59 protein-coding genes are annotated in these 44,860 nt (G+C 55.0%); 8 read left to right on the forward strand and 51 right to left on the reverse strand.

The window, feature by feature from the left end; translation table 11 throughout:
* The first annotated feature begins 202 nt into the window (after window positions 1–202).
* The 4 genes from WC184_11945 (at window position 203) to WC184_11960 (ending at window position 6,155) form a co-directional block, all read left to right on the forward strand.
* Window positions 203–1,951 carry an ABC transporter substrate-binding protein gene (locus WC184_11945; protein MFA7478578.1) on the forward strand — a complete coding sequence of 583 codons (1,749 nt, stop codon included), beginning with the start codon at window positions 203–205 and terminating at the stop codon, window positions 1,949–1,951.
* 233 nt (window positions 1,952–2,184) lie between these two features.
* Window positions 2,185–3,921: an ABC transporter substrate-binding protein gene (locus tag WC184_11950; GenBank protein ID MFA7478579.1), complete on the forward strand. Its 1,737-nt coding sequence runs from the start codon at window positions 2,185–2,187 to the stop codon at window positions 3,919–3,921.
* A gap of 299 nt (window positions 3,922–4,220) precedes the next feature.
* Entirely contained in the window at window positions 4,221–5,183 is a 963-nt protein-coding gene (locus WC184_11955) for an ABC transporter permease (GenBank protein MFA7478580.1), read from the forward strand.
* Between the two features lie 18 nt (window positions 5,184–5,201).
* Entirely contained in the window at window positions 5,202–6,155 is a 954-nt protein-coding gene (locus WC184_11960) for an ABC transporter permease (protein ID MFA7478581.1), read from the forward strand.
* 195 nt (window positions 6,156–6,350) lie between these two features.
* On the opposite strand, the gene WC184_11965 is transcribed toward WC184_11960, so the two are convergent.
* The 47 genes from WC184_11965 to rplC form a co-directional block, all read right to left on the reverse strand.
* Window positions 6,351–7,139, reverse strand: a complete 789-nt coding sequence (locus tag WC184_11965; GenBank protein MFA7478582.1) for a CoA pyrophosphatase — start codon at window positions 7,137–7,139, stop codon at window positions 6,351–6,353.
* A 109-nt stretch (window positions 7,140–7,248) separates the two neighbouring features.
* Window positions 7,249–8,880, reverse strand: coding sequence for a chaperonin GroEL (gene groL, locus WC184_11970; GenBank protein MFA7478583.1), 1,632 nt, complete (start codon window positions 8,878–8,880; stop codon window positions 7,249–7,251).
* An 8-nt stretch (window positions 8,881–8,888) separates the two neighbouring features.
* On the reverse strand, window positions 8,889–9,176 hold the full coding sequence (gene groES, locus WC184_11975; GenBank protein ID MFA7478584.1) for a co-chaperone GroES: 288 nt from the start codon (window positions 9,174–9,176) through the stop codon (window positions 8,889–8,891).
* Between the two features lie 181 nt (window positions 9,177–9,357).
* Window positions 9,358–10,368: a tRNA (adenosine(37)-N6)-threonylcarbamoyltransferase complex transferase subunit TsaD gene (tsaD, locus tag WC184_11980; GenBank protein MFA7478585.1), complete on the reverse strand. Its 1,011-nt coding sequence runs from the start codon at window positions 10,366–10,368 to the stop codon at window positions 9,358–9,360.
* Window positions 10,365–10,937, reverse strand: a complete 573-nt coding sequence (gene rimI, locus WC184_11985; protein ID MFA7478586.1) for a ribosomal protein S18-alanine N-acetyltransferase — start codon at window positions 10,935–10,937, stop codon at window positions 10,365–10,367. The genes tsaD and rimI overlap by 4 nt, the downstream gene beginning before the upstream one ends.
* A complete protein-coding gene (gene tsaB / locus WC184_11990; GenBank protein MFA7478587.1) occupies window positions 10,934–11,632 on the reverse strand; it encodes a tRNA (adenosine(37)-N6)-threonylcarbamoyltransferase complex dimerization subunit type 1 TsaB in 699 nt (232 codons plus the stop codon). The genes rimI and tsaB overlap by 4 nt, the downstream gene beginning before the upstream one ends.
* Complete coding sequence (gene tsaE / locus WC184_11995; GenBank protein MFA7478588.1) at window positions 11,632–12,126, reverse strand: tRNA (adenosine(37)-N6)-threonylcarbamoyltransferase complex ATPase subunit type 1 TsaE; 495 nt, start codon at window positions 12,124–12,126, stop codon at window positions 11,632–11,634. Before tsaE ends, tsaB begins: the two co-directional genes overlap by 1 nt.
* Window positions 12,127–12,201: 75 nt before the next feature.
* Window positions 12,202–13,074 carry a P1 family peptidase gene (locus WC184_12000; protein MFA7478589.1) on the reverse strand — a complete coding sequence of 291 codons (873 nt, stop codon included), beginning with the start codon at window positions 13,072–13,074 and terminating at the stop codon, window positions 12,202–12,204.
* Between the two features lie 19 nt (window positions 13,075–13,093).
* Complete coding sequence (alr, locus tag WC184_12005) at window positions 13,094–14,215, reverse strand: alanine racemase (GenBank protein ID MFA7478590.1); 1,122 nt, start codon at window positions 14,213–14,215, stop codon at window positions 13,094–13,096.
* 71 nt (window positions 14,216–14,286) lie between these two features.
* On the reverse strand, window positions 14,287–14,748 hold the full coding sequence (locus WC184_12010) for a CBS domain-containing protein (GenBank protein ID MFA7478591.1): 462 nt from the start codon (window positions 14,746–14,748) through the stop codon (window positions 14,287–14,289).
* Window positions 14,749–14,756: 8 nt separating this feature from the next.
* Complete coding sequence (locus tag WC184_12015) at window positions 14,757–16,109, reverse strand: NAD(P)H-hydrate dehydratase (GenBank protein ID MFA7478592.1); 1,353 nt, start codon at window positions 16,107–16,109, stop codon at window positions 14,757–14,759.
* Complete coding sequence (locus tag WC184_12020) at window positions 16,106–16,474, reverse strand: holo-ACP synthase (protein MFA7478593.1); 369 nt, start codon at window positions 16,472–16,474, stop codon at window positions 16,106–16,108. The genes WC184_12015 and WC184_12020 overlap by 4 nt, the downstream gene beginning before the upstream one ends.
* A gap of 42 nt (window positions 16,475–16,516) precedes the next feature.
* Window positions 16,517–19,969, reverse strand: coding sequence for an SIS domain-containing protein (locus WC184_12025; protein ID MFA7478594.1), 3,453 nt, complete (start codon window positions 19,967–19,969; stop codon window positions 16,517–16,519).
* Window positions 19,970–20,013: 44 nt separating this feature from the next.
* Window positions 20,014–21,408 carry a phosphoglucosamine mutase gene (gene glmM, locus WC184_12030; protein MFA7478595.1) on the reverse strand — a complete coding sequence of 465 codons (1,395 nt, stop codon included), beginning with the start codon at window positions 21,406–21,408 and terminating at the stop codon, window positions 20,014–20,016.
* 76 nt (window positions 21,409–21,484) lie between these two features.
* Window positions 21,485–21,877: a 30S ribosomal protein S9 gene (gene rpsI / locus WC184_12035; protein MFA7478596.1), complete on the reverse strand. Its 393-nt coding sequence runs from the start codon at window positions 21,875–21,877 to the stop codon at window positions 21,485–21,487.
* A gap of 33 nt (window positions 21,878–21,910) precedes the next feature.
* Entirely contained in the window at window positions 21,911–22,363 is a 453-nt protein-coding gene (gene rplM / locus WC184_12040; GenBank protein ID MFA7478597.1) for a 50S ribosomal protein L13, read from the reverse strand.
* A gap of 132 nt (window positions 22,364–22,495) precedes the next feature.
* Window positions 22,496–23,335, reverse strand: coding sequence for a tRNA pseudouridine(38-40) synthase TruA (gene truA / locus WC184_12045; protein ID MFA7478598.1), 840 nt, complete (start codon window positions 23,333–23,335; stop codon window positions 22,496–22,498).
* A 37-nt stretch (window positions 23,336–23,372) separates the two neighbouring features.
* Window positions 23,373–23,726: a 50S ribosomal protein L17 gene (gene rplQ, locus WC184_12050; protein MFA7478599.1), complete on the reverse strand. Its 354-nt coding sequence runs from the start codon at window positions 23,724–23,726 to the stop codon at window positions 23,373–23,375.
* A 7-nt stretch (window positions 23,727–23,733) separates the two neighbouring features.
* Window positions 23,734–24,672 (reverse strand): DNA-directed RNA polymerase subunit alpha, encoded by a 939-nt coding sequence (locus tag WC184_12055; GenBank protein MFA7478600.1) that lies wholly within the window; start codon window positions 24,670–24,672, stop codon window positions 23,734–23,736.
* Between the two features lie 44 nt (window positions 24,673–24,716).
* A complete protein-coding gene (rpsD, locus tag WC184_12060) occupies window positions 24,717–25,334 on the reverse strand; it encodes a 30S ribosomal protein S4 (GenBank protein ID MFA7478601.1) in 618 nt (205 codons plus the stop codon).
* Window position 25,335: 1 nt separating this feature from the next.
* Window positions 25,336–25,734 (reverse strand): 30S ribosomal protein S11, encoded by a 399-nt coding sequence (gene rpsK / locus WC184_12065; protein MFA7478602.1) that lies wholly within the window; start codon window positions 25,732–25,734, stop codon window positions 25,336–25,338.
* 43 nt (window positions 25,735–25,777) lie between these two features.
* Entirely contained in the window at window positions 25,778–26,152 is a 375-nt protein-coding gene (gene rpsM, locus WC184_12070; protein MFA7478603.1) for a 30S ribosomal protein S13, read from the reverse strand.
* A gap of 1 nt (window position 26,153) precedes the next feature.
* Window positions 26,154–26,267: a 50S ribosomal protein L36 gene (gene rpmJ, locus WC184_12075; GenBank protein MFA7478604.1), complete on the reverse strand. Its 114-nt coding sequence runs from the start codon at window positions 26,265–26,267 to the stop codon at window positions 26,154–26,156.
* A gap of 64 nt (window positions 26,268–26,331) precedes the next feature.
* A complete protein-coding gene (infA, locus tag WC184_12080) occupies window positions 26,332–26,556 on the reverse strand; it encodes a translation initiation factor IF-1 (protein ID MFA7478605.1) in 225 nt (74 codons plus the stop codon).
* A 176-nt stretch (window positions 26,557–26,732) separates the two neighbouring features.
* Window positions 26,733–27,497: a type I methionyl aminopeptidase gene (gene map, locus WC184_12085; protein MFA7478606.1), complete on the reverse strand. Its 765-nt coding sequence runs from the start codon at window positions 27,495–27,497 to the stop codon at window positions 26,733–26,735.
* On the reverse strand, window positions 27,494–28,066 hold the full coding sequence (locus WC184_12090) for an adenylate kinase (protein ID MFA7478607.1): 573 nt from the start codon (window positions 28,064–28,066) through the stop codon (window positions 27,494–27,496). The genes map and WC184_12090 overlap by 4 nt, the downstream gene beginning before the upstream one ends.
* Entirely contained in the window at window positions 28,063–29,352 is a 1,290-nt protein-coding gene (gene secY / locus WC184_12095; GenBank protein ID MFA7478608.1) for a preprotein translocase subunit SecY, read from the reverse strand. Before secY ends, WC184_12090 begins: the two co-directional genes overlap by 4 nt.
* Window positions 29,353–29,474: 122 nt before the next feature.
* A complete protein-coding gene (gene rplO, locus WC184_12100; GenBank protein ID MFA7478609.1) occupies window positions 29,475–29,963 on the reverse strand; it encodes a 50S ribosomal protein L15 in 489 nt (162 codons plus the stop codon).
* Complete coding sequence (gene rpmD, locus WC184_12105; protein ID MFA7478610.1) at window positions 29,960–30,145, reverse strand: 50S ribosomal protein L30; 186 nt, start codon at window positions 30,143–30,145, stop codon at window positions 29,960–29,962. The genes rplO and rpmD overlap by 4 nt, the downstream gene beginning before the upstream one ends.
* A 2-nt stretch (window positions 30,146–30,147) precedes the next feature.
* On the reverse strand, window positions 30,148–30,723 hold the full coding sequence (gene rpsE, locus WC184_12110) for a 30S ribosomal protein S5 (GenBank protein MFA7478611.1): 576 nt from the start codon (window positions 30,721–30,723) through the stop codon (window positions 30,148–30,150).
* Complete coding sequence (rplR, locus tag WC184_12115; GenBank protein ID MFA7478612.1) at window positions 30,723–31,088, reverse strand: 50S ribosomal protein L18; 366 nt, start codon at window positions 31,086–31,088, stop codon at window positions 30,723–30,725. The genes rpsE and rplR overlap by 1 nt, the downstream gene beginning before the upstream one ends.
* 23 nt (window positions 31,089–31,111) lie before the next feature.
* Complete coding sequence (gene rplF / locus WC184_12120) at window positions 31,112–31,651, reverse strand: 50S ribosomal protein L6 (protein MFA7478613.1); 540 nt, start codon at window positions 31,649–31,651, stop codon at window positions 31,112–31,114.
* Window positions 31,652–31,661: 10 nt separating this feature from the next.
* On the reverse strand, window positions 31,662–32,066 hold the full coding sequence (gene rpsH / locus WC184_12125) for a 30S ribosomal protein S8 (GenBank protein ID MFA7478614.1): 405 nt from the start codon (window positions 32,064–32,066) through the stop codon (window positions 31,662–31,664).
* Between the two features lie 12 nt (window positions 32,067–32,078).
* Complete coding sequence (locus tag WC184_12130) at window positions 32,079–32,264, reverse strand: type Z 30S ribosomal protein S14 (GenBank protein ID MFA7478615.1); 186 nt, start codon at window positions 32,262–32,264, stop codon at window positions 32,079–32,081.
* The gene (gene rplE / locus WC184_12135; protein ID MFA7478616.1) at window positions 32,264–32,833 is read right to left on the reverse strand and encodes a 50S ribosomal protein L5; all 570 of its coding nucleotides are present in this window, start codon (window positions 32,831–32,833) and stop codon (window positions 32,264–32,266) included. Before rplE ends, WC184_12130 begins: the two co-directional genes overlap by 1 nt.
* The gene (rplX, locus tag WC184_12140) at window positions 32,830–33,141 is read right to left on the reverse strand and encodes a 50S ribosomal protein L24 (GenBank protein MFA7478617.1); all 312 of its coding nucleotides are present in this window, start codon (window positions 33,139–33,141) and stop codon (window positions 32,830–32,832) included. The genes rplE and rplX overlap by 4 nt, the downstream gene beginning before the upstream one ends.
* Before the next feature lie 13 nt (window positions 33,142–33,154).
* Window positions 33,155–33,523: a 50S ribosomal protein L14 gene (rplN, locus tag WC184_12145; GenBank protein MFA7478618.1), complete on the reverse strand. Its 369-nt coding sequence runs from the start codon at window positions 33,521–33,523 to the stop codon at window positions 33,155–33,157.
* Window positions 33,520–33,807 (reverse strand): 30S ribosomal protein S17, encoded by a 288-nt coding sequence (rpsQ, locus tag WC184_12150; GenBank protein ID MFA7478619.1) that lies wholly within the window; start codon window positions 33,805–33,807, stop codon window positions 33,520–33,522. Before rpsQ ends, rplN begins: the two co-directional genes overlap by 4 nt.
* Entirely contained in the window at window positions 33,807–34,034 is a 228-nt protein-coding gene (gene rpmC / locus WC184_12155) for a 50S ribosomal protein L29 (protein MFA7478620.1), read from the reverse strand. Before rpmC ends, rpsQ begins: the two co-directional genes overlap by 1 nt.
* A 2-nt stretch (window positions 34,035–34,036) precedes the next feature.
* Complete coding sequence (rplP, locus tag WC184_12160) at window positions 34,037–34,453, reverse strand: 50S ribosomal protein L16 (protein ID MFA7478621.1); 417 nt, start codon at window positions 34,451–34,453, stop codon at window positions 34,037–34,039.
* 2 nt (window positions 34,454–34,455) lie between these two features.
* Window positions 34,456–35,364: a 30S ribosomal protein S3 gene (gene rpsC, locus WC184_12165; protein MFA7478622.1), complete on the reverse strand. Its 909-nt coding sequence runs from the start codon at window positions 35,362–35,364 to the stop codon at window positions 34,456–34,458.
* On the reverse strand, window positions 35,364–36,098 hold the full coding sequence (gene rplV, locus WC184_12170; GenBank protein MFA7478623.1) for a 50S ribosomal protein L22: 735 nt from the start codon (window positions 36,096–36,098) through the stop codon (window positions 35,364–35,366). Before rplV ends, rpsC begins: the two co-directional genes overlap by 1 nt.
* The gene (rpsS, locus tag WC184_12175) at window positions 36,095–36,373 is read right to left on the reverse strand and encodes a 30S ribosomal protein S19 (protein MFA7478624.1); all 279 of its coding nucleotides are present in this window, start codon (window positions 36,371–36,373) and stop codon (window positions 36,095–36,097) included. Before rpsS ends, rplV begins: the two co-directional genes overlap by 4 nt.
* 5 nt (window positions 36,374–36,378) lie before the next feature.
* The gene (gene rplB / locus WC184_12180; GenBank protein MFA7478625.1) at window positions 36,379–37,215 is read right to left on the reverse strand and encodes a 50S ribosomal protein L2; all 837 of its coding nucleotides are present in this window, start codon (window positions 37,213–37,215) and stop codon (window positions 36,379–36,381) included.
* Between the two features lie 7 nt (window positions 37,216–37,222).
* Window positions 37,223–37,513 carry a 50S ribosomal protein L23 gene (gene rplW, locus WC184_12185; GenBank protein ID MFA7478626.1) on the reverse strand — a complete coding sequence of 97 codons (291 nt, stop codon included), beginning with the start codon at window positions 37,511–37,513 and terminating at the stop codon, window positions 37,223–37,225.
* Window positions 37,510–38,163, reverse strand: a complete 654-nt coding sequence (gene rplD / locus WC184_12190; protein ID MFA7478627.1) for a 50S ribosomal protein L4 — start codon at window positions 38,161–38,163, stop codon at window positions 37,510–37,512. The genes rplW and rplD overlap by 4 nt, the downstream gene beginning before the upstream one ends.
* Entirely contained in the window at window positions 38,163–38,804 is a 642-nt protein-coding gene (gene rplC / locus WC184_12195; GenBank protein MFA7478628.1) for a 50S ribosomal protein L3, read from the reverse strand. The genes rplD and rplC overlap by 1 nt, the downstream gene beginning before the upstream one ends.
* Window positions 38,805–39,373: 569 nt before the next feature.
* Here rplC and WC184_12200 point away from each other — a divergent pair.
* A complete protein-coding gene (locus tag WC184_12200) occupies window positions 39,374–39,664 on the forward strand; it encodes a hypothetical protein (protein ID MFA7478629.1) in 291 nt (96 codons plus the stop codon).
* Between the two features lie 61 nt (window positions 39,665–39,725).
* On the forward strand, window positions 39,726–40,883 hold the full coding sequence (locus tag WC184_12205) for a radical SAM protein (GenBank protein ID MFA7478630.1): 1,158 nt from the start codon (window positions 39,726–39,728) through the stop codon (window positions 40,881–40,883).
* A 75-nt stretch (window positions 40,884–40,958) separates the two neighbouring features.
* Here WC184_12205 and WC184_12210 read toward each other — a convergent pair whose 3' ends face one another.
* The gene (locus tag WC184_12210) at window positions 40,959–42,635 is read right to left on the reverse strand and encodes a hypothetical protein (protein MFA7478631.1); all 1,677 of its coding nucleotides are present in this window, start codon (window positions 42,633–42,635) and stop codon (window positions 40,959–40,961) included.
* Between the two features lie 53 nt (window positions 42,636–42,688).
* On the opposite strand from WC184_12210, the gene WC184_12215 reads away from it, so the two are divergent.
* A complete protein-coding gene (locus tag WC184_12215; GenBank protein MFA7478632.1) occupies window positions 42,689–42,835 on the forward strand; it encodes a hypothetical protein in 147 nt (48 codons plus the stop codon).
* A gap of 150 nt (window positions 42,836–42,985) precedes the next feature.
* Here WC184_12215 and WC184_12220 read toward each other — a convergent pair whose 3' ends face one another.
* Complete coding sequence (locus WC184_12220; protein MFA7478633.1) at window positions 42,986–43,642, reverse strand: ATP-binding cassette domain-containing protein; 657 nt, start codon at window positions 43,640–43,642, stop codon at window positions 42,986–42,988.
* A gap of 144 nt (window positions 43,643–43,786) precedes the next feature.
* Between WC184_12220 and WC184_12225 the strand changes: the two genes are divergently transcribed.
* Entirely contained in the window at window positions 43,787–44,197 is a 411-nt protein-coding gene (locus WC184_12225; GenBank protein ID MFA7478634.1) for a hypothetical protein, read from the forward strand.
* A gap of 189 nt (window positions 44,198–44,386) precedes the next feature.
* Here WC184_12225 and rpsJ read toward each other — a convergent pair whose 3' ends face one another.
* Both rpsJ and WC184_12235 read right to left on the reverse strand, forming a co-directional pair.
* Entirely contained in the window at window positions 44,387–44,707 is a 321-nt protein-coding gene (rpsJ, locus tag WC184_12230) for a 30S ribosomal protein S10 (protein MFA7478635.1), read from the reverse strand.
* 5 nt (window positions 44,708–44,712) lie between these two features.
* Window positions 44,713–44,860, reverse strand: a 148-nt coding sequence (locus tag WC184_12235; protein MFA7478636.1) for an elongation factor Tu, incomplete at its 5' end; no start/stop codon positions are given.

Consider the following 44,860-nt stretch of genomic DNA (forward strand, 5'->3'; position numbering starts at 1 on the left):
GGGGCAGCTCGGGAACGAGCTGCCCCGCCTTTATTTTTCCGCTGCTTCTCGGGTTCTTTTCACCTTGAGATTGACAATCAAGCCACCGGCCAACAATTGTTAGCGGTCTGAGACATCCGTCACAGAGGATATGGGTGTCTCAGTAATACCACCAAGAAATGACCACCAAAGATACTTTGAAATAACCGCTCAGGGGGACCAAATGTATTTGACCAACCGTCGGCGACTCGCCGGGCGGATCGTTGCCATTATTGCGGCCGTAAGCCTCATAGCGGCTTGCGGTAATGATTCCGATGACAACGCCCAGGAAACGACCACAACCACCGCCGCCGGTGGCGACGACTCGACTACAACCACCGAAGCGGAAGACGACTTAGAAATCACCTATGGCGGCACCTTAACGGTTGGTCTCGAGGCAGAAACCAATAGCTGGTTACCATCGGTGGCTTCGGTGGCGAACGCCGGACCCCTAATCGCATTTGCGGTTTACGACCCCATCGCAGCCCGCGGCGCAGACGGTGAGATCCACCCTTACTTGGCCGAAAGCATTGAACACAACGATGACTTAACCGAATGGACGATCACCCTACGAGAAGGCATTAAATTTCACGACGGGACTGATCTCACCAGCGAAGTTATAAAGAAGAACTTTGATAACTACCTAAACGCTGAAGGTGCCCGTTCCGCCGCCGATGCAGCCCTCATTGAAGAAATTCGCATCGACGATCCCCTGACTTACACCTATGTGTTAAAGCAAGGTAATGCCGCCTTTATCGACTTGCTAACGGCCCGAATGGGCTGGCCATTCTCAAACGAAGCGTGTGAAGAATGGGGCGACGCTTGCGGCGATCACCCCGTTGGAACCGGCCCATTCGTGTTTGAGAGCTGGAACCGCGACGCCGAATTGAAGGTAGTTCGCAACGAAAACTATTGGCGCAAAGACGAAGCCGGTAACCAGCTTCCCTACCTAGATGCCATCGTCTTCCGACCAATCCCCGATGAAGACACTCGCTTCCAAGCGGTGCGCGCTGGCGACAACATGGTCGGCCAAACGCTACGCCAAACCATCGTCCGCCAGGCCATCTTGGCGGCTGATTCCGGGGAAATTAATAATCTCGTTAACATCGGCAATAACGGGACCAACGCCATCTTCAACACCTTGGTTCCACCAATGGATGACACGAGAGTACGGTTGGGTTTGGCACATGCTGTCGAGCAGTCTTCCTTGATAGCCGTGTTGGGTGGCGAAGGCATCACCCCCGACCAAACACAGTTCTTTAGCCCGGATTCACCTTGGTATTCATCAGAGGTGGCCGATGCATATCCGAAGTATGATCCTGAAAAGGCGCGGGAACTGCTGGACGAATACGTAAATGATCCCAGTCGTTCCGACGGTAAGGCACCGGGTAGTCCGATTTCACTGGAGTTCCAGTGCCCACCAGACCCAACGCTAAGTGCGCTCACTCAGGGATACCAGCAATTCTGGTCAGAGGTGGGTGTTGAAACGCATCTTAACCAGGTCGATCAAGCGCAACTGATTACAAACGTGGTTGGTTCGGCCGACCAAAACCCGCCGTATCTCGGTAATTATATGATCAGCTGTTATCGACTCGGTTCTCAGGACGATCCGTACACCGCATTCCGTGGCCAATTCGGGGATGTCAGTACTCAGCTGGCGAACTCCACCAACTACACCAGCGACAACATTGACGCTCAAATAGAAGTTCTACGGACTTCAACTGATTTCTCAGAGCGCTATGCGGCCGTGGAATCAATGATGATGGAGTTCACCGAGCAGATGCCTTTGGTATGGACCGGAGGTACCGCTACGGCGCTGTTCTCAAACCTCAAGGTACATGGCCTGGATGGTTGGTACACGCCCGAAGGTGTAGCTGGAATTGGCATGACTCAGGGTTACACGAATCTGGTACAAACCTGGATTGAAAAATAGCCATATCCGCAGGTAGTTAACCTAAATGCTGTTGTGGAGGCACTCCAAACTTGGGTGCCTCCACTTTATTTTTGTCTAAAACGTCTAAACCGTTACGACAGAAGCACCGCTGCTCAGGTTGACAATGTGTCCGATAGCGACAAATGTCACTGCCTGGAGTTACGTCACCCGTAACGCCTACCACCAATTGAAACACTCACGTTTCGTGAGCAATGGCCCATATGGGAGATCAAGTGAAATTGCTTTACCGTCGTCGCGTAGCGGGGAAGCTCGCTGCCGTACTCGCGGCCATAAGCCTGGTTGCAGCGTGCGGAAGCGACAACAACAATTCAAGCGGCAGCTCTACCACCGCGCCCGAATCATCCACCAGCACAGTTGCGGTTGATGAACCCGAAGAGGTTGAGGAAGTAACCATCGGTGGCCGTCTGATTGTGGGCCTCGAAGCTGAGACCAACAACTGGAGCCCAGCGCTTGGCTCTCTTAACACCTTCGTGGCTCGTACCTTCTTCGATCCCATCGCTATTCGGGGTGGCGACGGAGAAATCTACCCGTATCTTGCTGAAGACATTCAGGCCAATGAAGACCTTTCGGAGTGGACGGTTACGCTTCGCGAAGGTGTGAAGTTCCACGATGGAACTGACCTTGACGCCAACGCCATCAAGGCCAACTTCGACAACTACCTTGCCGCCGATGGTGCCCGCTCTGCCGGTGACGCTTCACAGGTTAAAGAACTTCGTGTCGATGATGAGCTCACCTACACCTACGTCCTTGAAGAAGGTAACGCTGCGTTCGTAGACCTTCTGACCGGGCGTATGGGCTATCCGTTCTCGAACGAAGCCTGCGAAGAATGGGGAGAGTCGTGTGGCGACCACCCAGTTGGCACCGGACCGTTCGTCTTTGAATCATGGAGCCGCGACGCCGAGCTAAAGGTAGTAAAGAACGAGGATTACTGGCGTGTCGATGAAAATGGCATCCAACTGCCCTATCTCGACGAAGTAATCTTCCGACCAATTCCCGACGAAGACACCCGTTTCCAAGCTGTACGTTCTGGTGACATTCAAGTTGGCGTAACCCTTCGTCAAACGGTGGTCCGCCAAGCCATGGCAGCGGAAGAGTCTGGTGAGATCAACAACCTGGTAACCATTGGCAACAACGGTGGTGCCGCGATTATGAACACCATGCGTCCACCCGTCGACGATCTGCGAGTGCGTCAAGCACTGGCCTACGCCATCGATCAAGCTTCACTGGTCGCGGTCTTGGGTGGCGAGGGAATCACCCCCAACCAAACCCAATTCTTCAGTCCCGACTCGCCTTGGTTCTCACAAGCCGTAGCCGATGTATTCCCCGACAATGATCCTGACAAGGCACGGGAACTACTCGATGATTACATGAATGACCCCGAGCGCTCTGACGGCAAGGCTGCTGGCGAACCGGTCACCATCGATTTTGCGTGCCCTCCAGACCCAACCTTGATTCAGCTGTCTCAAGGCTTCCAAGCGTTCTGGGGTGACGTGGGAATTGTGACCAACGTGTCACAAGTCGACCAAGCTATCCACATCACCAACGCTGTCGGCTCAGCCGATCAGAACCCGCCATTCCTTGGCAACTACATGGTGAACTGCTGGCGTCTAGGCGATGAGGCCGACCCATACACCACCTTGCGTGGCCAATATGGCAACCCCGCTACCGAACCTGCCAACGTGACCAACTACTTCACACCCACCCTGCATGAAAACATGGAGAAACTTGGCACCAGTTCTGACTTTGCCAGCCGGTATGAAGCTGTTGAGGCCATGATGATGGAATTCGCCGAAGAAGTACCACAGCTTTGGCTCGGTGGTACTGCTAACGCCATGTTCTCAACCAAGAAGGTTCATAACCTCGACGGTTGGACCATCCCCGGCAACATCCGTGGTGCCGGAATGGTGGCTGCATACACCTTCCTAACGGAAACTTGGCTCGAGAAATAGCGCTTAATCTGGCGTGATTTACAAGCAGTAAAAATCGGGGTGGCAACCGCTCTAGCGGTACCACCCCGATTCTATATGTAGTGGTCTATTAGCAGTTTTTGCCGTTCACCACGAAAAAGTGCATTAAAGGTTCGAGCTGGCTTGTTGACACACTGTCACGGGCACTACTGTGCCTTTTATTGTGGCGCTAGTCACAATGACGTCTTGGTCGCCGCTTTCAAACTTTGGGGGCGACGAAACCATAACTTTGTAAGTATTGCTGGCCTTTGCGCCCAAACCGTTCCCGGGGGAACACGCTCATGCTGACTCTGATCGGAAGGAAATTACTTGGCTTAGTCCCAGTGATTCTTGCCGTTTCATTCATCGCCTTCATCTTGATGGCGCTTCTTCCGGGTAACCCCGCTCTGCTAAAAGCGGGTGCCGATGCAACCCCAGAAGTGATCGCCAAAATTGAAGAGGAACTGGGGCTAAATGACCCTCTTCCTGTGCGTTACTTCAACTGGATCACCGATGCGGCACAAGGCGACTTAGGTCGTTCTTTCCTATCGAATCAGCCAGTCACCGAAGCCATTACCGAGCGGCTGCCGGTAACCTTCCAGCTGATGGTCATGTCTTTGACCTTGGGCATGCTGGTCAGTATCCCCTTAGGAACCTTTGTGGCTTACAAACAAGGTTCAACCGTTGACCGCATCGTAACGGCGGTCACCTTCGGGTTACTTTCGGTGCCTAACTTTGTTTTGGCCCTGTTCTTTATCATCGTCTTTGCGGTGGAATTAGGTTGGTTCCCCGCAACCAGTTGGGTGTATTTCACTGAAGACCCAATCGGTAGTTTGCGAGCAGGTTTCCTTCCAGCCATGAGTATGGCCATTGGTAACATCGCCGTGCTTACCCGCTTGTTGCGCACCGACATGATCTCAACGCTGCAAGAAGACTACGTGATGATGGCCAAGGCCAAGGGCCTGCCAACTAGCACCATCTTGTTCCGACATGCGCTTCGACCCTCATCATTCTCACTCATGACGGTTATCGGTCTTCAGGTAGCGGCCTTGTTGTCGGGTGCTTTGATCATCGAACAAATCTTCGCTCTGCCGGGCATCGGCCGTTTGCTCATTCAGTCGATCATGAACCGTGACTTCGTCATGGTGCAGGGCATCGTGTTGTTGATGTCGGTGGTTTACGTCTTCGTCAACTTCGCTATCGACATCATGTACTCATTCTTAGACCCCCGCATCCGCTACGGATCGTCGCGAGCCAACGCATAAGGTCACCCAGAGATCAAAATGGAAAACACAAACACAAACCCCATTGACGACGACATGCCGCCAGCATCACTTGGTGTGTCCAGCGTGAGCGCCACCATCGCAACTGAAGAAACCCTCTCCGGTTTCGACGCCGAGGTTGCCTACAAGAAAAAAGGCAAAGCGGGCCCACTTTTCTACATCAGCTTGGTGTGGGTGGGGCTAGTGCTTTTCGCTGCTATCTTCGCTGACTTGTTGCCGATTCCCGACCCTAACAAGCAGGATTACTCAGCTTTGAACGTAGGGCCCTTCACCGACGGCTACTTCTTGGGTGCCGATACCTTGGGTCGCGACATTTTCTCTCGATTGATACATGGGGCTCGAGTCTCGGTAACCATCTCGGTTGCCGCCGTAGCTGCTGGAACCATTGTTGGCGGGGCCCTAGGCCTAATTGCTGGTTATCTACGCCGCTGGATTGATGGCTCGATCATGTTCGTGGTGAACGTGCTACTGGCCTTCCCTGGTCTGGTACTGTTGCTAACTTTGGTGGCCTTCGTGGGACAGAACCTACTCGCGGTCACCGCAGCGGTGGCGTTCTTGTCGATTCCCACCTACACCCGAGTGGCAAGGGCTACCACTTTGGCGGTCTCTCAACGTGAGTTTGTGCTGGCAGCTAAAGCCACTGGTGCCAAAAACACCCGAGTCTTGTTGAAGGAAATCGCTCCGAACGTATTGATGCCAGTACTAGCTTTCGGCCTGATTGCTTTGGGTACCGTCATTATTCTGGAAGGTTCCCTGGCGTTCCTCGGTCTCTCAGTACAGCCACCACAAGCTACCTGGGGCTCAATGATTAACGAGGGCCGTAGCAAGATCGGTGCTGGTATCTACCACCTCACCATCACGCCCGCCCTGGTGTTGTTCTTCACGGTGTTCTCGCTTAACTACGTGGGTGACTCGCTCCGCAACATGTACGACGTGCGAGAAGCCCAGCTGTAGCACGCAGCAACTTAATCACCTTGCGATCTGCAAGGCCTTAGCTCCCTTGGGGGGATATCCGGAGGGGTTAGCTGAAATGGCTAGCCCCTCCGCACATTTTTGGCACCGTTGCGTCTTCGCGCATTCAGATTAAACCCGGTTACACCTAAGCTCGATGTATTGATGATCTATTGGTGGGTAACGGTGGGCCAAAAGTTAACGGTAGACCCCGCGGCCGGCGTCGGAGACTCCGGTAATCCGGCTGAGTAGCTCGCGCAACATAGAGGCGGTAGCGCCCCAAATCGTGTCACCCTCGATTTCAAAAAATGAGAGTGGACGGGTGAGGCCGTTGATTGACCACAACTCTTCGTGAAAGACACCGTCGCTAAGAAGCTCGGCGATTGGAACGGCGCGAATCTCATCCACCTCGGTGGGTTGAGCTTGCAGGTTCGGAAGCTCTGCCACAATACCCACGAATGGGAAAATCTTGGCGTTTGAAGAAAACGTTGAAAGCTCATCAAGGCGACCAACCACCTCGACCGCTTCGGGCACCAAACCTACTTCTTCGTGTGCTTCACGCAACGCGGTGGCCACTAAATCACGGTCGGTGTCGTCGACGCGGCCACCCGGAAAACTGATCTCACCCTTATGGGTCCGAAGGTCCCATGATCGGCGGGTGAGGACGATATGTGGACTGTGGTGCTCGGCGAACATGGCGGCCAAGACCGCCGAGGAACGTACCCCGCTGGCTGGATCAGGATGAATGGAGTGCAACACCGTCGGGTCGGGTTCAGCTAACGCGTTTTTGATGTCGCTAAGGGTTGGATCACGATCGGAAGATGCAAGCTTGGCCCAGGGAGCAGGTTGTCCGGGCTGCCACGTGGTTGGCCTGGGGATTAGCTGTGGCCCGCCTCGAGCCGTCAGCGGGGTTCGCGGCCGTACCAAATCAGCAGTTGTTTCTAAAGCGCCTTCAATTGAAATGTGTACACGCTCAGAGGCAGGCAAACCTAAGCACTCTCCCTCATTGATTCCCCAGCCCAGTGTACCGGCTGGCAAAAAATAAGGGGCCAGCTCCAATGAGCTGGCCCCTCAAATCGTGCTTAGACGATGATGGTTACATCATGCCGCCCATGCCGCCCATGTCGGGCATTGGCATAGCGCCGCCCTCTTCGGGCTTATCGGCGATAAGTGCTTCAGTTGTAAGCAACAAGGCCGCGATGGAAGCCGCATTTTGCAGCGCAGCGCGGGTCACCTTGGCCGGGTCGATAACACCGTCTTTCAAAAGGTCGGTGAATTCGCCGGTGCTGGCGTTGAAACCAACCGGGCCAGATTCTTTTTGAATCCGCTCGACGATTACGGCCCCTTCGAGGCCAGCATTGTCGGCAATGTTACGAGCCGGAGCTTCGAGCGCACGCCAAACCGCACGAGCACCAGTAGCTTCGTCGCCTTCAAGGGTGGCGGCAATCGACTCTACGGCCTCACGTGAGCGCAACAGAGCAGTACCACCACCAGAAACGATGCCTTCTTCGATAGCAGCACGAGTGGCTGAGAGGGCATCTTCAATACGATGCTTCTTCTCTTTTAGCTCGACCTCGGTAGCAGCACCGACCTTAACTACAGCCACACCACCAGAGAGCTTGGCGAGACGCTCTTGCAGCTTCTCACGATCCCAGTCTGAATCAGTGTCGTCGATCTCACGCTTGATTTGGGCAACGCGACCGTTAACTTCATCAGCGGTCCCGGCACCTTCCACAATGGTGGTTTCATCCTTGGTGATTACCACCTTGCGAGCCCGACCCAAAAGGTCGAGAGTGGTGCTGTCGAGCTTCAGGCCAACTTCTTCTGAAATTACCTGGCCGCCGGTAAGAACCGCCATGTCTTGAAGCATGGCCTTGCGACGCTCACCGAAACCTGGGGCCTTAACAGCCACGGAAGCAAAGGTGCCACGAATCTTGTTTACTACCAAGGTTGCGAGGGCTTCACCTTCAACGTCTTCAGCAATAATGAGTAGTGGGTTGCCAGCTTGCATGACCTTCTCTAGCACCGGCACTAGCTCTTGAACCGAACCGATCTTGCCGCTTGATAGCAAGATGTAGGGGTTCTCAAGCACTGCCTCTTGCCGCTCAGGGTCGGTGACGAAATAGGGCGAGAGATAGCCCTTGTCGAACTGCATACCCTCAACAAAATCAAGATCCATGCCGAAGGTTTGCGACTCTTCAACGGTTACCACACCGTCTTTGCCAACCTTGTCGATGGCTTGGGCCAAAACTTCACCGATTTCGGTGTCGTTGTTGGCTGAGATGGCCGCAACTTGGGCCACCTCGGAGGAATCATCAATTTCTTTGGCCTGGCTAGCAATAGCTTCAACAGCCGCCTTAACAGCTGCTTCGATGCCTCGCTTCAAGCCCATGGGGTTCGCGCCAGCGGCTACGTTACGCAGACCTTCACGGATAAGGGCCTGAGCCAATACCGTGGCAGTGGTGGTTCCGTCACCAGCAATGTCGTTAGTCTTGGTCGCAACTTCTTTAACCAGCTGGGCGCCCATGTTCTCGAATGGATCTTCGAGTTCAATTTCACGGGCTACCGAGACACCGTCTTTGGTGATGGTCGGGGCACCGAATTTCTTGTCGAGAACTACGTTACGGCCTTTAGGGCCAAGGGTAACCTTCACCGCATCGGCGAGCTGGTTAACACCACTTTCAAGAGCGCGGCGGCCCTCTTCGTCAAACTTAAGAATCTTAGCCATTTTGCTCCTTACTTGACGATGGCCAACACATCACGGGCGTTGAGAACTAATAGTTCTTCGCCATCGATTGAAACTTCGGTACCGCCATACTTTGAGTACAAGACGGTGTCTCCCACAGAGATGTCCATGGGCAAACGATCGTTGTCATCGCCAAATCGGCCTGGGCCGACGGCTAGAACTTCGCCTTGTTGTGGCTTTTCTTGCGCTGTGTCGGGGATAACCAATCCACTAGCGGTTTTTTCCTCTGATGGACCAGGCTTTACAACAATCCGGTCTTCGAGGGGCTGCAATTTCATCAAACGCCTCCATTAGGGCACTTAGCAGTCTCACCTTGCGACTGCTAACGATAGACGCTTGACATACAATTAGCAAACAGCCCTGGCGACTGCTAACGAATTTTAGCTACCTGCCGAGCCGAAAAACCCAGCTCAGCGCTTTCGCCACTAACGACGACCCTAGCGCGGCTATCCAAACTTTTTAGGTCACCACCAGCCGCAAGTTAGGTTCAGCCCCGACATCTAGTCCAGATGGACCATCAATCAAGTAGCGGTGCCAGCCAGCCGCAGCCACCATGGCAGCGTTATCGGTGCACATTTCGCGGCTTGGAAGATAGGCCTGCAAGCCCTCCTCCACACACACCGAAAGCAACCGCTCACGCAACCATGAGTTGGCGGCCACACCGCCAGCTAAACAGAGGGCCTTTGCACCTACCTCGACCGCTGCGCGACGCGCTTTGGTGACCAATAGGTCAACAACTGCTTCTTGAAAAGCAGCCGCCACGTCTTCAGTTGCTACCTCGGGGTTCTTCCGCACGTAGTTGACGACCGATGTCTTCAAGCCACTGAAAGAAAAAACGTTGCCATCGTTTAACATCGGTCGTGGGAATTTCACAATCGAGGCGTCACCCTCGCCCGCCAGTTTGTCAATAACGGGACCACCTGGATAACCCAAACCCAAGTAGCGGGAGACTTTGTCGAAAGCTTCGCCCGCAGCATCATCCTGGGTTTCACCCAACAGCGAATAGCTACCATCTTCTTGCCAATGCACCAACATAGTGTGGCCACCTGAAACCAATAGCACCACCGCTGGCAACTCAAAGTCGGGTTCGTCTAGAAACGCGGCGTGCATATGGGCTTCAAGATGATTAACCCCCACAAAAGGGACATCCCAAACCATAGCTAAGGCCTTTGCCGAGCTGACCCCAACCAACAGCGCCCCTACCAACCCTGGCCCCATGGTGGCTGCCACCAAGTCAATATCTTTGGCCTCAACCCCTGCTGACAACATGGCTTCGGCAATTACCGGGGTGATTAACTCGACATGGGCCCGGCTGGCTATTTCGGGCACTACCCCACCGAAACGAGCGTGTAGATCAACTTGGCTTGATACCACCGACGACAACACTTCGCGACCACCACGTACCACCGCTGCCGCGGTTTCATCACAGGAAGTTTCGATACCTAGAACCACCAGTTCCCGGCCACTCATACTGCCAACCTCTCAAACTCGGTACCCACACGGTCGACTCGCACCACGTCGCCCAAGGAACGCTCAATATCTTCTAGTTTTGCTTCGTATTCAACCGTATCCACGTCGTTAGCCCACATGATCAAGGCGTCTTCTCCGGTGGCTTGGTAATAGCCTTTGCGGATACCAGCATCTTCAAATCCGAATCGTCGATACAGCGCCTGGGCACCAACATTGGCCACCCGCGCTTCTAAGGTTAGGTGTTTGGCGCCGTGGTCGATGGCTGTTTTCACCAGCACCAAGAACACCCTAATTCCCACGCCTTGACGCTGATATTGCGGATCGACAGCCACCGTAGTCACATGGCCATCCTCGGCGGCGAACATCAAACCGGCGTAGCCCACCACGGCCTCATCGGTGCGGGCCACCAAATAGATGCGGCGGTCTTCAGGCATCGCCAATTCACGTCGATAAAGCTGATACGACCATGGCCTTGGGTAAACCTTTTCTTCAATCTCAAGCACAGCTTTAAGATGCCGGCGTCGCATCGGCGAAACTCGAAGCGATCGAAGGGCCCGGGCCGTGTTCATTTGCCTTCTCGAGTGGTCCAATTAATCTCGGCGTCGGGTAAACGCAGGTAGAGCGGTTCAAGCTCCCAAGGATTAACCCAGTCTTCCCGCATGGCACGAGCATGGGCCAAGCGCACCAAGGCGGTAGCACGCGGGTAGGCCAAGCCTTCTTTAACCACCTCAACCTTTGAAACTTGGTCCAAGATTTCTCGGTATCTTATAGCCCCGTCGCCCACCGCCAGGCACTCTTCTCCACGGGCCTGCAGCTCGCCGGCTAGATCATCAGGTGAAGTCACAATAGGCTCTGTCAAGCGCTGAATTCCGCCCGGCACCTGGCGATACAGAGCGTAATAAACCTCGGACCGCCGTGCGTCGATCACAGCCGCGATGAGCTTCGGTGAAAAACGCACCGGAAACGCCACTAAATCGAGGCTGCTAATACCAATCATGGGCACCCGCAGAGCGAAAGCAATAGCTTTTGCCGAGGCAATGCCAACCCGAAGACCGGTGAAAAGTCCGGGCCCGATGTCAACGGCCACCACGCTGATTTCATCTAGGTCAATTCGAGCTTGGCGGCGAATAAAATCGATGGCGGGCGTGAGAGTTTCGGCATGGCGTTGACCTCGCGACGAATGCGCCGAAGCCAGCACCCCTTCATTCCCGCCAATCGCGGCTCCCACCTGGACAGTAGCGGTATCAATTCCCAAGATGAGCACTACTGGTCTCCTTCAACAATCCAAGGTGCTAATGCCGCCACATAATTCGGCTGGCGTTTCTGCCAATCCAAACCGGTAAACCGTAGGCTGATGTGGCGCTCATCGTCGTCGTCACCCAAACGCAATTCGATTTCTAAGACCGCTAAGGGCAACTCGGTTCGAATGGCATCGCCCCATTCGATCACTGTTACTGATGAGCGATCGTCGATTAATTCGGCTAAGCCAACATCGAACACTTCGAGGTTGGAATCGAATCGATAAACATCTAGGTGATGAAGCATTAAGCGGCCCTGATATTGCCGAGCCAACGTAAAGGTGGGACTGGTAATAGGGTCGGTAATGCCAAGGGCCCGACCAAAGCCCTGGGTGAAGGTAGTTTTACCAGCGCCCAAGTCGCCCGCTAGTAAAATAACGTCACCGCCTTCGGCCAATTCGGCCAACACAGCCGCCGCCTCTTGAGTTTGGGTAGCCGAAGCGGTGCGAAGCAAAATCACTGAGAACCGTTCCCTAACTAGCGACTGTAAACACGTACAAGGATGGCTTTTATGTTATCCGCCGAAGAGCCCTGGTCATCGCTTAGCGAGCGAACGAACTGCTTCCGCCACCACCGTGGCGGCCAGTTCTCGGACCGCCGCGACACCTACAGGCACAGTGCCAGTGGCTGCCGCTACGAAGGCGTCACCGTCAGACGCTGTGTGCACGGGCGCTAACGAGCGTGCCAAACCATCGTGAGCACTTTGGGCCACCAGATGGCACTCGGCCTTGGTGAGCTTGGCATTGGTGACCACCGCACCGATAGTGGTGTTCCCAAACGGAAGTTTAGGTGTGTCCTCCAGCCAACCAGCGGCTTCTAAATCTGTAACGTCAACCCCAGCGCTGGCCCCCTCAAGTGGGTCACCCAAAGCATTGACGGCCACCAAAGACGCCACGACCAAATCACCATGTTTACGAACCGAGCCAACCAATCCACCCGGCCGCGCTGCCGTCCAGCCTCGCCATTTACCAATGGTGGCACCAGTACCTGCACCGACCGATCCAAGCTGCACCGGACCAACGTTGGCGTTAAGCGACGCTTGGTAGCCTGACTCGGCGTTGGGCCGTATCGACGCATCGCCGACAGCTAGATCAAAAAGGCTTAGAGCGACCACGATCGGTACCCGAGCCACGACCACCGGAAAGCCGCGCCCGCTTTCTTCTAGATATCGCACCACCCCATCAGCCGAGGCCAACCCAAAAGCGGAACCGCCGCTTAAAACGATCGCATCAACGTTCGCCACCGTCCGCAGCGGGTCAAGTAAGGCGAACTCGCGGGTGGCGGGTGCCCCACCTCGGACTTCTCCTGAGGCCACGGTTCCTTCAGGCAGAATGATAACGGTGCAGCCAGTACGGGCTTCTTCATCGGTCCAATGGCCGACTTGGACACCTTCTATCTCGGTAATCATCGCGGACCTTCAGCCTTGATCAACGTGAGCGCCCACCCTGATAGCGACGAACCACTCGGTTTCCGAACCCGCACATCACCTCATAGGGAATGGTGTCTAGCCAGCGTGCCCAATCTTCTAGGGTAATCTGCGCTGAATCTTGATGTCCCAGCAGTACCACTTCGTCACCCGCGAAAACCTCATCATCACCACAATCGACCATCAATTGGTCCATGGTGATATTGGCAATAATCGGACGCGGCCGACCGTTTATTAGTACGTAACCACCCGCCCGACTAAGCGAACGTCTAACACCATCGGCGTAGCCAACCGGAACCGTGGCCACGTTAGTATCGCGGTCACAAATGTAATTCAGACCATAGGAAATACCTTCTCCGGCCTTAACCCTCTTGGTGTAGGAAACCTGAGAACGAAGGCCCATAGTCGGTCGCAGGTCGAACCGCGACGTCGACTCGACCAACGGTGAAACCCCGTAGGTACCTATACCAGCCCTTACCATGTCGAAATGGCTTTGGGGATGTGCTAACGCCCCAGCCGTATTGGCCGCATGGCGAAGCGGCGGAGTGATGCCATTGGTTTCTAATTCCCGTAGCACATCGCTATACCGCTCCAATTGCACTTTGGTGAAGGGATGGTCGGTTTGGTCGGCCACGGCTAAGTGGGTCCAAACACCTTCTAGGTTCAAATTAGGGGCCGCCATAATGGCCTTGGCCCGCACCAGCGCTTCGCTCGGCTCAACCCCAACTCTGCGCATGCCGGTGTCTACCTTTAGGTGCACATCTAGATGATGGCGTTCTCCATGAGCGATTTTTTGGGCCGCGGACACCCCTTCTCGGGAGTACAAGGTAACCCTAAGGTCATATTGTGCCGCCTTGGTGAGAGCCCCGTAGCTCGGTTCACTCAACACCAAGATGGGAACGGCCAGGCCCGCTTTGCGCAGCGTCACGCCTTCTTCAACATGTGCTACGGCAAGCCATTTGGCACCCGCGTCCACCGCCACGGAAGCCACTGGCACCGCACCATGACCATAGGCATCGGCCTTTACCACCACACAAAGCGCGGCTGGCGCAACCAAACCTTTAAGTTCTCGTACGTTGTGAGCAATGGCGCCTAGATCAACGTCAAGCCAAGTTGTTGGCATCTTTAGGAATATCCTTCATGCCAAAGTGGTGTTTCTTTGCGCCGCCTTTGGCTAATAAATTTCTGAAAACCTTATTCGTCGGCCAGCATGCCACGCAGCAGGTCGCTACGCGACACTATGCCCACCAGCGCCCCGGCGTCTACCACTGGTAACCGGGCCACACGCCGGTCGTGCATCAAAGTTGCGGCTTCACCCACGGTGGCGGAAACATCAACAGTCACCGCTGGCTTGCTCATTACCTGTTCCACCCGAGAGCTCAGCGCTTTAGCCAGGTCGTCATCGAAACCGCGTTGCTTAAACTCGAAAGAGCCGGCCAGAAACGAAATTACAGTGGGAAAATGCAGGCGGCTCTCTTTCACTATCAAATCACCGCTTGAGATCACACCCACTACCGCACCGGACTCGTCTAGAACCGGGGCACCGTTAATGTTGTGTTCCACCAAAGCGCGCATAACAGACCCAACATCTTCGCCTACTTCGAAGCTCACCACATTGGTGTTCATTACTTCTCGCACTGGGGTTTGCGCTGCCATCTGGCTCCTTAGATCTGCGAAAGAACAACTGGTAGACAGTCTATGAGATCGCTGGCGATGAGCCCGTCTCGATAGCCCAAAGCACCAGCGCGCCCATGCAAGTGTGCGGCGGCTGCGGCGGCCGAAGCCGGTTCCAGGCCACGCGCGATTAGGGCTACTAACATGCCCGCCAACACGTCACCGGTACCAGCAGTTGCCAGACGTGCGTCGCCTGAAGACACCACGAAAGCACCCCCGGACGGTCGCGCCACCACGGTATTGGGCCCTTTCAACAACACGATTGCCCCGGATTCCTTGGCTAATCGCCGCGCTGCGGCCAAGCGATCATGCCCAGGGGCCTCCCCCATCAGGTGCGTGTATTCACCGTCGTGGGGAGTAAGAATGGTGGCCGCGCCTCGGTCACGCATTATTTCGAAAGTTTCATCTTCCAGCGCGCCCAAGCCGTCGCCATCGACCACGACTGGTAAGACCGACGCTGTCAGGAGACGAGCGATTTCTCGGCGCAGCTCTGGCCCGCGACCTAAACCCGGGCCAACCAAAACCGACTTGAAGCGTGTCAACTCTTTGGCTACGCGTCCACCCCACCCCACCGGAGATAACGGCCAGCCGACCGCCTCAGTTGGCCGAGCCGGATCGGCTTCTACCCCCGGGGCCGACACCCGAACGTATCCCGCCCCACATCGTTGCGCGGCTCGAGCAACCAGATGAGAAGCGCCCATCATGGTAGGTGAACCGGCCACAATCCAGACCGCGCTTTGCCATTTATGCGAATCACTAGGTCGGGTAGTTAACCAGGCGGCGACATCGGCGTCGGTTATCTTCCACGCTTGAGCCCGACTGGCATCAAGGCCGATATCGGCTACTTCTACCTCGCCAGCTAACTCCCGTCCATCACCTTGTAGCAGCCCCGGTTTGTACGCTTGAAACGTTATAGTTCGGTCAGCTTTCAAGACCCCTGGGTTGGCTTCTCCGCTTAGCCCATTAACTCCCGATGGTAAATCGACAGCCAGTACTGGGATCTGTCGTGAAACAACCGGGGCTACAAACCCAGGTCGGGCTCCGGTGCCAAGCACCGCATCGATGACTAAATCGGCGTGGCGAATTTCTTTGGGCAGCTCACCCAAATGATGAATCGTGATGCTGGCACCTTGGCTGGACAAAACTTCAGCAGCATATTCACCGTCACGGCCATTGTTGCCAGGACCGACCAAAACTACAATCCGCTGGCCGTAGACCCCGCCCAACATTGCTTTGGCCGCTCGTGCAGTGGCATAGCCAGCCCGTGCGATCAGCACGTCAGTTGAAACCGGCGCTTCGGCGTCGATGGCCGTCATCTCTTGTGGCGTAACGATGGGAGTCATATGGCGATCACCGTAGCTTGAGCCACCAAATCGGTGTGCGACAACGAAAGCAACCAACCTGAGACACCGTGTTCAGTGGCCACCATCGCTCCACGATTGTGTAGTTGAAGGCTGGGCCGCCCGCTTTGGCCGTCGCGCACCACCTCAATATCAGCCAACGGGATGCCGCCTAAGCCCAATCCCAGCGCTTTCAAAGTGGCTTCTTTGGCTGCGAAGCGCACCGCTAAACGCTGGGTAGGGTCGTGCTGTTGATTGGCGTAAGCCACCTCAGCTTCGGAAAACAGTCGGTTTACTAGCGTTGGCCGCCGTGCCAAGACACGTCGAAAACGCTCAATATCGACTAGATCAACACCTAGTCCGATCAACTAGCTTCAGGCTCCGCAGCCGAGGTAGTGGGCTCCATCCGGTTAAGCACCAGCGTTTGACCTCCACCGATCCGCCAAATTTTGGATTGGCGAGGTTAGAAGCTCTACCACTGGAACCGTTGACAACAAGTCATCGCGGAAAGTGGGTTCGGTTTCCATCACCGCATCGCGTAGGGCCCCATATCGGCCGCGGTAGCCCATCAAAACATGACGGGCCACATGCTCATCCACCGTGTCATGCAAAAGCACGTGGACCAAGGTCATACCAGTGGTTTGGTTACCTTTGATTTCCGGCACCAAGACCGTGGTTCGACCGTCACTTCGACCGACATTTACATAAACACTTCGCTCTGCCGCTACCTGGTGCTTAGTACCAACCAGCCGCGGATTTCGCTCGACTCGTGATGGAATATCACGTGCGATACCGCCTTTGTCGACCACCGTGATGGTGGCGGCTAAGTCGCCCTCACCACCCGGAACCCCATCAATGGCATAGCGGGTGTAGCCAAGCACCTCATCGACAGCCTGGTCGAGATCGGCCAGAACCTTCAAGGCGGTGTACGGAAGGCGGTCGCGTGGCGCTCCGGCTTCAACCACTGAACGCACCAGCGGCACCTCAAGCAGCGATTCATCAGAACGGCTAATACCAACGGTGACCGTCTTGGCTTGATGGCGAATGGCATCAACCGGTCGGGTGAGCTCTTCTATGGCCCGGGTCAAACCTTCCATCAGGTCTTCCACTAGCACCACTGGAGTGCCAACTTTGCCTTGTTCTAACTCGTAGGTATCAAGCGGGAAGACCCCGGTGGCGAAACGCAACAAACTGGCCACTCGAACAGCCATACTCGACTCGAGATGACCGTCATATTCGCCGGAACGCACTCCGTCAAAGAACCGTGTTGCCGGTGCTACCAACACCTCACGCAGCGACGCAAAAAGTTTATCGACATCGGATTCGGTTGAAAGCAGCTCTTCCACACTGGCACGTGCTTCACGAAGTGGTTTTGCCAAGGCGTCGATTGCCAGCGCCGCTTCATAACCAAACAAATGACCGGCCATAGCCGCCAAAATGAATCCGAGGGAAGGATGTACGGCCGGAAGCCCAATAACATCAGGAGTCGAACCAAAACGGTCGGCGTCGGTGGTAATTACCACCGGCGAGGCTTTGTGGGTGCGATAGATGGCTACTTCTTTGGCCACATCATCCAGGTTTGAGGTGGACAGCCCGGTAGCGCACACCAGCACCATAGGCTCAGAGGAAAGGTCAATATGCTTCTTGTCTTCGGTGCTGTCACAAGCGATGGCCTTGTAACACAGCTCCGACAACTTTATGCGCACCTCTTTAGCGGCTATTAGGTTTCGCCCGTTTCCAACCACGGCCCAATATCGCCTCGGTGGTGCCACCCGCGCCGCGATACGGCCAATACTTTCTCGCAACGCCAAAGTGGTGGTCATGGCATCGGGCAAGTCGCGCAGTGAGCGCAAAATTTCTTGGGCTTCGTCGTCTTGTTGCGAAACACCGAGTTCTTGGGCGATGGCGGTCGCCAGTAAGAAACTTGCCGCAATCTGCGCGTAGAAGGCTTTGGTGGAAGCCACGCTGATTTCTATGTCACGACCATCAGAGGTGTAAAGCACACCGTCTGACTTGTCGGTTAAGTCGCTTGAGCGACGATTCACAATCGACAACACCCGAGCTCCCCGGGCCCGAGCCAAATCAACTGTTCGGTTAGTGTCGGTGGTGGTACCCGATTGGCTTATGGCCACTATTAGGGTGTCTGACATGTCGGGTCGTAAACCAAAACCCGAGAGTTCGGTAGCTAAAGTCGACTCCACACGGAAAGTACTTTCAGCCACCAAATCAGCCAATACCGCCGCTAAAGCAGTTCCGGCCACTGAAGCTGTACCTTGACCAATGGCTATTAAGCGTTGAATCTTGCCGCTGGCTAGATCGTCTCGGATTTGTTGGGGAAAGGTTGTTGGGGAAAGGCGAACCTCAAGTAAACCGTCTTGGTTAGCAACCAGCTTGCCCCGCAAGGTTCGGCGGAACGAGGCTGGGGCTTCACCTAGTTCTTTCAAAAGGAAATGCGCGTTTTCACCGCGATCAATGTCGCGAGTTGTAATGCCTGGTGACACGATTTCATCAGGTGCAATCGGAAGTTCGGCACCACTGAAGCTGGTGCGAGAAATTCCTTCCACCTGCCCTGCCAAAGCAGCGTCAAGCACCAAAATCTGGCCTCGAGACGAGCCCGGATTGGCAGCATCAGCTGGGGTATCGCCGTCCATTCGCAGATAGCTAGAAGCTTCTTCGATAACTCCATAGGGTTCGCTGGCCACGATAAAAGCTTCGTCGGCTAAGCCAACATAAACGCCTTGGCCGCTACCTCGAAGCGCCACATATAGGCGCGAGAAGTCACCTTCAGCGGCTGCCGCTACGGCGACCGAGCCTTCCAAACGTTCCACGCTGTCACGAAATGCTTCGGTGGTGGCTACGCCTTCGGCCATCCGACGAGACATCAGCACCGGCGCAACTTTGGCATCGGTTGTGATCTCAGCGGGGATGTTTAAAGCGTCGGTGGCTTTAAGGTCGGCGAAATTATCGATATCACCATTGGCCACGATGCTCACAAACGGTCGGTCCGTAGCACCAACTTCAATCGAGTCGAGCGGGTGCGCATTAGGTTCTGAAACCACCCCCACTGCCGCCCAACGGGTGTGTGCCAGAACCAGAGCAGTAGCGCTAGTTCCATTTAACGCCAGCTTGAGCAGACCATCACGACGAATTTGTTCTCGGAGGACCCGCGTGTTGTCGCCAAGTTCGCCAATTTCTGCGGCCACTTTGTAAACGAAAGCCACCGCCTTGGGCAACACGCGCACCGTGCCAGAAACAAAAGCGTCGCTGGTTGAACGCTGCGCTAATTGTGAGTTGACAGCCGGGTCGGTGGTGTCGAGCCCATGGTTAGAGATGATGATCTCGACTCCGGCTGAATCACGACCGCGTACCTCCATGCGATCGATAGCCGAGAGGGCCGCCACGATGCTCAGGTAACCTCCGAGGCCTGCATCGCCAAGCTCGGCCCCACCGAGAGCCACCACAGTGTCTAGGGAACGTAGCCGATCTCCTCTGATAGCCCAGGCCGCGTCTTTCAACCGAATAATGGCAGCATTCAGCAGCTCTAAGCGGTCATTGGCGGCCACCAAACCCTCGTCGAGCTGAGCTTCAAGGGTTGCTACTCGCTCTTCAATTTCTACGATCTCTAACCGTAAAGTCGCGGCTAATGAAGGGTTGTCGAGCAGTGTTCGAGCTCCGGCTGCGCCGCGCAGGGCGGTACCGGCAGTTTCGAGTAGTTGAGCGATTTCGGAAAGCTTCTCGAGCGGGTCCTGGGTAGTTAGCGACCGTGCACGCAACAAGGCGTTGGCCACGGCACCAGATACTTCTTCCGGCGCTGGGGCCTGGCGGATTTCGGGACGTCGTACTACTGCAATGATCCCGCACATGTGTTTTATCTCTCCTGTCGGGTTGCCCGCTCCAAGAGATTATTCTATGGCTGGCTTGAAGAGATGTCAGAGCGATTAGCCGACATTTCCACCGCTCCGGCTTCAACCGCTGCTACAAGTTCATCCACAGCAGCTTCAGCAGCGCTTTGTTCTTCTGCCTCAACCATGACCCGAATAACTGGTTCGGTGCCGCTGGCCCGTACCAACACTCGGCCTCGCTCACCTAGATCGCGTTCCACTCGACTTACCTGGTCAGACAATGCCGACACCAGCGCCGATGCTTTCACCGCCACCCGAACGTTTTTTAATACTTGTGGGAATCGCACCATGGCCGCAGCGGCAAGCTGGCTTAGGCTTTGGTTGCTCCGCGACAGCAGATCTAGCAGTTGCACTCCGGTGAGAATGCCATCGCCGGTTGTGGCTAAGTCGCGAAAAATAATGTGACCTGATTGTTCGCCGCCGAGCAACCAGCCGCCACGTTCTAGGGCTTCTAGCACGTAGCGATCGCCAACTTGGGTTTCGACAACACCAATTCCGTGATCGGCCAGTGCCAACCGCAGACCCATATTCGACATCACGGTCACCACCACGGTGTCATCGTCGAGCAGTCCTCGGGCCTGGCGATCTTTGGCCAGCATGGCCACAATTTCATCGCCGTCTAGAAGGGCACCGGTTTCATCGACCGCCAACATGCGGTCAGCATCGCCGTCGAATGCAAGGCCGATATCGGCACCATGGGACAAGACGGCCGCCTGTAAATCAACCGGGTGGGTGCTGCCACATTCTTCGTTGATATTACGACCATCAGGTGTGTCGTGCAGAACGTTCACTTCTAAGCCCAAACGGTGCATGATGGCAGGCGCATGAAACGAAGCAGCCCCATTGGCGCAATCAAGCACCACCTTAAGGGGGCGGAGAGGTTCGCTCACCGAGTGAATAATAGAATCGGACCAACGCCCCACTTGGCCATCAGCCGAATGAATTTGGCCAACTTTCAAGCCTGCTGGTGGCGTGACGTCGTCGGTCTCGGGGCCGCCACGGAGCAGATTCTCAACCTGAAGTTCCAGGCGTTCTTCATCGGCGTCGCTAAGCTTCATTCCGCCCGCTGCAAAAAGCTTGATGCCGTTGTCAGAAAACGGGTTATGTGAGGCAGAAATTACTGCACCGGGTAACCCATCGGCAGCACAAACCCAAGCAATTGTGGGCGTCGGTACTACACCTAGAAGATCAACATCGACACCCTCGGCAGCGAAACCGGCTGCTAGGGCGGCTTCAATCATAGGACCGGAATGTCGGGTATCACGCCCAATCACCACTCGCCCTACCCGGCCAGCATCAAGAACTCTGGCAGCTGCTCGGCCCAGCGCCATAGCTAATTCGGGGGTGAGCTCGACGTTGGCCACACCTCGAACGCCGTCAGTACCGAAGCGAAGAGTCATATGCTATTCACGACCTTTATACGCGAAATTGGCCACCAGATAACACTATCTTGGTGGCCAATTTTTAAAAGAAAGCTTAACGCTTCGAGTACTGAGGCGCCTTGCGGGCCTTCTTCAGACCGTACTTCTTAGATTCCTTCTCACGAGCATCTCGAGTAAGGAAGCCCGCCCGCTTAAGGACTGGGCGCAAATCTTCATCGAGTTCGATCAGGCCACGAGCAACCGCCAAACGAACGGCGCCAGCTTGACCGGAAGGGCCACCGCCATGCACGTTCAGGTCGATGTCGTAAACCTCATTCGTCTCGGTGACATTTAACGGTTCCGAGAGGATCATTCGGTGGGTGGCCCGCGGAAAGTATTCTTCGAGCGGGCGACCGTTGGCCGTGATTTTTCCAGTTCCAGGACGGAAACGTACACGCGCCACCGCTCGCTTACGACGACCGGTTGCTTGAACAAGTGGCAAAGTCATTAAATCAATGTCCTTAAAGAGAACCTAAGCTCGCTAGGCCTCGACCCGACGGGCCTGGTTGAGCACAAGCTCGTTCGGAGTTTGTGCAGCGTGCGGGTGGGTAGGGCCAGCGTAAACCTTGAGTTTTCCGAGCATCGCAGCACCCAAACGATTCTTAGGCAACATGCCACGAACGGTGCGACGAATGGCATCTTCTGGCGAACGTGCCAATTCGTCGGCATAGCTGCGTGAGCTGATACCGCCCGGATAGCCAGAGTGACGCCAAACACGCTTGGTACCGGCTTTGTCGGCGCTGAGCACTACCTTGTCGGCGTTAACCACGATTACATGGTCGCCGCCGTCGACATGGGGGGCGAAGGTGGGCTTATGGGTACCCCGAAGAAGGCGTGCTACTTCGGTAGCCAAACGGCCAAGCACTAGATCTTCGGCGTCGATGACGTACCAGTTGCGCTGGATGTCGCCGGGTCGAGGGGTAAAGGTACGCACGCGTTAACTTCCTGGGGTGTTCGAGAAAATGTTCTGAGTCTGGCCGAAGCATGGGGCCATCGCTGAACCCGCCTTAGGGGCAACGAGAAACTCTATGCCGTAGATAAGCCTAAAGGCAAATACCGGAATAGCTTACTCTCCCTCATAATCAACATGCCAAAGCGTTAAACCTTGTGGCGGTGCTAACTGGCTCGCAGCGGAGCGATCACGAGCTCGAAGAATGCTTAAAACATCGCCGGGATGTTTGGCTCCTAGGCCACATTCAGCTAACAGGCCTACAATGCTACGAACCATCTGGTGACAAAATCCGCTGGCCACAATTGTTAAGCGCAACAAATCGGCTTCTGGTTGGTCCCACTGTAGCGACGTAATTCTACGGACCAAAGAAGGTATTTTACCCTCAACTGGTTTTGGTTTGCGACAAAACGAGGTGAAATCGTGCTCACCTAGGAGCGGATCACCAGCCATTTGCAAAAGAGCCAACTTCAGCGGCTTTTCGATGTGCCAAGCCCGATCAACCAAGAAAGGGCTAGGCAAAGCTGCGTTGTGGATGAGATAACGGTAGCTTCGACTTCGGGCTGAGAAACGGGCGTTGAAGCCCGGTCGCGCCACGCTGGCCTGACGCACCACGATGTGAGGCGAGAGCATCTTGTTGAGTGCCGCCTGGAATGCTGTGGGCTCGTAGCGCGAGGCGTTGGCTTTGAAACTCACCACATTGCCCCAGGCATGTACACCCTTATCGGTACGGCCAGCAACAGCTAAATGTACTTCGTGTCCCAAGAAGCGTTCTGCCGCATCACGAATGGCGCCCCCGACTGTCGGAACACCAACGTTAATGGCAAAGCCGTGGAAAGCAGCGCCGTGGTAGGCCACCAATAAACGCGCCGTAACGGTGTCCTCGGGCGCGCCGATGCCGGCGGTTTCCTCGCCGGCATCGAACAGAGTGGGGGTATCAAAAAGTGATTGGGACATTCAGACCCAATACCACTACGACTTGGGGTTCCGCAGACTAAACCAGCTCGATACGAGCTGTAGGCGCATTGTCGCCGGAGCGAGGACCAAGCTTCAAGATACGGGTATAGCCGCCGGGCCGTTCTGCGTAGCGGGGGCCGACCTCGTCAAAGAGTTTGGCCGCAACTTCTTCATCACCTAGGAATGCCACGACCTGACGACGGTTGTGTATACCGCCTTCCTTGGCCTTGGTAATCATCTTTTCGGCCACCGGACGCACGGCGCGAGCCTTGGCTTCGGTGGTTACGATGCCCTCAGCAGCGATTAGCGATGCTACTAAGTTGGCCATCATAAGACGTTGGTGAGAAGCGCTACCGCCAAAACGGCGGCCCTTCTTAGGAGTGGCTGGCATGATTGAATCAGTCCTCTCCGCGGAGCTTCAAACCCCGCTCATCGAGTTTTGCAGTTACCTCATCGAGAGACTTCTGACCAAAGTTTGTGATCGACAAAAGATCTTCATGAGACTTGGTGAGAAGTTCGCCGATGGTCTCGATTTGTGCTCGCTTGAGACAGTTGCGAGGACGTTCTGATAGTTCGAGGTCGTCGATAGGAAGGTCGAGGTCTGGAGACCCCGAGCCGGTGACACTAATTTCGCCGAGTTCCAAACCTTGAGGTTCGTCGCTCATCTCTTCTACTAGTTGCACCAAAGCACGTAGCGTGGCGCCGGCTGAAGCCAAAGCATCGCGAGCTGAGATGGAACCATCAGTTTCAATGTCGAGCACCAAACGGTCATAGGCCGTTGATTGTTCAACACGGGCCGCTTCAACATCGAAGGTGACGCGACGTACCGGTGAGAAAATTGAGTCGACCGGGATAACCCCGATAGTGGTGGAACGCTTGTTTTGTTCGGCGGTGGCATAGCCACGGCCTTGAGCCACCGTGATATCGAGAGCCAAGCGAGCCGAACCCGAAATGGTAGCGATGGCCAGTTCGGGGTTCAGAACCTCAACATCTGATGTGGTGGCAATATCGGCAGCGGTGACGTCTTTAGGTCCGGTCACATCTAAACGAAGCACCACCGGCTCACCGCTTTCTACGCGGAGCACGAGGTCCTTCAAGTTTAAGATGATGTCGGTTACGTCTTCGACTACGCCGGGAATGGTGTCGAACTCGTGGAGAGCATCGTCGAAACGAACCTGAGTAACCGCGGCACCAGGGATAGATGAAAGCAACGTACGACGAAGCGAGTTGCCAATAGTGAACCCAAAGCCAGGCTCTAGGGGACCAACGGCGAACAAAGCGCGAGCCGTGTCACCGTCTCCAAGGGCTTCGATCGTTGGGCGCTGAATGACGAGCATTTAGAAAGTACCTCTAAAAGGCGGGAGATGGCTGTAAGAGCTAATTACTTGGAGTACAACTCGACAATGAGCTGTTCACGTACCTGAACGTCCACGTGTTCACGAAGTGGTAGCTCGCGAATTGTTACCTGGAAACCACCGTCAGCAACTTCGAGCCACGGGGCTGGGGTACGAGAAAGAACATCGAGATTAAAGGTGACCACTACCATCTCACGGGAGGCGTCTTTAAGTTCGATAACATCGCCCTTACGAACCCGGTAGCTGGGAATATCAACCCGCTTGCCGTTGACCTTCACGTGACCGTGATTCACAAACTGGCGAGCTTGGGGCCTAGTGGCAGCCCAACCAGCGCGGTATACAACGTTGTCTAACCGAAGTTCGAGGAACTGGAGCATGGTTTCACCAGTAACCCCTTCTTTGCGGTTGGCCTCTTTGTACAGGTTACGGAATTGGCGTTCGGTCAGGCCGTAGGTCATACGGGCCTTCTGCTTCTCTTGGAGCTGCAGCAAATATTCCGAAGCGTTGCCACGACGACGGGTACGACCGTGTTCACCCGGTGGGTATGGCCGCTTTTCCATGGCCTTGTTTTCGCCCTCGGTACCCCAAATGTTGGTACCAAGACGTCGTGAAATACGGGCCTTAGGGCCGGTGTAACGTGACATGTCAGACTCTCCGGCGCTTGGGTTGACGACAGCCGTTGTGCGGCACGGGAGTGATGTCTTTAATACCCGTGACTTCAATTCCGGTGTTTTGAATAGAGCGAATGGCGGTTTCACGGCCCGAACCGGGGCCTTTAACTACCACGTCCACTTTGCGAACTCCATGTTCCATAGCGGCACGGGCACAATTCTCTGCGGCCATCTGTGCGGCATACGGGGTGGACTTTTTCGAACCTTTAAATCCGACAGCGCCAGCAGATGCCCAAGAAAGGGTGTTGCCGTCTTGATCGGAGATCGAAATGATCGTGTTGTTAAACGAACTCTTGATGTGGGCAATACCGTACGTAACGTTTTTCCGTTCACGTTTACGTGGTCGCCGCCCTCCAGGGCTGCTCTTGGCCATTACTTAATACTCCAAAGAGTGGTAGTCGAGGTAATCAAATCCGTTAACGGACCTTCTTCTTGCCAGCAACGGTCCGCTTAGGACCCTTGCGGGTACGGGCATTGGTGTGGGTGCGCTGACCACGGACCGGAAGACCGCGGCGATGACGGATGCCTTGGTAGCAACCAATCTCCATCTTGCGCTTGATGTCCTGCGATACGTCACGACGAAGGTCACCTTCAACCTTCAGGTTAGAGTCGATCCAGGTACGGATCTGGTTGACTTCTTCGTCGGTTAAGTCGCGGACACGTGTGCTTTCATCAATCGATGTAGCGGCACAAATTTGTGCAGCGGTGGTTGGCCCAATTCCGTAGATATAGGTGAGTGCGATTACAAGCCGCTTCTCACGTGGAATGTCTACGCCTGAGATTCGTGCCATTTCAGCCTTGCCTCTGCTTGTGTCGAGGATTTGTGCAAATAACGCGTACGGTGCCGGTACGGCGCACCACCTTGCAGTTCTCACACATCTTCGTAACGCTGGGTCGTACCTTCATAAAAGATCCTTCAGGAACCAAACGCCCACGGCGTCGGGGTCGATCCTGTCAAGAACAGGACAAATTACTTATAGCGGTAAGTGATGCGACCGCGGGACAAGTCGTAAGGCGTGAGCTCTACTTGGACGCGATCTCCTGGGAGAATACGGATGTAGTGCATCCGCATCTTGCCGGAAATATGGGCCAACACCTTGTGGCCATTTTCGAGCTCTACCCGAAACATGGCGTTGGGTAGTGGCTCGATGACCGTTCCTTCTAGAACGATCGCGTCTTCTTTGGGCTTAGCCAGGGCTGTCCTCCAGATCAAACCATTTCTCTTGCCACCAGGCACCATGAAAGAGCCCGGAACAAGACCGAAGTTATACGTTAGCGCAACTATCCCGATTGGCCAACTTCAAACCGGCTATTATATGCCGCCATGGATCGATAGCGTGCACCACTTGTCAAAGCAGGTCACTTTGGTGTTCACAGCAGAGTAAGAATTTCAGGGCCATTGGCGCCAACTGCGATTGTGTGTTCAAAATGTGCCGAGAGTTGCCCATCGGCAGTAACAACCGACCAATCGTCATCTAACAATGCCGTTTCAGCCGTTCCGGCGTTCAGCATTGGTTCCACAGCAAAGACATTGCCTTCTTGGATTTTTAAACCGCGACCGGCACGTCCAAAGTTCGGGACGTCGGGGTATTCGTGCATAGCTTCCCCGATGCCATGCCCCACGTATTCTCGAACCACTGAAAATCCGGCCGCTTCCGCTACGCCTTGGATCGCTTGGCCTAAATCGCCTAAACGATTGCCGGGTTGTAGTTGGGCAATACCGGCTTTGAGTGAGGCTTCTGTGACTTCCAATAAGCGCAGCACTGGTCTTGCGACCGTGCCAACCGGAGCGGTGAAAGCCGCATCTCCGTGCCATCCATCTACGACTGCGCCGCAATCGATGGAGATGATGTCGCCTTCTTCTAGCGGCACATCGTTCGGAATGCCATGCACAATCATGTCATTTGGCGAGGCGCATATTACCGCTGGAAACGGTGGCGAACCGTAACCTAAAAAATTAGAGGTGGCCCCTCGGCGTTCCAGCACCTCACGGCCAATCTGATCTAGTTCGGCTGTGGTAACGCCGGGACGGATAGCGGCGCGAATGTCGTGATGCATTTCCGCCACCACTCGACCGGCACGCCGCATTTTCTTGATCTCATCCTTCGTACGACGGGGTACGCCCCCTCGTCTCATAGAACTGGCCGGATCCGATCGATAGCTTCCACCAGCCGGGCGAAGATTTCATCGACGGTGCCAAGCCCATCAACCACGAGCAGCATGTCGCGTTCTTCATAAAAGCGGATTAGCGGTTCAGTTTGGGCTTCGTACAGAGCTAAACGGCGATCAATTGCTTCTGGGGTATCGTCGGCGCGGGCCCGAAGCTGCATACGGGTACGGACTTCATCAAGTGGTACGTCAATGTTGACCACCGCTTGCAACGCATCGCCATTGGGCATAGCAGCTAAGGCTTCGGCTTGGGCGACAGTGCGAGGGAAACCATCAAGCAGGTAGCCACTAGCCACAGCATCGTCTTTGGCCAAGCGTTCGGTTACCACTCCGACCATTACGTCGTCGGGTACCAAATCTCCGCGGTCCATAATCTCGCCGGCTTGGCGACCAAATTCGGTGCCTTCTTCCACGGCACTTCGCAGCATGTCACCGGTACTGATATGTGGGGCGCCGTAGTGTTCCGACAATTTAACGGCCTGCGTGCCTTTGCCAGCGCCTTGGCGGCCAAGCAGCACCAGTCTCACTGCGCTCATTTTAAGAATCCTTCGTAGTTGCGCATCATCAGCTGACTATCGATTTGTTTAACGGTTTCAAGGGCCACACCAGCAGCAATCAAGAGCGAAATACCACCGAAAGCAAACTGCGACTGGCTGCCGCTAGTTACCTGGCCAAGAACAATGTCAGGAACCAGGGCTACCACCGCAATGAAGAGTGCACCCGGCAACGTGATTCGTGACAAGACCCGAGCGAAATATTGTTCGGTTTGAATGCCAGGACGGATACCTGGAATGAATCCACCCTGCTTGCGCAACGAATCTGCTTGTTTGGCCGGGTCGAAAGTTATGGCCGTGTAGAAATAGGCGAATCCGACGATCAGCAACCCAAAGATAATGATGTAAAAGATATTGTCGGGGGCCAAAAGGTTGTCGTTCACCCAACGACGTACGGCGTCACCCCAACCACTATTGGGCAAGACTTGTGAAGCGAGAAGCGGCAGGTATAGCACCGAGCTGGCAAAGATTACCGGGATTACACCTGACTGGTTCACCTTCAGTGGGATGTAGGTGTTTTGACCGCCGTACATACGGCGACCCACCACACGCTTGGCAAACTGGACCGGGATCCGACGCTGACCTTGTTCCACAAACACGATGGCCGAGAGGACCAAAGCCAAGATGATGACCACGAAAGTTAATGTGACATCGCCCGACTCGGCACGAATTTGTGCGCCTTGGGCGGGGAATCGACTGATAACCGAAGCGAAGATGATAAGCGACATGCCGTTGCCGATCCCACGCTGGGTAATGGTTTCGCCCATCCACATGATCAAGGCGGTACCAGCAGTCATAGTGATGACGATTAGCAGTACGCGTGGAATGGTGAACTCGGTTAGGAGCGCTAAATCGCCACTAATGAAGCCACCGCCACCGTTAGCAAACAAGAAGGTAAAGCTAGTGGATTGCAATACCGCAATGGCCACCGTTAAATAACGTGTCCATTGGGTCATCTTGCGTTGTCCCACCGCACCTTGTTCTTGCCACTGTTCTAAACGCGGAATTACCACGGTCAAGATCTGCATAATGATCGAGGCCGTGATGTAAGGCATGATGCCTAACGCGAACACCGAGAAGTTGGTTAGCGCACCACCCGAGAAAAGTTGCAAGAAGCCCAAAGCGCCACCGCTTTCGGCCTGGGTACGCAAAATGGCCAGCTGGTCAAGGTCGAGACCTGGCACTGGCACATGGGATCCAAAACGGTAGATGGCGATCATCGCCACGGTGAAGAGGATCTTGTTGCGCAGGTCGGGGACCTTGAACATATTCCTCAGGGTCGTCAGCACGTGACCTTCCTCACCTTCAAAGCACTAGATAACTGTCAGCTTTACGACAGGATAGTTAATAAAAATGGTGCCACCGGAATTCACCGGCGGCACCGCGTATTTTAGCGGTTGGTGTGAGCGTTGCCCTTGGCGGGCGGACGTCCATGACCAAAAGGCATTGGAACTATCTCGATGGTGCCTCCAGCTGCGGTGATCGCAGCTTCAGCAGATTTCGAAACCGCATGCACCTTGACCGTAAGCGCAGCAGAAACTTCGCCTCGGCCGAGGATCTTCACGTAAGCACCCTTGCCAACTAGGCCACGCTGATACAGCGACTCGGGTGAAACTTCAGTGAGTCCACTTTCAGTGAGTGTGTCAAGGTTAACGGCCTGATACTCCACCCGGAACGGGTTCTTGAAGCCCCTAAGCTTCGGTACCCGCATGTGCAGTGGGTTCTGACCACCCTCGAAACCTACCGGTACGGTGTTACGAGCTCTTTGACCTTTAGTACCGCGACCAGCAGTCTTACCGCCAACGCCACCGATACCGCGACCTACTCGTTTGCGGCGACGGTTGGAACCCTCAGCCGGCTTGAGATCGTGGATTTTCATTCTGAAACCTCTTCCACAGTTACCAAGTGCGGTACCCGCGACAGCATGCCACGAATTTCGGGACGGTCGGGCAGGGTGTTAGTAGCCCCCAAGCGACGTAGACCGAGTGCACGTAAGGTTCCGCGTTGTTTGGGTTTTGTACCAATGGCGGAACGGATTTGGGTAACAACTAATTGTGCCATGGCTATGCCACCTCAAATGGTTCAGGGGCTGGGCCGCGCTCGCTTTCGCGATAGGCACGAAGCAAACCGCCAGGAATGCAATCTTCTGGGTCGAGACCGCGCATCTTGGCAATTTCGTCGGGACGTCGCAGGGCACGCAAACCGTCAATGGTGGCACGAGCGACGTTCACGTGGTTGGAGGAACCAAGTGACTTACACAACACATCACCAATGCCAGCTTCTTCCAAAATTGCACGTGCGGCACCACCGGCAATGACCCCGGTACCTTCAGCAGCAGGCTTCAACAGCACACGGGCTCCACCAACGCGACCAGTCACAGAGTGCACGATCGTGGTGCCAGCTAGGGGCACTGTGAAGAGATTTTTACGTGCTTCTTCGGTGCCTTTTTGAATTGCTAGGGGTACTTCTTTGGCTTTGCCATAACCCAGGCCAACCCGACCATTGCCATCGCCAATTACTACCAACGCCGTGAAAGAGAACCGACGACCGCCCTTAACCACTTTGGCTACACGGTTGATGTCGATTACCCGCGACTCACGCAGTTGGGCGTCGTTGGCCGAATTTCGGTTTGTTGCCATTAGAACTCCAGTCCGGCGTCACGGGCAGCATCAGCTAGGGCTGCAATACGGCCGTGGTAGCGGTAACCGCCACGGTCGAAAACTACTTGATCAATGCCAGCCTCTTTGGCACGTGCCGCCAACAAAGCACCAACCTTAGTCGCCGCTTCTCTACTGGCACCCGCCATGTCACCAAGATCGGCTTCTAGCGATGAAGCCGCCGCCAGGGTGTGACCCCGACGGTCATCGATGACCTGAGCTGAAATATTCTTGTTGGATCGAAACACAGCGAGACGAGGACGTTCGGCCGTGCCCAAGACCTTCTTGCGAACCCGACGATGCCGACGGATTCTGGCCTCTCTTTTAACTTTAGCGCTATCGCTCATTCTTGTTCTTCTCGCTTCTTGGGCTACTTAGCCGTCTTACCGGCCTTGCGCAACACCCGTTCTCCGGCGTATCGAACGCCTTTACCCTTATAGGGCTCGGGCTTACGCAGAGCGCGAATGTCGGCAGCTACCTGCCCCACTACCTGCTTGTCGATACCAATTACACCAATGTTGGTAGGCGAAGGGACCTCAAAGGTGACACCCTCGGGGGCCTCGATACTCACCGGATGGCTAAAGCCCAGGGCCAAATCAATCACACTGGATGACTTGGCTGAGGCCCGGTAACCAACACCGACAATTTCAAGGTCTTTGCGAAAACCTTCGCTAACCCCAACGACCATGTTGGCAACCAACGAACGAGCGAGACCATGCATAGCTTTGGCGTCGCGCGACTCTTCGTTTCGTTCCAGCACGATCTGCTGCTCTTCTTGACGCAGGCTGACAAACTCTGGCAGGTCGTAACTTAGAGTACCTTTCGGTCCTTTTACCGTTACCGACCCATTTTTTTCGGTGACCTCAACCCCGGCGGGCAGAGCTACTGGAGACAAACCTATTCTTGACATTTTGCCTTCCTCACCAAACGTAACAAAGGATTTCGCCACCCATGCGACGCTTGCGAGCTTCGCGGTCGGTCATCAATCCTTGACTTGTAGATACAACTGCTACACCCAAACCGCCAAGCACCCGAGGAATCTCGCCGGCCTTGGTATAGATGCGCAGACCAGGCTTAGAAATACGGCGAAGCCCAGAGATAATACGGGCACGATCCTGGGAGTACTTCATGGTAATGGTAAGAGTACGACCAGGGCGTGAATCGTTGTCTATGGCATTGAAGCCGTCGATATAGCCTTCTTTGAGCAGCAGCTCAGCCAAAGCTTCCTTCAGCTTGGAGGAAGGCATGGCCACATCGTCGTGCATAGCCACATTGGCATTGCGCAGACGAGTGAGCATATCGGCGATGGGATCTGTCATTGTCATCGTCTTACCTCCTCACCAGCTCGACTTCTTCACACCTGGCAATTCGCCAGAATGAACCATTTCCCGCAAACAAATTCGACACAGTCCGAACTTCTTAAAGACCGAACGAGGCCGACCGCAACGGCGGCAGCGTGTGTAGGCCCGGACCTTGAACTTAGGGGTTTTTTGTTGCTTGTTAATTAAAGCCTTCTTGGCCATTACTGCCCCTCACGTCGGAACGGGAATCCGAAGGCAGCCAATAGTGCACGCCCTTCAGAGTCAGTCTTTGCGGTGGTCACGATGGTGATATCCATACCTCGTGTCACGGTTACCTTGTCATAATCAATCTCTGGGAAAATCAACTGTTCAGTCACACCAAAGGTGTAGTTGCCATGCCCGTCGAACGACTTGGTGGGTAGTCCGCGAAAGTCGCGGATACGGGGAACTGCGAGGCTAATCAGCCGATCGAAGAACTCCCACATGCGGTCACCCCGCAGAGTCACTTTCACCCCAATGGGGTTGCCTTCACGGAGCTTGAAACCTGCAATGGATTTCTTGGCTCGAGTGATGACTGGACGCTGGCCGGAGATAATGGCCAAGTCTTCCAGGGCACCTTCTAGCAGCTTGGCTTGTGAAGTAGCTTCACCAACACCAATATTCACCACAATTTTTTCGAAGGTTGGTACTTGCATGACGTTGCTTAGACCAAGTTCGGCCTGCAAACGGTCACGCAGCTCATCGTTGTAGCGCTGCTTTAACCGGGGCGCAGCATAGGTAGATGTCGTCACTTGATCTCTACTCCTGTGCGCTTGCAGATGCGAACCTTGGAACCGTCAGCTTCCACTCGGAAGCCAATGCGAGTGGCTTTACCGTCTTTGGGGCTGATGATGGCAACGTTTGAAACGTCAATGGGCATTTCAATGTCGAGAATGCCACCTTGGGTGGTTGCCGAAGTGGGCTTTTGGTGTTTGCGAGCCACGTTGACGCCGCCTACCACAACTTTGCCGTCTTTGGGCAGAGTGCGTGAAACCACGCCTTCTTTACCTTTGTCTTTACCGGCCAAGACCACAACGCGATCACCGGCACGAATTTTCATGGCGCCCATGTTTTTAGAGCACCTCCGGGGCGAGAGAAACGATACGCATGAACTTCTTATCTCGAAGTTCGCGGCCCACCGGGCCAAAGATACGGGTGCCGCGAGGTTGCAGGTTGTCGTTGATTAGCACCGCTGCATTTTCGTCGAAGCGAATGTAAGAACCATCGGCGCGGCGACGTTCTTTCTTGGTGCGTACGACAACGCATTTAACGACATCACCCTTTTTCACGGCTGCTCCGGGTAGGGCATCTTTGACCGTGGCCACAATGACATCGCCGATTCCTGCGTAGCGACGGCTAGTTCCGCCTAGCACTTTGATACAGAGAATTTCGCGGGCACCGGAGTTATCGGCAACGCGAAGTCGAGTTTCTTGTTGAATCATCGTGCGCGCTCCAAGATTTCCAGAATCCGCCAACGCTTGAGCTTCGAAATAGGACGGGTTTCTTGAATCCGCACCCGATCACCAAGACGCAAGTCGTTTGTTTCGTCGTGCACATGGAACTTAGTGGTGCGCTGCACGGTCTTGCCGTACCGGGGGTGACGTACCCGATCGGTAACCGAAACAACGGCCGTCTTTTCCATGGCGTTTGAAGTCACGATACCTTCACGTACCTTGCGCGGGTTGTAGCGCTCGGCGGCGACGTCCGTGGATGTTTCTTCGGCCATCAGGCCATCTCCTTCCGAGCAATAGCCTCAGCCGCGGCGATCTCACGAACGCGCAATTCGGTGTTCACACGAGCCACTTCCCGACGCACTTCACGCAAGCGTGAGTAGTTTTCTAGGGTGCCAGTGGCATGTTGGAAACGAAGGTTAAATAGCTCAGCTTTTGCGTTTGACAGAGCTTCATCAAGCTCAGTGTCAGACAACTGTGCAACTTTATTTTGCTTTGCCATTCTTAGAATCCTTCCTGACGCTCGACAAAGCGAGCTTTAATCGGAAGCTTCTGAATGGCTCTTTCAATAGCAGCCCGTGCAATTTCAGGGTCATGATAGGAAAGCTCGAACAACACACGGCCCGGCTTTACTACGGCTACCCAACGTTCGGGGTTACCTTTGCCAGAACCCATGCGAGTTTCAGCAGGCTTTTGAGTTACGGGCTTGTCAGGAAACACGTTGATCCACACCTTGCCACCTCGTTTGATGTGGCGGGTCATGGCAATACGAGCCGCTTCAATTTGGCGGGCCGTAATCCAACCGGGTTCCAAAGCCTGGATACCAAAGTCGCCGAAGCTAACAGTGGTGGCACCTTTTGCGTTACCGGTCATGCGGCCACGATGGTGCTTGCGGTGTTTAACCTTCTTTGGCATCAACATGATTAATCACCATCCCCAGGGCGGAAGTGTGGAGTTTCATAATGGTCACGAACCGAACGTTCGATTTCTTCTTCTTCCGCCAATAGACGTTCGAAATCGGGGTCAGCTTCTTTAATAAGCGGGGCTTCTTCGTGCCCAGCTTCGGGTGTAGCTTCAGGTTCTTCGGGACGTCGGCGAGCGGCGGCCGAAGAAACCACCTTGCGAGGACGAGCATCGCCTGCCGAGTCTCCTGCGGCGAGCGCAGCTTCGCGAGAAACCTTGTCGTCGCTCTCACTCTTGTAGGGCAGAATATCGCCCTTATAAATCCAAACTTTTACGCCGATACGGCCATAGCTGGTTTTCGCTTCACGGAAACCGTAGTCAATGTCGGCGCGCAAGGTGTGTAGCGGCACACGGCCTTCGCGATACCACTCGGTGCGTGACATTTCAGCACCACCCAAGCGACCAGCGCACTGCACACGAATACCGAGGGCACCGGCCTTTTGAGCGTTTTGCACGGCACGTTTCATAGCACGGCGGAAAGCAACACGGCCTGCCAATTGATCAGCCACACCTTGGGCGATCAAAGCAGCGTCGAGTTCAGGCTGTTTGATTTCTTGGATGTTGAGCTGCACCTTATTGTTGCCGCTCAGCTTTGAAAGACCGTTACGAAGACGATCGGCTTCGCTGCCACGACGACCGATGACAATGCCAGGTCGAGCGGTGTGCACATCAACCCGTAAACGGTCGCGAGTACGCTCCACCTCGATTCGACTAATTGCAGCGTGAGGCAATTCGGTCATCAGATAGTCACGAATCTTCCAGTCTTGATTCACAAAGTCGGCGTATTCGTCGCGGTTCGCAAACCAGCGTGACTTCCAATCGGTGGTGACTCCTAGACGGAAACCGTAGGGATGAACTTTTTGACCCATTACTGATCCTTCTCTTCGCCGTCGCCAGCTTCCTCAGGGGAAGAAGCCTCATCGTTGGCTGCTGCTTCGTCGGTTGTGTCAGCTGCAACAGCTTCCACTTCGGCGTCGGCCGGGGCGGCATCGACTTCGGTGGTTTGGGTATCGACCTCTGCGTTTACTTCGGTAGCGGCGTCGGTATCAACAAGTTCCTCGTCGGCTACTTCAGCTTCTTTTTCGGCTTCGCTAGCGGCCTTGGCGTCGCGGCTCTTAGCCACTCGACGGGCACGAGCATCGGCGGCGTCTTTGGCTGAGCGTGCGGCGCGGGCAGCACCTTGGCCTGAGCGAGACTCTCGAATCGCCTCTTCGATAGCACGACGACGAGCAATCTCTTCTTCGGAGAGACGACTCACAATGATGGTGATATGTGAGGTGCGCTTGCGGATACGGGTGGCACGACCACGAGCTCGTGGACGCCAACGCTTAAGTGTTGGCCCTTCATCGGCATAGCAGGCTGAGACGTAAAGCTCATCGGCTGCAATCTCATCGTTGTGCTCGGCATTAGCAATCGCCGAATCGAGCACCTTGCGGATTACCGCAGCCGCGCTGCGTTCGCTAAAGGCCAGAATTTCGTCGGCTTCGCCAATGGCTTTCCCGCGGATTAGATCGAGCACCGCTCGAGCCTTAGTCGGCGACATACGTGCGTAGCGATACTGAGCGCGAGTGCCGGGACGCTCGTTGGTCTTAATACCAGTCATCGACGGCCACCCCGCTCTTGTCCAGCGTGGAATCGGAAGGTGCGAGTGGGTGCGAATTCGCCGAGCTTGTGGCCAACCATCGACTCGGTTACATATACCGGGACGTGCTTGCGTCCGTCGTGCACGGCAATGGTGTGACCCACCATGTCGGGCAAGATGGTTGAACGACGAGACCAAGTCTTGATGACCTTTTTCTCATTCTTCTCGTTCAAGGCGTCGATCTTCTTCAATAGATGATCATCGACGAATGGGCCCTTTTTGACGCTACGGGGCATACCGATTACCTCCGGGAGCCGCGGGTACGTCGGCGGCGGACGATTAGTGCTTGAGAGGGTTTGTTCTTATTGCGAGTACGACCTTCGGGCTTACCCCAAGGAGAAACTGGGTGACGACCACCAGAGGTCTTACCTTCACCACCACCATGGGGGTGATCGACTGGGTTCATGGCCACACCACGGGTTTGTGGGCGGACACCCTTCCAGCGGCTTCGACCCGCCTTACCAATCTTGATGAGCTCGTGCTCGGAGTTGCCAACCTCGCCGACAGTGGCGCGACAGTCGATAGGCACTCGACGCATTTCACTTGAAGGTAGACGCAAAGTGGCGTAAGCGCCTTCTTTGGCTACTAGCTGCACGCTGGAACCGGCGCTGCGTGCCATACGGCCGCCTTGGCCTGGGCGAAGCTCCACGTTGTGAACCGTGGTACCAACCGGAATGTAACGCATTGGTAGGGCGTTACCGGGGCGAATGTCGGCGCCTTGGCCCGAAGCCAGGGTGTCGCCAACCTTCACATTCTTGGGGGCCAAGATGTATCGCTTCTCGCCGTCTAGGTAGTGCAACAGTGCGATACGACACGTGCGGTTAGGGTCGTATTCGATGGCGGCCACTTTAGCGGGTACACCATCTTTGGTGCGCTTGAAGTCAATAATGCGATATTGCTGCTTATGTCCGCCACCACGGTGACGGGCCGTTTTACGCCCGTAGGCGTTTCGACCACCGGTGCGGTTCTTGGGGGCCAGTAGAGATTTCTCAGGGGTCGAGCGGGTGATCTCGGAAAAGTCCGAGACGGTTTGGAACCGACGACCGGGGCTGGTGGGCTTGCGCTTACGTAATGCCATGTCGTTCCTAGGCGTCGAAGATGTCGATCGAGTCGCCCTCGGCGAGGGTGACTATGGCCCGTTTGATATTGGGGCGCTTGCTGTAAATTCCGGTGCGACGGTCACGACGACGCTTGCCTTTGCGCACCAGCGTGTTCACGTTGGTGACCTTCACGTCGAAGATGGCCTGAACGGCATCGCGAATTTCGGGCTTAGAGGCCGACGAAGCGACCTTAAAGGTGTAGACGTTGTCTTCGATTAGGCCATAAGCTTTTTCGCTCACTACCGGCTCGAGAATTACGTCGCGGGGATCCTTCACTGGTCGTCCTCGCTGGTTGAAGTAGCGGAGTTATCGGCTGGGTCGCCGGTGGGCAGTGTGGCCTTGGTGAACACCAACCAATCGTTACAAAGTACGTCGTAGGCGTTGAGCTCGGCCGCATGAATTAGCTGCACGCTTTGCAGGTTCGAGAAGCTCTTAGCGGCAATAACATCGTCATCACCAAGAACGATTAGGGCTTTGTCGTTAATTCCCAAAGCTTCAAGAGTAGCCAGGGCAGCTTTGGTATTGGGCCGTTCAAAAGTGAAGTTGTCGACCACAACCACGCGACCTTCAGCAGCCCGATCGGAGAGAGCGGAACGAAGAGCCAGGTTGATCATCTTCTTAGGGGTGCGCTGGGCATAGCTGCGGGGCTTAGGGCCAAGAGCAACGCCACCACCGCGCCATTGAGGAGAACGGATAGAACCTTGGCGAGCACGACCGGTGCCTTTTTGTTTCCAAGGCTTAATGCCACCACCCCGGACCTCAGCACGAGTCTTAGTGCTTTGGGTACCAGAACGACGGGCAGCTAGTTGAGCTGTTACCACTTGGTGCATCACCGGCACGTTTGGCTCAATACCGAAATAGGTTTCGTTCAGTTCCACTTCGCCTGCGGAGCCTCCGTCGGCGGTTTTAACCGTTAAAGAACTCATTAGTTGCCACCCTTCACAGCGTCGCGGATTAAGACGAGACCGCCTTTGGGGCCTGGAATAGAGCCTTTGATTAGGAGAAGTTCACGCTCGGCATCGGCCTGGACCACCGTCAGATTCTGGGTGGTTACCTTCTCAGCACCAGTTCGCCCAGCCATACGGGTGCCTTTAAAGACACGGCCAGGGGTTGCCGCGTTTCCAACTGAACCTGGCTTGCGGTGGGCACGGTGGTTACCGTGAGAGGCATTCTGACCGGCAAAGTTGTGACGCTTCATCGCGCCAGCAAAGCCTTTACCTTTACTCACGGCCGTTACATCAACTAGTTCCCCGGCCGAGAGAATATCTACCGCGATTTCTTGGCCGATGTCGTATGCGCTTACGTCTTCAAGGCGCAGTTCAACCAACCGGGTTCCCGGGGCCACACCGGCTTTGTCGTAGTGCCCGTTAAGCGGTTGGTTGAGTTTACGAGGATCGCGTTGCCCAAAAGTTACCTGCAGGGCGCTGTAGCCATCGGTATCGGGCCGCTTCACTTGTACGACGCGACACGGCGCGACCTTGACCAGCGTCACGGGTACGACTCGGTTTTCGTCATCCCAGACCTGGGTCATGCCGACCTTTTGGCCGACGATTGCCTTATTCGCCATTGCGGCTGTGTCCTTCTTGGTTCGTAAAGCGTGTGGTGGTTTTCCGACGGATACCAAAAGGTGGTAGCGCCGTCGATGCCATTCACGCCAACGCTCCGGCGGGCAGGCCCAGCGGAGCGTCATTTCGGTTTTGCTGTGTGGTTCCCTTCGGGCCTTCGCAGACGTCGATTTAACAATTCGGAGTGTGCGCTTTAGGCAAGAATCTTACCTAGTGGGCACAGGGGTAATACCGTAGCAGCATTTCAACAATGGTTGCAATGCGACTTTGCAATGTCTTAGCGCCCGGGTTGTGGCCCCAATTAGCAAAGTTAGCTACGAGATATTTGTCATGGTACTCGACGGGCTCGAATCGGGTCACTATAGGCAGCCAAGTTATTGCCATTTCACCGTCGTAGCACCCCAGACGACGGAGCGCTCCTTGAAGCTGGACAACGTCGACACGAGCCACAAAGTGCGGGAGGTCGCGAAACATTGGGGATGATGTGAGCTGTAACCATTGACTGCGGGTTTTGTCTATTTAGGTGCCGAAGAACATCCGGCGAGTTTCACGTAGCTAATAGGAGCCAACCATGACCGAGTTTGAGAACTTCACCGAAGCCGAAATCGACGCCTTTGCAGGAAAGTTACACGACTGGGGTGGAACACTTTCCGACCGGGAACGCACCCTGCTTCGAGCTGTTTTGTTGCAGGCCGAAAGCAGTGCTGAGGTGGAAGGATTTGGAACTGGTCTTCCAAACATCGAGGTAGGCCCCAAGCTGCCATCGCTGAAGGATTCGACATTTAAGATTCTTAGCCCAATAACCGTAACTCCGAAGTGGAACCTTGCTGCCTACGTGGACCGTTGGGATCCAACCGAATAGAGGCTCGTTCGGTTGGGCTTAGATAGCAATTCTCACGCCTCGCCCTTAGGTCGGAGTCAGTATGACGAACGAAACAGAACTGCTGCGAGGGCTATTGGCCCAAGCCCAAGCTGCCCAGGCTCGACCAAGTGGTCCCCCACCACTTGGCTACCAGGTGGAACTAACGGTTAAAGGCACTCGTTTATGCAATCTGCGTTGCACTTATTGCCACGATTGGCGAAGCGGTAGTGGCCACACCATGGCCACCGAAACGGTTGAGGCCCTGACCCGTAAAGCTCTGGAGCATCCGAAACATCGGGTCATTAGCTTTAACTGGCACGGTGGCGAACCGCTGGTACTACCTAGGAAGTTCTACCAGCATGCCTTAGACCTACAAGCCCAATACATCCAGCCGAGTCAACGTGTAACCAACTCGCTGCAAACCAACGGGGTGTTGTTAACCGACGAATGGGCCCAGTTCTTTGTTGCCAATAAGTTTACGGTTGGCGTAAGCCTCGATGGACCAGCCCAGATTCACAACCAGGTAAGGGTGGACCAATTTGGCAAGGGTACCTTTGAAGCGGTTCACGCTGGGCTCGCTAACCTGCGCCGAAATGAGGTGCGCTTCGGCGTTCTGGTCACACTAGGTCGATCGATGACCAAGCTCGGGGCTGAGGCCGTTTTAGATTTCTTGGTCTCTACCGGTGCCGAAGGTTGCGGGTTAAACCCCATCCGACCCGGACACTTAGAACCAGCTGGCCCCAACGGAACCGACTACATCTACGAAGAAGAACTGAACGAGTTTCTGATCGCGCTCTACGAGGAACGCCAAAGGCGTGGGCTTCGATTCGGGATTCGAGAACTGGATTCGGTGCTTTCCCGACTTAAGACCCAAGGCTCGTTTAGCTGCATGCTGGCAGGTAACTGCATTGGCACCTTCTACGTAGTGGAACCAAACGGGGACGTGGGCCACTGCGCCCGTTTTATTGATGACGACGACTTTTACTTTGGCAACATCAACTCACACAGCTTTGACGACATCCGCGCCAGCGTGAAACTTGATGATCGCCGACAAGAGAACCTAGCCAGCTTGGCCGACAAAGAGACGTGCCCCACCTATGAGATCTGCAATGGGGGCTGCCCCCACGAGCGCCTGGTAGAAGAACGCCACAATCCGGCTTATAACCCCGGCTGTTGCGGCCGCCAAAGCCTAATCGAGTACCTCCAACGCCAAAGTTGAGCCAGGTTTCGCGACACTATCCAGCTCTGCACCAATTACGAGTTAGTAGAGCCAGTCAGCTACTCAAACAGTGCTTTACCAGCCCGTATGGTTCCGATCAGTCCACACTAGCGCCGGGTCGAGAGTCGTTGCCCAGGCCACCAACGCAGAAATGAAAGACGCTACGGCGGCCACCATAACCCCGAGACCTACGATCGACCATGGCATCATGGCGGTTGGTTCAATCACGCTAAACCCCGTTGCGAGTATCACGCCTAGCATGAGCCCTGTAGCTGCCGCTGCGGCCACTGACAGGGCTGCCTCTTCTGCGGACACCCTTTGGACCAACAACCTCGAAGCGCCAACCGCTCCCAACCGAGAACGCCCAATGGCGGTGACCTGCGCTCGACCTATAAGTGCTGCTAGGAGTGCTACCGATACAAAAACGCTTGTGATTTGCGCCGCACCCAGAATCCACGGCACCAAAGAGGACTCTTGGGGGTAGTTTCCCGACGAAACTCGCCAGTCCGGCGAAGCTGCATTTACTGCTAGCGACCGTATTTCTGCTTCTAAATTGGAACCGGTTCTCGAAGGAAAGATTGCCTCAGGATGATCCGGCGGACTCGACAAATCAAGAACAACTGGTGGCCCCGGGCGTAAACCACTGACAACACCATCAATACAGCTAGCGCTTGGCTCAATTACGTGGATATCACGACATGCGCCATAGCCGTGCAACGCGCCATCGTCACGGGGTTCACGTTCGAGTAGAACAACCGGGCTTTGGTAATACTCACCAACCTCCAGCGCTGCGTCCGACGCCAATCCGTACACGCTAAGCATCCGGTTTTGTTCAGTGGGCTCATCTTGTTGACGAGCAACTGCGACCCAGGCCATCGCCAACGGGATGAGGGCTCCAAGTAGCACCACCGCTCCGAGACTTTTTGCCGTCACTGTGGCATGCATCGCTAATGAGCGTCCCCCAAGCAACGCCACCGTCGAGCTCCGGAATCGAACCATAGCCATCCCAAGATCATGCAGCAGCGTGGGTAGATTCCGAATCAATCCGACGGTGGTCACAAGAACACCACCTATAAAAAGGCGAGGTCGTAATGCCCCGCTTGACGCTAAGACCGCACCGACTACTAACCCCAGCCCTATCAAGAATAGATACGGTTTCCAAATGGGTCGACTAAACGAACTCACAGTTTTCCGAGGGCGAGGCCGCTGCAATAGAAATGAGGCGATGGCAGCCAGCACGACCGTACCAACGATGGTTCCAACTGAGAGATACCAGGGTAGCGACAGATCAAAAGGCAAAACTGGTGTACCCACCAATGGGACTGCCCGCAGATGAGGGGCGATTAGATACCACGAAAACGCACCGACGCACGCTCCGGGTAGCGCCATTACGATCCCGTCTGCCAGGGCAAGCCGCAATATACCTGCCTCGGAGACGCCCAAGGTGACCAAGGCTCTATTTCTTTGACTTTTTTCACTCCAGGTAACCGCAAACACCGCAATAACTGCTAGTAGGCCAGGCAAGATTATGCTCAGTACGGTTGCCAGGACAACTGGAAACCACTCAAGGTCGGCTCGATCACCTAAATACTCATAACGAGCCGCGCTAAGTTGCTCCGGAAGTGTGGCGACCTCATCATCGACAAGTCGATAGGCCACCAGTTCATCGGCTCGACCGACGCCGGCATCTCTCAAAGTGTCGGCCTCAGGAAATCGATAAGCCAAAGTTGGATCATTTGCGATTTCCGCCATCAACCCCGGTGACAGAAACCAACCCGGCTGGGTATTCGGAGATAGGCCTGGCAATGAAGGTGCTCCAGGCCGAATTCGCCACCACACAACTAGAACGCTGCGGCCAGAGGGAAGTTTATCAAATTGAACAGCACGTTCGTAACTCGGCGCGACGCCTTCCGCAACGGGCCGGAAATTTCGTGCTTCGACTCTGTCATTGATCCGGTTTGACATTTGCCATGCCGATGCCACTCCGCCACTAACGAACGACACCAATCCAATGACTATGGTTGCGAGCAAAGGCTTAAACCGCGTTTTTGTTGGGCTGCCCCAGCTACTGCGCCACGCCAAACGAAGCAGGTAACGGTGATTCATAATGGAACCAGCCGTTTCCCCCGAATTTTAAATTGTATGTCCGCGTAGGCAGCAATTTCAGGATCGTGCGTTACCAGCACTAAAGCGGCGTGTTCAGCTCGCGCCGTGGTGATTAAGAGCCGAACAATTAGGTGAGCTAGGTCTTCGTCCAGCGCACCAGTGGGCTCGTCTGCAAGCAAAACGGGCGGACGTGCCGCAACGGCACGGGCTATCGCCGCTCGCTGCAACTCGCCTCCCGACAACCTTCCGGGAAAGGAATTGGCATGCTCGCTAAGGGCAACAGCGTCTAGCAGCTCATTCACTCGTCCTGGATTGGCCTTACCTTGCAACGCTAACTGTAGGCCAACATTTTCTGCCACCGTAAGCTCTGGTAGTAACTCACCAAATTGCAGCACGAGCCCAATTGAATGAAGCCGAAAATACGAGCGCTCTTTCGAACTCAGTCGCCCAACGTCTTTACCTGTAACAATCAAGGAGCCCGGTGTCAGGCTATGAAGGCCGGACAGTGCGTGAAGCAAGGTAGTCTTCCCCGAGCCGCTACGGCCCATAATCGCCACTGATTGGGACCGATCAACGTCCAAGTTGATCTCGCTCAATAGCAGGCGATCACCAATTTCAACATTTAAGTCACGACATTGGATGACTGCGCCCATAGCCCTACGCTGCCTTTGATCTGAAACGGAACGCTAGAAGGTTCTTTGATATAGCGCTGAATGCTGCTGGCTCACGCGAGGCTAACCCAAGTCAATAAGTATTCCACAGCAGCCACAGAATGAACCTTTGGTTAATCTGGATAGATGCATGTTCGCTGGTTTAGAGCAGCAGTGGCTTTCTGTATCTTGGCCATGGTCATAGGGGGTGCCTGTTCAACTGGCACCCCCGCCACCTCCATCGAAGCGCAGCACGCGTCCGACGATCTTGAGGCGCAATGGCAAGACTATCTCGGTCCGAATCGACCTCTTCCACCTGAAAATGACCTCCAAGAGGCGCGCAGATTCTACGAATCAACCGAGCTTCCCGACCACTCTCTTCCGCAGGGCTTAGTTGAAATCAAGCTCTTGACGTCATTATGTATTGAATCTATGGGGTTCCCAATCGAAGATCGGTTGGACCGACCCACCGTAATCAAGACCGGCATGTTCTTTCATCAGGCAGGTGACCAAGTCGAAAGGTTCGACGAAGTGAATTCGGCTTGTGAAATTGCCTAATACGACTTAGGCCTCTTAATGGGAACGGGACGTGAAGCCAATGAGCGCCATTCCTAGATTCGTTAGAAGACTGTCCCCGTCCATAAGCCCACTAAGAATCAGGCAACCGGGTAGACACACCGGAGGCTAAAAAGGCGTGAGGCCCTGGGGATGCCAGGGCCTCACTTATTAGATTTGATCGCTTAGGCGTTAAGCCTGTTGGATCTTGATTTCAATATCTACACCAGCTGGAAGATCCAGTCGCTGCAGGGAATCAACCGTCTTTTGGCTTGGATCAACAATGTCCAAGAGACGCTTGTGGATGCGCATTTCGAAATGCTCACGGGAATCTTTGTCTACGTGAGGAGAACGAATCACGGTATAGCGATGCTTCTCTGTCGGCAGTGGGATTGGACCACGGATAGTGGCTTGGGTGCGAAGTACCGTCTCCACGATTTTGCGGGTGGAGAGGTCGATCACCTCGTGATCGTATGCCTTCAGTCGAATTCGGATCTTCTGTTCGTTAGCCATGTTATTTAGCCGAGGATTTTGGTGACGCGGCCAGCACCAACAGTACGCCCACCCTCACGAATAGCAAACCGCAAACCCTCATCCATAGCAATCGGAGCAATCAACTCAACCCGCATCTCCGTATTATCACCAGGCATACACATCTCAGTACCC

This window comes from Acidimicrobiia bacterium (assembly GCA_041676705.1).
Classification (GTDB): domain Bacteria; phylum Actinomycetota; class Acidimicrobiia; order Acidimicrobiales; family SKKL01; genus Actinomarinicola.

Excerpts from the sequence above, each read along its gene's own strand:
- WC184_11945 (MFA7478578.1), top strand. The coding sequence starts at position 203 with ATGTATTTGACCAACCGTCGGCGACTCGCCGGGCGGATCGTTGCCATT.
- WC184_11955 (MFA7478580.1), top strand. The coding sequence starts at position 4,221 with ATGCTGACTCTGATCGGAAGGAAATTACTTGGCTTAGTCCCAGTGATT.
- WC184_11960 (MFA7478581.1), top strand. The coding sequence starts at position 5,202 with ATGGAAAACACAAACACAAACCCCATTGACGACGACATGCCGCCAGCA.
- groL (MFA7478583.1), bottom strand. The coding sequence starts at position 8,880 with ATGGCTAAGATTCTTAAGTTTGACGAAGAGGGCCGCCGCGCTCTTGAA.
- groES (MFA7478584.1), bottom strand. The coding sequence starts at position 9,176 with ATGAAATTGCAGCCCCTCGAAGACCGGATTGTTGTAAAGCCTGGTCCA.
- tsaD (MFA7478585.1), bottom strand. The coding sequence starts at position 10,368 with ATGAGTGGCCGGGAACTGGTGGTTCTAGGTATCGAAACTTCCTGTGAT.
- rimI (MFA7478586.1), bottom strand. The coding sequence starts at position 10,937 with ATGAACACGGCCCGGGCCCTTCGATCGCTTCGAGTTTCGCCGATGCGA.
- WC184_12000 (MFA7478589.1), bottom strand. The coding sequence starts at position 13,074 with ATGATTACCGAGATAGAAGGTGTCCAAGTCGGCCATTGGACCGATGAA.
- alr (MFA7478590.1), bottom strand. The coding sequence starts at position 14,215 with ATGCCAACAACTTGGCTTGACGTTGATCTAGGCGCCATTGCTCACAAC.
- WC184_12010 (MFA7478591.1), bottom strand. The coding sequence starts at position 14,748 with ATGGCAGCGCAAACCCCAGTGCGAGAAGTAATGAACACCAATGTGGTG.
- WC184_12015 (MFA7478592.1), bottom strand. The coding sequence starts at position 16,109 with ATGACTCCCATCGTTACGCCACAAGAGATGACGGCCATCGACGCCGAA.
- WC184_12025 (MFA7478594.1), bottom strand. The coding sequence starts at position 19,969 with ATGTGCGGGATCATTGCAGTAGTACGACGTCCCGAAATCCGCCAGGCC.
- glmM (MFA7478595.1), bottom strand. The coding sequence starts at position 21,408 with ATGACTCTTCGCTTCGGTACTGACGGCGTTCGAGGTGTGGCCAACGTC.
- rpsI (MFA7478596.1), bottom strand. The coding sequence starts at position 21,877 with ATGACTTTGCCACTTGTTCAAGCAACCGGTCGTCGTAAGCGAGCGGTG.
- truA (MFA7478598.1), bottom strand. The coding sequence starts at position 23,335 with ATGTCCCAATCACTTTTTGATACCCCCACTCTGTTCGATGCCGGCGAG.
- rplQ (MFA7478599.1), bottom strand. The coding sequence starts at position 23,726 with ATGCCAGCCACTCCTAAGAAGGGCCGCCGTTTTGGCGGTAGCGCTTCT.
- WC184_12055 (MFA7478600.1), bottom strand. The coding sequence starts at position 24,672 with ATGCTCGTCATTCAGCGCCCAACGATCGAAGCCCTTGGAGACGGTGAC.
- rpsD (MFA7478601.1), bottom strand. The coding sequence starts at position 25,334 with ATGTCACGTTACACCGGCCCTAAGGCCCGTATTTCACGACGTCTTGGT.
- rpsK (MFA7478602.1), bottom strand. The coding sequence starts at position 25,734 with ATGGCCAAGAGCAGCCCTGGAGGGCGGCGACCACGTAAACGTGAACGG.
- rpsM (MFA7478603.1), bottom strand. The coding sequence starts at position 26,152 with ATGGCACGAATCTCAGGCGTAGACATTCCACGTGAGAAGCGGCTTGTA.
- rpmJ (MFA7478604.1), bottom strand. The coding sequence starts at position 26,267 with ATGAAGGTACGACCCAGCGTTACGAAGATGTGTGAGAACTGCAAGGTG.
- map (MFA7478606.1), bottom strand. The coding sequence starts at position 27,497 with ATGAGACGAGGGGGCGTACCCCGTCGTACGAAGGATGAGATCAAGAAA.
- WC184_12090 (MFA7478607.1), bottom strand. The coding sequence starts at position 28,066 with ATGAGCGCAGTGAGACTGGTGCTGCTTGGCCGCCAAGGCGCTGGCAAA.
- secY (MFA7478608.1), bottom strand. The coding sequence starts at position 29,352 with ATGTTCAAGGTCCCCGACCTGCGCAACAAGATCCTCTTCACCGTGGCG.
- rplO (MFA7478609.1), bottom strand. The coding sequence starts at position 29,963 with ATGAAAATCCACGATCTCAAGCCGGCTGAGGGTTCCAACCGTCGCCGC.
- rpmD (MFA7478610.1), bottom strand. The coding sequence starts at position 30,145 with ATGGCACAATTAGTTGTTACCCAAATCCGTTCCGCCATTGGTACAAAA.
- rpsE (MFA7478611.1), bottom strand. The coding sequence starts at position 30,723 with ATGGCAACAAACCGAAATTCGGCCAACGACGCCCAACTGCGTGAGTCG.
- rplR (MFA7478612.1), bottom strand. The coding sequence starts at position 31,088 with ATGAGCGATAGCGCTAAAGTTAAAAGAGAGGCCAGAATCCGTCGGCAT.
- rplF (MFA7478613.1), bottom strand. The coding sequence starts at position 31,651 with ATGTCAAGAATAGGTTTGTCTCCAGTAGCTCTGCCCGCCGGGGTTGAG.
- rpsH (MFA7478614.1), bottom strand. The coding sequence starts at position 32,066 with ATGACAATGACAGATCCCATCGCCGATATGCTCACTCGTCTGCGCAAT.
- WC184_12130 (MFA7478615.1), bottom strand. The coding sequence starts at position 32,264 with ATGGCCAAGAAGGCTTTAATTAACAAGCAACAAAAAACCCCTAAGTTC.
- rplX (MFA7478617.1), bottom strand. The coding sequence starts at position 33,141 with ATGAAAATTCGTGCCGGTGATCGCGTTGTGGTCTTGGCCGGTAAAGAC.
- rplN (MFA7478618.1), bottom strand. The coding sequence starts at position 33,523 with ATGATTCAACAAGAAACTCGACTTCGCGTTGCCGATAACTCCGGTGCC.
- rpsQ (MFA7478619.1), bottom strand. The coding sequence starts at position 33,807 with ATGGCCGAAGAAACATCCACGGACGTCGCCGCCGAGCGCTACAACCCG.
- rpmC (MFA7478620.1), bottom strand. The coding sequence starts at position 34,034 with ATGGCAAAGCAAAATAAAGTTGCACAGTTGTCTGACACTGAGCTTGAT.
- rplP (MFA7478621.1), bottom strand. The coding sequence starts at position 34,453 with ATGTTGATGCCAAAGAAGGTTAAACACCGCAAGCACCATCGTGGCCGC.
- rpsC (MFA7478622.1), bottom strand. The coding sequence starts at position 35,364 with ATGGGTCAAAAAGTTCATCCCTACGGTTTCCGTCTAGGAGTCACCACC.
- rplV (MFA7478623.1), bottom strand. The coding sequence starts at position 36,098 with ATGACTGGTATTAAGACCAACGAGCGTCCCGGCACTCGCGCTCAGTAT.
- rpsS (MFA7478624.1), bottom strand. The coding sequence starts at position 36,373 with ATGCCCCGTAGCGTCAAAAAGGGCCCATTCGTCGATGATCATCTATTG.
- rplB (MFA7478625.1), bottom strand. The coding sequence starts at position 37,215 with ATGGCATTACGTAAGCGCAAGCCCACCAGCCCCGGTCGTCGGTTCCAA.
- rplD (MFA7478627.1), bottom strand. The coding sequence starts at position 38,163 with ATGAGTTCTTTAACGGTTAAAACCGCCGACGGAGGCTCCGCAGGCGAA.
- rplC (MFA7478628.1), bottom strand. The coding sequence starts at position 38,804 with ATGGCGAATAAGGCAATCGTCGGCCAAAAGGTCGGCATGACCCAGGTC.
- WC184_12200 (MFA7478629.1), top strand. The coding sequence starts at position 39,374 with ATGACCGAGTTTGAGAACTTCACCGAAGCCGAAATCGACGCCTTTGCA.
- WC184_12205 (MFA7478630.1), top strand. The coding sequence starts at position 39,726 with ATGACGAACGAAACAGAACTGCTGCGAGGGCTATTGGCCCAAGCCCAA.
- WC184_12210 (MFA7478631.1), bottom strand. The coding sequence starts at position 42,635 with ATGGCGGAAATCGCAAATGATCCAACTTTGGCTTATCGATTTCCTGAG.
- WC184_12215 (MFA7478632.1), top strand. The coding sequence starts at position 42,689 with ATGAAGGTGCTCCAGGCCGAATTCGCCACCACACAACTAGAACGCTGC.
- WC184_12220 (MFA7478633.1), bottom strand. The coding sequence starts at position 43,642 with ATGGGCGCAGTCATCCAATGTCGTGACTTAAATGTTGAAATTGGTGAT.
- WC184_12225 (MFA7478634.1), top strand. The coding sequence starts at position 43,787 with ATGCATGTTCGCTGGTTTAGAGCAGCAGTGGCTTTCTGTATCTTGGCC.
- rpsJ (MFA7478635.1), bottom strand. The coding sequence starts at position 44,707 with ATGGCTAACGAACAGAAGATCCGAATTCGACTGAAGGCATACGATCAC.